General features: G+C 65.8%; 43 protein-coding genes, 2 tRNA genes, 1 other RNA gene and 1 riboswitch. Of the genes, 25 read left to right on the forward strand and 21 right to left on the reverse strand.

The window, feature by feature from the left end:
- From AC6H42_RS21260 to AC6H42_RS21270, 3 genes are all read left to right on the forward strand, one after another.
- A partial coding sequence (locus AC6H42_RS21260; RefSeq protein ID WP_497548887.1) for a response regulator occupies positions 1-1,662 on the forward strand: 1,662 nt, incomplete at its 5' end.
- 1 nt (position 1,663) lies between these two features.
- On the forward strand, positions 1,664-3,784 hold the full coding sequence (locus AC6H42_RS21265; protein WP_057157797.1) for a putative bifunctional diguanylate cyclase/phosphodiesterase: 2,121 nt from the start codon (positions 1,664-1,666) through the stop codon (positions 3,782-3,784).
- Between the two features lie 126 nt (positions 3,785-3,910).
- Positions 3,911-4,678, forward strand: coding sequence for a hypothetical protein (locus tag AC6H42_RS21270; protein ID WP_497548888.1), 768 nt, complete (start codon positions 3,911-3,913; stop codon positions 4,676-4,678).
- A 42-nt stretch (positions 4,679-4,720) separates the two neighbouring features.
- Here AC6H42_RS21270 and AC6H42_RS21275 read toward each other — a convergent pair whose 3' ends face one another.
- From AC6H42_RS21275 to dnaX, 5 genes are read right to left on the reverse strand one after another with little or no spacing between them, the layout of a single operon-like run.
- The gene (locus AC6H42_RS21275) at positions 4,721-5,938 is read right to left on the reverse strand and encodes a CaiB/BaiF CoA transferase family protein (protein ID WP_057157795.1); all 1,218 of its coding nucleotides are present in this window, start codon (positions 5,936-5,938) and stop codon (positions 4,721-4,723) included.
- Positions 5,938-6,528 carry a recombination mediator RecR gene (gene recR / locus AC6H42_RS21280; RefSeq protein ID WP_057157794.1) on the reverse strand — a complete coding sequence of 197 codons (591 nt, stop codon included), beginning with the start codon at positions 6,526-6,528 and terminating at the stop codon, positions 5,938-5,940. The genes AC6H42_RS21275 and recR overlap by 1 nt, the downstream gene beginning before the upstream one ends.
- 15 nt (positions 6,529-6,543) lie before the next feature.
- Complete coding sequence (locus AC6H42_RS21285; RefSeq protein ID WP_056397381.1) at positions 6,544-6,834, reverse strand: YciI family protein; 291 nt, start codon at positions 6,832-6,834, stop codon at positions 6,544-6,546.
- A 17-nt stretch (positions 6,835-6,851) separates the two neighbouring features.
- The gene (locus tag AC6H42_RS21290; protein ID WP_057157793.1) at positions 6,852-7,178 is read right to left on the reverse strand and encodes a YbaB/EbfC family nucleoid-associated protein; all 327 of its coding nucleotides are present in this window, start codon (positions 7,176-7,178) and stop codon (positions 6,852-6,854) included.
- Positions 7,179-7,214: 36 nt separating this feature from the next.
- Positions 7,215-9,875, reverse strand: coding sequence for a DNA polymerase III subunit gamma/tau (gene dnaX / locus AC6H42_RS21295; RefSeq protein ID WP_497548889.1), 2,661 nt, complete (start codon positions 9,873-9,875; stop codon positions 7,215-7,217).
- Positions 9,876-9,973: 98 nt separating this feature from the next.
- Between dnaX and AC6H42_RS21300 the strand changes: the two genes are divergently transcribed.
- Positions 9,974-10,636, forward strand: a complete 663-nt coding sequence (locus tag AC6H42_RS21300; protein WP_497548890.1) for a hypothetical protein — start codon at positions 9,974-9,976, stop codon at positions 10,634-10,636.
- Positions 10,637-10,690: 54 nt separating this feature from the next.
- Here AC6H42_RS21300 and ffs read toward each other — a convergent pair.
- Together ffs and ubiD are read right to left on the reverse strand one after the other, a co-directional pair.
- An RNA gene (ffs, locus tag AC6H42_RS21305) (signal recognition particle sRNA small type) lies at positions 10,691-10,789 on the reverse strand.
- A gap of 162 nt (positions 10,790-10,951) precedes the next feature.
- Entirely contained in the window at positions 10,952-12,436 is a 1,485-nt protein-coding gene (ubiD, locus tag AC6H42_RS21310) for a 4-hydroxy-3-polyprenylbenzoate decarboxylase (RefSeq protein WP_082552138.1), read from the reverse strand.
- A gap of 513 nt (positions 12,437-12,949) precedes the next feature.
- On the opposite strand from ubiD, the gene AC6H42_RS21315 reads away from it, so the two are divergent.
- A complete protein-coding gene (locus tag AC6H42_RS21315) occupies positions 12,950-13,870 on the forward strand; it encodes a transglycosylase SLT domain-containing protein (protein ID WP_497548891.1) in 921 nt (306 codons plus the stop codon).
- 65 nt (positions 13,871-13,935) lie between these two features.
- Here AC6H42_RS21315 and nusB read toward each other — a convergent pair whose 3' ends face one another.
- Genes nusB through ribBA form a run of 3 tightly spaced genes read right to left on the reverse strand, consistent with a single transcriptional unit; the run spans position 13,936 to position 16,081 of the window.
- Positions 13,936-14,406 (reverse strand): transcription antitermination factor NusB, encoded by a 471-nt coding sequence (gene nusB, locus AC6H42_RS21320; protein ID WP_057157791.1) that lies wholly within the window; start codon positions 14,404-14,406, stop codon positions 13,936-13,938.
- Positions 14,407-14,436: 30 nt separating this feature from the next.
- Positions 14,437-14,928 (reverse strand): 6,7-dimethyl-8-ribityllumazine synthase, encoded by a 492-nt coding sequence (gene ribH / locus AC6H42_RS21325; protein ID WP_057157790.1) that lies wholly within the window; start codon positions 14,926-14,928, stop codon positions 14,437-14,439.
- Positions 14,929-14,971: 43 nt separating this feature from the next.
- A complete protein-coding gene (gene ribBA, locus AC6H42_RS21330; RefSeq protein WP_057157789.1) occupies positions 14,972-16,081 on the reverse strand; it encodes a bifunctional 3,4-dihydroxy-2-butanone-4-phosphate synthase/GTP cyclohydrolase II in 1,110 nt (369 codons plus the stop codon).
- 176 nt (positions 16,082-16,257) lie between these two features.
- Between ribBA and AC6H42_RS21335 the strand changes: the two genes are divergently transcribed.
- From AC6H42_RS21335 to AC6H42_RS21380, 10 genes are all read left to right on the forward strand, one after another.
- A complete protein-coding gene (locus AC6H42_RS21335) occupies positions 16,258-17,151 on the forward strand; it encodes an SMP-30/gluconolactonase/LRE family protein (protein WP_497548892.1) in 894 nt (297 codons plus the stop codon).
- A gap of 180 nt (positions 17,152-17,331) precedes the next feature.
- Positions 17,332-18,093, forward strand: a complete 762-nt coding sequence (locus tag AC6H42_RS21340) for a GntR family transcriptional regulator (protein ID WP_057157788.1) — start codon at positions 17,332-17,334, stop codon at positions 18,091-18,093.
- 20 nt (positions 18,094-18,113) lie between these two features.
- A complete protein-coding gene (locus AC6H42_RS21345; protein WP_057157787.1) occupies positions 18,114-19,868 on the forward strand; it encodes a fumarate reductase/succinate dehydrogenase flavoprotein subunit in 1,755 nt (584 codons plus the stop codon).
- A gap of 8 nt (positions 19,869-19,876) precedes the next feature.
- Positions 19,877-20,110, forward strand: coding sequence for a 4Fe-4S dicluster domain-containing protein (locus AC6H42_RS21350; RefSeq protein WP_057157786.1), 234 nt, complete (start codon positions 19,877-19,879; stop codon positions 20,108-20,110).
- Between the two features lie 9 nt (positions 20,111-20,119).
- Positions 20,120-21,508, forward strand: coding sequence for an ABC transporter substrate-binding protein (locus AC6H42_RS21355; RefSeq protein WP_497548893.1), 1,389 nt, complete (start codon positions 20,120-20,122; stop codon positions 21,506-21,508).
- Positions 21,509-21,736: 228 nt separating this feature from the next.
- On the forward strand, positions 21,737-22,534 hold the full coding sequence (locus AC6H42_RS21360) for an ABC transporter permease (protein WP_497548902.1): 798 nt from the start codon (positions 21,737-21,739) through the stop codon (positions 22,532-22,534).
- Positions 22,531-23,400 (forward strand): ABC transporter ATP-binding protein, encoded by an 870-nt coding sequence (locus tag AC6H42_RS21365; protein WP_497548894.1) that lies wholly within the window; start codon positions 22,531-22,533, stop codon positions 23,398-23,400. Before AC6H42_RS21360 ends, AC6H42_RS21365 begins: the two co-directional genes overlap by 4 nt.
- The gene (locus tag AC6H42_RS21370) at positions 23,397-24,476 is read left to right on the forward strand and encodes a HEAT repeat domain-containing protein (protein ID WP_497548895.1); all 1,080 of its coding nucleotides are present in this window, start codon (positions 23,397-23,399) and stop codon (positions 24,474-24,476) included. Before AC6H42_RS21365 ends, AC6H42_RS21370 begins: the two co-directional genes overlap by 4 nt.
- Positions 24,473-24,772, forward strand: a complete 300-nt coding sequence (locus AC6H42_RS21375; protein WP_057157782.1) for a DUF971 domain-containing protein — start codon at positions 24,473-24,475, stop codon at positions 24,770-24,772. The genes AC6H42_RS21370 and AC6H42_RS21375 overlap by 4 nt, the downstream gene beginning before the upstream one ends.
- Before the next feature lie 67 nt (positions 24,773-24,839).
- The gene (locus AC6H42_RS21380; RefSeq protein ID WP_057157781.1) at positions 24,840-25,262 is read left to right on the forward strand and encodes an OsmC family protein; all 423 of its coding nucleotides are present in this window, start codon (positions 24,840-24,842) and stop codon (positions 25,260-25,262) included.
- A 1-nt stretch (position 25,263) separates the two neighbouring features.
- On the opposite strand, the gene AC6H42_RS21385 is transcribed toward AC6H42_RS21380, so the two are convergent.
- The 11 genes from AC6H42_RS21385 to glyA form a co-directional block, all read right to left on the reverse strand.
- Complete coding sequence (locus AC6H42_RS21385) at positions 25,264-25,890, reverse strand: riboflavin synthase (RefSeq protein WP_057157780.1); 627 nt, start codon at positions 25,888-25,890, stop codon at positions 25,264-25,266.
- 9 nt (positions 25,891-25,899) lie between these two features.
- Complete coding sequence (ribD, locus tag AC6H42_RS21390; protein ID WP_497548896.1) at positions 25,900-26,997, reverse strand: bifunctional diaminohydroxyphosphoribosylaminopyrimidine deaminase/5-amino-6-(5-phosphoribosylamino)uracil reductase RibD; 1,098 nt, start codon at positions 26,995-26,997, stop codon at positions 25,900-25,902.
- Between the two features lie 12 nt (positions 26,998-27,009).
- The gene (locus tag AC6H42_RS21395) at positions 27,010-27,609 is read right to left on the reverse strand and encodes a GspH/FimT family pseudopilin (RefSeq protein ID WP_497548897.1); all 600 of its coding nucleotides are present in this window, start codon (positions 27,607-27,609) and stop codon (positions 27,010-27,012) included.
- A 68-nt stretch (positions 27,610-27,677) separates the two neighbouring features.
- Positions 27,678-28,133, reverse strand: a complete 456-nt coding sequence (locus AC6H42_RS21400; protein ID WP_057157778.1) for a type IV pilin protein — start codon at positions 28,131-28,133, stop codon at positions 27,678-27,680.
- A complete protein-coding gene (locus AC6H42_RS21405) occupies positions 28,130-30,427 on the reverse strand; it encodes a pilus assembly protein (protein WP_497548898.1) in 2,298 nt (765 codons plus the stop codon). The genes AC6H42_RS21400 and AC6H42_RS21405 overlap by 4 nt, the downstream gene beginning before the upstream one ends.
- Complete coding sequence (locus tag AC6H42_RS21410; protein WP_497548899.1) at positions 30,424-31,038, reverse strand: pilus assembly PilX family protein; 615 nt, start codon at positions 31,036-31,038, stop codon at positions 30,424-30,426. Before AC6H42_RS21410 ends, AC6H42_RS21405 begins: the two co-directional genes overlap by 4 nt.
- Positions 31,039-31,055: 17 nt before the next feature.
- On the reverse strand, positions 31,056-32,084 hold the full coding sequence (locus tag AC6H42_RS21415) for a PilW family protein (protein WP_229418329.1): 1,029 nt from the start codon (positions 32,082-32,084) through the stop codon (positions 31,056-31,058).
- Positions 32,081-32,635, reverse strand: coding sequence for a type IV pilus modification protein PilV (gene pilV / locus AC6H42_RS21420; protein ID WP_497548900.1), 555 nt, complete (start codon positions 32,633-32,635; stop codon positions 32,081-32,083). Before pilV ends, AC6H42_RS21415 begins: the two co-directional genes overlap by 4 nt.
- Positions 32,636-32,680: 45 nt before the next feature.
- Complete coding sequence (locus AC6H42_RS21425; RefSeq protein WP_157201148.1) at positions 32,681-32,866, reverse strand: hypothetical protein; 186 nt, start codon at positions 32,864-32,866, stop codon at positions 32,681-32,683.
- Positions 32,867-33,031: 165 nt separating this feature from the next.
- Positions 33,032-33,493, reverse strand: coding sequence for a transcriptional regulator NrdR (nrdR, locus tag AC6H42_RS21430; protein WP_497548901.1), 462 nt, complete (start codon positions 33,491-33,493; stop codon positions 33,032-33,034).
- Between the two features lie 78 nt (positions 33,494-33,571).
- Positions 33,572-34,816: a serine hydroxymethyltransferase gene (gene glyA, locus AC6H42_RS21435; protein WP_057157772.1), complete on the reverse strand. Its 1,245-nt coding sequence runs from the start codon at positions 34,814-34,816 to the stop codon at positions 33,572-33,574.
- Between the two features lie 90 nt (positions 34,817-34,906).
- A riboswitch (ZMP/ZTP riboswitch) is annotated at positions 34,907-35,026 on the reverse strand.
- Positions 35,027-35,111: 85 nt separating this feature from the next.
- On the opposite strand from glyA, the gene AC6H42_RS21440 reads away from it, so the two are divergent.
- The 10 genes from AC6H42_RS21440 (at position 35,112) to AC6H42_RS21485 (ending at position 41,438) form a co-directional block, all read left to right on the forward strand.
- The gene (locus AC6H42_RS21440; RefSeq protein ID WP_057157771.1) at positions 35,112-35,858 is read left to right on the forward strand and encodes an SDR family oxidoreductase; all 747 of its coding nucleotides are present in this window, start codon (positions 35,112-35,114) and stop codon (positions 35,856-35,858) included.
- A gap of 106 nt (positions 35,859-35,964) precedes the next feature.
- Positions 35,965-36,387 carry a tol-pal system-associated acyl-CoA thioesterase gene (gene ybgC / locus AC6H42_RS21445; RefSeq protein ID WP_056397459.1) on the forward strand — a complete coding sequence of 141 codons (423 nt, stop codon included), beginning with the start codon at positions 35,965-35,967 and terminating at the stop codon, positions 36,385-36,387.
- A gap of 4 nt (positions 36,388-36,391) precedes the next feature.
- Entirely contained in the window at positions 36,392-37,081 is a 690-nt protein-coding gene (gene tolQ, locus AC6H42_RS21450; protein WP_057157770.1) for a protein TolQ, read from the forward strand.
- Between the two features lie 15 nt (positions 37,082-37,096).
- Positions 37,097-37,537: an ExbD/TolR family protein gene (locus tag AC6H42_RS21455; RefSeq protein ID WP_057157769.1), complete on the forward strand. Its 441-nt coding sequence runs from the start codon at positions 37,097-37,099 to the stop codon at positions 37,535-37,537.
- A 2-nt stretch (positions 37,538-37,539) separates the two neighbouring features.
- Entirely contained in the window at positions 37,540-38,469 is a 930-nt protein-coding gene (gene tolA / locus AC6H42_RS21460; protein WP_307188304.1) for a cell envelope integrity protein TolA, read from the forward strand.
- An 8-nt stretch (positions 38,470-38,477) separates the two neighbouring features.
- Positions 38,478-39,752 (forward strand): Tol-Pal system beta propeller repeat protein TolB, encoded by a 1,275-nt coding sequence (tolB, locus tag AC6H42_RS21465; RefSeq protein WP_057157768.1) that lies wholly within the window; start codon positions 38,478-38,480, stop codon positions 39,750-39,752.
- A 35-nt stretch (positions 39,753-39,787) separates the two neighbouring features.
- Positions 39,788-40,315 carry a peptidoglycan-associated lipoprotein Pal gene (gene pal, locus AC6H42_RS21470; RefSeq protein WP_057157767.1) on the forward strand — a complete coding sequence of 176 codons (528 nt, stop codon included), beginning with the start codon at positions 39,788-39,790 and terminating at the stop codon, positions 40,313-40,315.
- Between the two features lie 87 nt (positions 40,316-40,402).
- Positions 40,403-41,170 carry a tol-pal system protein YbgF gene (gene ybgF / locus AC6H42_RS21475; RefSeq protein ID WP_057157766.1) on the forward strand — a complete coding sequence of 256 codons (768 nt, stop codon included), beginning with the start codon at positions 40,403-40,405 and terminating at the stop codon, positions 41,168-41,170.
- Positions 41,171-41,257: 87 nt separating this feature from the next.
- Positions 41,258-41,333, forward strand: a tRNA-Lys gene (locus AC6H42_RS21480).
- 29 nt (positions 41,334-41,362) lie between these two features.
- A tRNA-Lys gene (locus tag AC6H42_RS21485) sits at positions 41,363-41,438 on the forward strand.
- The last annotated feature ends 59 nt before the right edge of the window (positions 41,439-41,497 follow it).

A 41,497-nucleotide genomic window follows, 5' to 3' on the forward strand; every position in this document is an offset into this window, starting at 1 on the left:
GCGCGCGCCCGCATTTTCGATTCCTTCTCGCAAGCGGACGGATCGACCACCCGCAAGCACGGCGGTACCGGCCTGGGACTGGCGATCTCCAAACAACTGGTGGAACTGATGGGCGGCACTATCGGCGTTGACCATGCTCTAACGCAAGGCTCGATCTTTTGGTTCGCCGTACAGTTCGACAAGCGCCGCGTCGAGGCAGACGATGCGTCGTTCGAGCACAACTTGACTTTGGGGATGCGGGCCTTGATCGTCGATCATCACAGCGAGCGCCGGATGCTGCTGGAACGCCAGCTGGCGCGCTGGCAGCTGCACTGCGACAGCGCCGCCGGCGCGGAGGCGGCGCTGCGCATGCTGCACGAGGCGGCTGCGCGCGGCCACCCGTACGACGTGGCGCTGCTGGACATGGACCAGCGCCTGGGCAGCGGCCTGATGCTGGCGGCCGAGATCAAGGCCGATCCGGCCATCGCCGCCGTGCGCCTGCTGCTGCTGAGCGACGAGCGCAACGCGGCCGACACGCGCCAGCGGCGCGAGGCGGGCGTGGCGTTCCAGCTCATCAAGCCGCCCCGCGCCTGCGACCTGTACGACTGCATCGTGTCGCCTGCGCGCGGCGGCAGCAGCGCGGGCGGCAGCGCCAGCCAGGCGGGCCGGTCGGCCGGGCCGGCGCCCACGGCTGGCGTCACGGCGCAGGCCGCGCGCCGCACTGCTGCCGCGGCCGCGTCCGCCGCCCCCCCTGCCGCGCCGCTGTCCCCCGCGCCCGGCGCCGGCAGGCCGCGCGCGCGGCAGCGCAACCGGGTCCTGCTGGCGGAAGACAACCCGGTCAACGTGGAAGTGGCATCGGCCATGCTGCACGAGCTGGGCCTGGACGTCAGCCTGGCGACCAACGGCGCCGAAGCGCTCGACGCGGTGCGTGAAAACCAGTTCGACCTGGTGCTGATGGACTGCCAGATGCCGGTGATGGACGGCATGGCGGCCACGGCCGAGATCCGCCGCCGCGAGCAGCAGCGCGGCGCGGCGCAGCACCTGCCGGTGGTGGCCATCACCGCCAACGCCATGCCGGGCGACCGCGAAACCTGCCTGGCGGCCGGCATGGACGACTACCTGAGCAAGCCCTTCACGCAGCAAGGCCTTGGCGCCACCCTGGCGCATTGGATCGCCCTGCCCCTGGCCGCCACGCTGGCGCGCGACGCCGCCAGCCACGCCGGCGACGGCGACGGCGAGGAGCCCGGTACCCCTATGCTGGCTGGCGATCCGGCCGGCGCCGCCGCGGCAGCGGCGCCGGCAACCATCAATGCGCAAGCGCTGGACTATATCCGCGCCCTGCGCCCCGGCCAGGGCGGCGCGTTGCTCCAGCGCGTGCTGCAAGCCTTCCTGGCCGACACGCCGCGCCACCTGGCGGCACTGCGCGTGGCGCTGCAAGCGGGCGCGGATGGCGCCGGGGACATATCCGAGGGCAGCGCCGAGCTCCTGCGCCGCACCGCCCACAGCCTGAAATCGAGCAGCGCCAACGTCGGGGCCGACGCCCTGGCGGCGTTGTGCAAGGAACTTGAACACCTGGCCAGCGCCGGCCTCCCCGATGGCGCCCTGCCCCTGCTCTCCGGCATGGAGCGGGAATTCGACGCAGTGCGGCAATCGCTCCGCGCCATCCTAGAGAAGGAAGCATGACATGGCAGCCCATCCCTCCCCCAAACGCGGCACCGTGCTGGTGGCCGACGACGATCCAGTGATGCGCCTGCTGATGCTGGAAATGCTGACCCAGGTGGGCCTGGACGCCGTGGAAGCCGCCGACGGGCCGGCTGCCATCGCCAGCTTCCAGCGCCAGCCGCCCGACCTGGTGCTGCTGGACGTGGACATGCCCGACATGGACGGCTTCGCGGTGTGCCGCGCAATCCGCGCGCTGCACGCCATCGAATCGGCCGCCACCGTGCCCATCATCATGGTCACCGGCGGCGACGACCTGGAAGCCGTGACCCAGGCATACGAAGTGGGCGCCACCGACTTCGTCTCCAAGCCCATCAACTGGCCCATCCTCGGCCACCGCGTGCTGTACGTGCTGCGCGCCAGCGACGCCATCGCCCGCCTGCGCGTGGCCGACGCCCAGAACCGCGCCGTGCTGGCCGCCATCCCGGACACCTTCTTCCGCCTGAACCGGGACGGCTACTACCTCGACTACGAACAGGGCCACGAGGCCGGCAACGCCTTCCCGCTGGAGCAGTGCGTGGGCCGCCACGTCAGCCAGGTGCTGCCGCAGCATATCGCCGGCCACTTGCTGGAGCAGGCCCAGGCCGTGCTGGCCTCGCAGCAGATCCGCTCCTTCGACTACGAATTGCAGCTGGGCCTGCAACTGCGCCATTTCGAGGCGCGCCTGGTGAGCACCGGCGCCGGCGACGTGCTGGGCCTGGTGCGCGACATCAGCGAACGCAAGCGCGCCGAAGAACAGATCCGCCGCCTGGCCTATTGCGACAGCCTGACCGGCATCCCGAACCGGCAAGCCTTCCTGGAGTTGCTGGAACGCGAACTGGCGCACTCGCGCCAGGCCGGCAAGAAATTCGCCGTGCTGTTCATGGACCTCGATTCCTTCAAGCGCATCAACGACACGCTGGGCCACAACGTGGGCGACCTGCTGCTGCAAACCGTGTCCGAGCGGCTGCGCGACACCATCCGCCCGAGCGACGTGGTCAGCCACATGGCGAGCGGCAATCACCTGGCGCGGCTGGGCGGCGACGAGTTCACGATACTGATCCCCGACCTGGACCGGGTGGAAGACGCGCTGGCCGTGGCGCAGCGCGTGAAGGACGCCATGCGGCGCCCGTTCCAGCTGGACGGCAACGAGATCTTCGTCACCGCCAGCATCGGCATCTCGCTCTACCCGGAAGACGGCCAGGACAGCGAATCGCTGCTCAAATATGCCGACACGGCGATGTACCACGCCAAGAACTGCGGCAAGAATAACGCCAAACTTTACAGTTCCTCGCTGACCATGCAGATCATGAGCCACGTCAAGCTGGAAGTGGGCTTGCGCAAGGCGCTGCAGAACAACGAGCTGTACCTGCTGTACCAGCCGCAGATCGACGTGCCCAGCTCGCAGATCGTCGGCGTCGAGGCGCTGGTGCGCTGGCGCCACCCCGAGCACGGCGTGATACCGCCCAACGACTTCATCCCGCTGGCCGAGGAAACCGGACTGATCGTACCGATCGGCGAATGGGTGCTGCGCACCGCCTGCACCCAGGCCAAGGCCTGGCAGCAGACCTGCCGGCGCGCCATCCGCATGGCGGTGAACCTGTCGGCGCGCCAGTTCAAGGACGAGAACCTGACCCAGATCGTACTCTCCGCGCTGGGCGACAGCGGCCTGGAACCGCGCCTGCTGGAGCTGGAGCTGACCGAGGGCACCTTGATGGACGACGCCCGCGCCACCATGGCGATGCTGGAGCAGCTGCGCGGCATCGGCGTGCTGCTGTCGATCGACGACTTCGGCACCGGCTACTCATCGATGAGCTATCTGAAACGCTTCGACGTGCGCGCGCTGAAGATCGACAAGAGCTTCATCGTCGGCCTGCCGCAGGACCCGGAAAACGCCGCCATCACGCGCGCCATCATCGCCATGGCGCATGGCCTGAGGATGATCGTGGTGGCGGAAGGCGTGGAGACCGACGAACAGCTTGCGCTGCTGGAACAGTACGGCTGCGACATGGCGCAGGGTTTTTATCTCGGGCGTCCCTCCCCGCAGGAATCCATCACGCAAATGCTCAAGGTCCAGCGCGCGCCGGCAACGCCTGCGGCCCGCTAGTACGTCGCTTTCCTTGACACTGCGGCCGGCTTAAAAGCCAGGGCCGGTGCAAGTGCCTGATTTTGCAAGAGTGGCGCCTGGCTGGCACCGAATATGCTGCCACAGCAGCATACTCAGGAGGTGATCATGGCAATTTGGCCAAGCGCAATGCAGGTAGTGCTGGGGCTGCCTGTTATCGAAAGCGTCAGCGACAAGCTGATCGTTACCCCTGAAATCATCAACGCCGGCGGCTCAGCCATCCGTCATTTGATGTGTCACGACATCACATTGGGCTGCGCACGCCGGCTGGGTCCGCCGCACGGCTATCCGGTGGTGCTGGGCGACATCGAGCGCAGCGGCGTGGCGCGCATGACGGCGGTGTTTTCGGGCCTGGGCATGCTGCCAGGCGCGCAATACCTGCTGACGGTGCGCGGCAGCTACATCGTTGACGATATCAGCTTTCCGCTGGCGCTCACCCGCTATGTGCAGGTGCCGGCGCCGGCCGGCGCCAGCACGCCGTACCAGCCGCCCCAGCTGCGGGCGCGCGTAGCCAGCGCGGTGTGCACGGACTTCTGGAATTACGAGCTGATCAATGAGGAAGTCGCCGGCAGCGGGCTGGACATTGTCGGCTTCGCGCTCAGCCTGGCCGCGCCCATCACCGTGACCGGCATTCCGCTGGGCTGGACCATGGAGACCGATGCGGTGAGCTTCGTGCGCTGGTCGGTGCTGCCGCAGGAACAGGGCTTGGCCGGGCGCATCGGCCCCGGGCGCTCGCTGAGCGGCTTTCAGCTGATGAGCCCGCACACCCGCTCGGAAGCCACGCTCAGCACGCTGGAAGCGTGGGACCACGCGGCCAATCGCGCCGGGCCGGCCGTGCAGGACTACGCCGTGGTGCCGTACAGGTATGGGCTGTAGGCTGCCGGAACAGCCCGCGGCCGGAAAGCGGCACGCCGGCGACTAGAGCACGCCATCGCCGCGCAGCGCGGCGATGGCCGCGTCGCTGTAGCCCAGCGCGCGCAGCACTTCCTCGTTGTGCTGGCCCAGCGCCGGGCCCAGCCAGTTGGTATGGCCCGGCGTTTCCGACAGCTTGGGCGAAATCGCCGGCAGCTTGACCGGCGTACCGTCGGCGAAATGGTGCTGCTCGAACATGCCGCGCGCCAGGAACTGCGGATCGCTCATCATGTCGCGCACCGAGTAGATCTTCCCGGCCGGCACGTCGGCCGCCTTCAGCACGGCCAGCGCCTCGTCGATGCTCAGCGTGTCGCACCAGGCCTGGATGGCGCCGTCGATCTCCGCCGTGCGCTGCACGCGGCCGTCGTTGCGCTCCAGCTGGGGATCGCCCGCCATGTCGATGCGGCCCATGGCCAGCATCAGGCGCTTGAAGATGGCGTCGCCGTTGCCGGCGATGACGATGTTCTCGCCGTCCTTGGTGGTGTAGGTGTTGGAAGGCACGATGCCGGGCAGCGCGCCGCCGGTGCGCTCGCGCACCACGCCCGCGTGGTCGAATTCCGGCACCAGCGATTCCATCAGGTTGAACACGGACTCGTACAGCGCCACGTCCACCATCTGGCCCTGGCCCGCCTCGCGGCCGCCGGTGGCGTCGCGGTGGCGCAGCGCCATCATGGCGCCGATCACGCCGTGCAGCGCGGCGACCGAGTCGCCGATGGACACGCCGACCCGCACCGGCGGCCGGTCGGCGTGGCCGGACACGTAGCGCAGCCCGCCCATCGACTCGCCGATGGCGCCAAAGCCGGGCAGGTCCTTCATCGGCCCGGTCTGACCGAAACCGGACAGGCGCACCATGATGAGGGACGGCTTGAGCGCCTTCAGCTGCTCGTAGCCCAGTTCCCACTTTTCCAGCACGCCGGGGCGGTAGTTCTCGATGACGATGTCCGCTTCCAGCGCCAGCTGCCGCGCGATGGCGCGGCCGCGCGCATCCTTCATGTTGAGGGTGATGCTTTTCTTGTTGCGCGACTGCACCGACCACCACAGCGAGGTGCCGTCCTTCAGCACCCGCCATTTGCGGATCGGATCGCCGTCGCCGGGCGCCTCCACCTTGATCACCTCGGCGCCGAATTCGGCCAGCATGCGGGCGCAGAACGGGCCGGCGATCAGCGTGCCGAGTTCAAGAACTTTGATGCCTTGTAAAGGGCCGTGCGTCGGTTTGTTTTCCACTAGGTAGCGCGCCTGTCGAGCATGGCCCGCGCGATGGTGCCCGCGTCCACATATTCGAGCTCGCCGCCGACCGGCACGCCGCGCGCCAGCCGGCTCACCTTCAGTCCGCGCGCCTTCAGCAGTTCGCTGATGTAGTGCGCGGTGGCTTCGCCTTCGTTGGTGAAATTGGTGGCCAGCACCACCTCGCCGACCACGCCGTCATTGGCGCGCTCGACCAGCTTTTCCAGATGTATATCCTTGGGTCCGATGCCGTCCAGCGGCGACAGCCGTCCCATCAGCACGAAGTACAGGCCCTTGTAGGTCAGGGTCTGCTCTATCATCATCTGGTCGGCCGGGGTTTCGACCACGCACAGCATCTGCCTGTCGCGGTCCTCGTCGCGGCAGGTGCCGCAGATGTCATCCTCGGTAAAGGTGTTGCACAGCGCGCAGTGGTGCACCGCCTCCACCGCCTGATACAGCGCGCGCGACAGCATGGCCGCACCGTCGCGGTCGTGCTGCAGCAAGTGGAAGGCCATGCGCTGCGCCGATTTCGGACCTACGCCCGGCAGGCGGCGCAAGGCCTCCGTCAAAAATTCCAGCGACTTGGACATGGCGAACTTTGCTTGTCAGCCCTGTTTGAAGGCGCTCAGGATATCGGCCGTCATGGTTGGCACGAATTCGGTGATGGTGTAACTGGCGGCGCCCGCTTCGTTGAAGGGATCGAGCTCGATCACCGCTTCAATGTCGGCGCGGCTGTCCGCCGTGGCGATGATGATGCCGCCGGTGCGCGGCACCATGCGGCCCGACATCAGGAACATGCCGTTGTCATACTGCTCGCGCAGGTACTCGCGGTGCGCGGCCAGGAGCGCGTCGATCTCCTCGGCCGGTTTCAAATACGTGAGCGAGATAATGAACATGGCTTTGCGGACCCGGCTTAGAAAGGCATCTTGAAGCCGGCCGGCAGGTTCATGCCGGAGGTCAGGCCCGCCATTTTCTCGGCGGACGTCGCTTCGGCCTTGCGCACGGCGTCGTTGAAGGCGGCGGCCACCAGGTCTTCCAGCATGTCCTTGTCGTCGGCCAGCAGCGACGGGTCGATCGAGACGCGCTTGACGTCGTTCTTGCAGGTCATCACAACCTTCACCAGGCCGGCGCCGGACTGGCCTTCGACTTCGATCGAACCCAGTGCATCCTGGGCTTTTTTCATGTTGTCCTGCATTGCTTGTGCCTGCTTCATGAGGCCAGCCAGTTGGTTTTTCATCATGGTGATGTTCTCCGTGTCAGATTCAGTCAGTATAAATTAATGCGCCGGTGGGGCCGGCGGCGGCACGATGGACCCCGGCACCACGAAGGCGCCGAACTCGCGGATCATGCTCTGGATAAACGGGTCGTTGGCCACGGTTTCCTCGGCGGCGCGCTGCACCGCTTCGCGGTGGGCCTGCGCCTCGGCGCTGGCGGTGTACCAGGTCGGACCGAGTTCCGTTTCCACGCGTATCGGGCGGCCGAAGCGTTCCGTCAGCGCGGTTGCCAGTTTCTCTACATTGGGCGGAGTACGCCAAGTTTCAATCGGCACGCGCACATGAAATACCGCGCTGTGGGTGCCGTCCGGCACGCAGGCGATCAGTTCGGCCTGCGTGGCGAGCTGCTGGGCCACGCCGCGCAGCGGCAGGCGGGCCGACAGCGCGGGCCAGTTGCCGTCCCAATCCAGCTCGGGAATCGGCGTAATGACGTAGGCATGCGGCGCCTTGGCCGGGGCCGGGGCCGGACGCGGCGCGAAAGTCGGCTGCTGCTGGGCTTGCTGGCCGTTGTCGGGCTGGCCGTGCGCCTGCTGGCCGTGGCCTTGCTGGCCATGATGCTGCTGGCCGTACGCCTGCGGCGCCGTGTCGGCTTGGCCGGCTGCGGGCATGGCACTGTCGTCGGAAAACTCGGTAACCCAGGGCGGCAAGTCGTCTTCAGCCGCAGCCTGGGGCGGCGGCTGGCGCGGCGCAGGCTGCGGCTGCGGCGTATTTTGCGGCATGGGCGGCTGCGGTGCTGCCTGCTGCGCGGGCGTATCCGCCGCTGCGCCTCCCATAGCCGGGCGGCCGTCATCCCACGGCGGGGACGCTGGCGCGCGGCTGGCGGGCATGGCGGGGGCGTCGTCCCATGGCGCCGTCTTCTGCGGGGCCGCATTCTGAGGTGCGGCAGTTTGCGCCGCTGGCGCTGGTGCGGCAGGCGCATCCTCCCAAGGCGCTGGCGGGCGCGCCGCCGTTGCCGGGGCGGCGCTTTGTGCGGGAGCAGTCCTGGCTGGCGCCGGTTCCGGCACAGCGGGCCCGGCCGCAGGCGGCGTCAGGCTGGGACGGCTGCTTACCGGCTTCTGGCCGGACGCGGCGCGCGCCGCCTCCAGCGCAGCCTGGATAGCGGCACGTGCCGGGCTGAGTGGCGTGCTGGACGCCGGTGACTGGGTAGCGGGCGGCGGCGCGAAAGCCGCTGCTGGCGCCGGTGCGGGTGCGTGAGCAACGGCTGGCGCCGGTGCTGGTGCCGGTGCTGGTGCCGATGTCGATGCTGCAGCCGGCGCTTGGCCAACGGCCGGTGTCGCCTGCGCTGGCGCCGCAGCATGCGGTTGCGCCGGCATTCCTGGCGCAGGAACTGCTGCCGGTGCCGCAGGACGCTGCGCCGGAGCGGCAGCGTCGGCACGCGCCATGGCGGCGGCCCCGGCCACCACCGATGGCGGCGGTACGGACAAATGGCTGGCCGCCGACACCGAAGCGGCGCGCGCCGGCGCGCCGCCCACAGGCAACCCCGCCGCAGCGGCTGCGGCGCGGGCTGCGCCCGGACCGCGCGCTACCGCGGGCGAAGCTGACGGTACCCCTTCGGCGCCACCGACGCCGGGGCGAAAGGCCAGCATGCGCAGCAGGGTCATCGAGAACCCCGCATACTCATCCGGCGCCAGGCCCAGTTCATTGCGGCCGTGCACGGCGATCTGGTAATACAGTTGCACTTCTTCCGCGTCGAACGCGGCCGCCAGGCGCACGATGTCCGCGTACTCGGGCAAGTCCGACGGCACCGCCGACGGCACGGTCTGCGCCAGCGCGATACGGTGCAACAAGGTGCCCAGATCCTGCAAAGCGCCGTTGTACGAAAGGCTGCGCGTGGCCATCTCATCGGCCACGGCCAGCAGGTCCGCCCCGTCCTGCGCAGCGAGCGCGTCCAGCAGGCGGATCAGGTAAGACTGGTCCAGCGCGCCCAGCATGCCCTGCACCGCGTCCAGCGTCACTTCGCCGGCGGCGTAAGCGATGGCCTGGTCGGTCAGCGACAGCGCATCGCGCATGGAACCGTGCGCGCCCTGCGCCAGCAAACGCAGTGCCGGCTGTTCGAAGGCAATGCCTTCCTGGCCCAAAATATTGTCCAGGTGGCTGATGATGTGGCCCGGCGGCATCTGCTTCAGGTTGAACTGCAGGCAGCGCGACAGCACGGTCACGGGTATCTTCTGCGGATCGGTGGTCGCCAGGATGAATTTCACGTGCTCCGGCGGTTCCTCCAGCGTCTTCAGCATCGAGTTGAAGGCGTGGTTGGTCAGCATGTGCACCTCGTCGATCATATAGACCTTGAAGCGCGCATTCGACGGCGCGTACACCGCCTGCTCCAGCAACTGCGCCATTTCGTCGACGCCGCGGTTGGACGCCGCGTCCATCTCTATATAGTCCACGAAGCGGCCGCCATCGATCGCGGTGCAGGCTTCGCACACGCCGCACGGCGTGGCGGTGATGCCGCCGTTGCCGTCCGGACCAACGCAATTGAGCGATTTGGCCAGGATGCGCGACAGCGTGGTCTTGCCGACGCCCCGCGTGCCGGTAAATAGATAAGCGTGGTGCAGGCGGCCGCTGTGCAGCGCGTGCGTGAGCGCGCGCACGACGTGCTCTTGGCCGACGAGCGTTTCAAAGTTCCGGGGACGGTATTTGCGGGCGAGGACTTGATAGGACATGGCAGGGATTTTACCGTAGATAGCCAGTGCTGCGGTCAACATTAGACGTCTGGCATGACTTCGCTTACACTCTTGCTTTCTTTTTAACAACTGACAAAATGAAAAAACTTGCTTTCGCCTTGCTGTGCACCCTGCCCCTGCTGGCCCACGCCGACGAGCGCGAATGGGCGCCGTATAGAAAAATCGTGGAAGCGGCCAAGATGGACAAATTCTACAGCCTGCCGGCGGCCGAGCGCGACAAGCTCAAGGTCTACACCCGCTTCGTGCCGCAGAACAAGGCCATCGCGCCCGGCAGCCTGAAGCTGGTGGTGGTGCACGCAGACGGCAAGACACCGCTGGTGTTGGACGAGCAAGGGCGCACCGTGCTGGTGCCGAACGAGAAATGGCTGGCGGAAGACGCGAAAATCTGGACCAACCAGGCCAAGGGCGAGAAGGCCGGCATCGGCTTTGACATCGCGGCGGTGGTGCCGGAGGGGCTGCAATGGCGCTATGCCAGCGTGATGGGCAGCGTGCCGCAGTCCAACGCCGCAATCGACAAGGTGGCCGGGGCGCTGAGCCTGTTCGCGCCGACGATGAAACTGGTGATCTTCAAGTTCCGCAAGCCGGCGCAGCTGGCAGTGCAAGCCAAGGACGGCGACAAGCGCTACGTGACGGACGCCAAGCACCAGATCAAGCTCAAGCTGGACAAGGGCCTGCTGGCGGAAAACCCGCTGGTGACGGTGAGCGAACAGCCGTACGAGGCGGAAGTGGACGGCGAATAAAGGCGGCAGACGAAAAAAAAGCTGCATCGGCAGCTTTTTACTTCTCAGATCTAAAGAGGCGAGCCTGATCTGCGGCACTTGCGGTGAATAGCTGTGGCTGCTTCGTTCCCGACCTGACCAGGTTGGCCATGCCGCAATGCGCAGGGGCCCGCCGGCTGCAATTATACCCGCTCCCGGCAAATCTGCCTAATCCCCATCCGAACCCCGCCCCAACCGAGCTGAGCCGCATTTCCCCCACTTCGGGGTCAGACCCCGAAGTGGGGGAAATGCGGCTCAGGCTGCTTGTGGGAATCGTCCGAATCGTTAGGGGGAGGACTATAGGCCGAGTTCTTGCCAGATCTGGTCGACGCGGGTTTTTACTTCGGGGGCCATGACGATGGTGGTGCCCCATTCGCGCGTGGTTTCCCCCGGCCATTTGTTGGTGGCGTCGATGCCCATCTTGCTGCCCAGGCCGCTCACCGGGGAGGCGAAGTCCAGGTAGTCGATCGGCGTGTGGTCCACCAGCGTGGTGTCGCGGGTCGGGTCGACGCGGGTGGTGATGGCCCAGATGACTTCGTTCCAGTCGCGGATGTTGACGTCCTCGTCGACCACCACGATGAACTTGGTATACATGAACTGGCGCAGGAAGCTCCATACGCCCATCATCACGCGCTTGGCGTGGCCGGCGTATTGCTTGCGGATCTGCACCACCGCCATGCGGTAGCTGCAGCCCTCTGCCGGCAGGTGGAAGTCGGTGATCTCGCTGAACTGCTTTTGCAGCAGCGGCACGAACACTTCGTTCAGCGCCAGGCCCAGCATGGCCGGCTCGTCCGGCGGCTTGCCCGTATAAGTCGAGTGGTATATCGGGTCGCGCCGCATGGTGATGCGGTCGATGGTGAACACCGGGAAGGAATCCTGCTCATTATAGTAGCCGGTGTGGTCGCCGTACGGGCCTTCCAGCGCGTGCTCGTAGCCGCTCGGGTGGTTCGCGTCCGGGTAAATGTGCCCTTCCAGCACGATCTCGGCCGAGGCCGGCACGCGCAGCTCGCTGCCGATGGCCTTGACCAGCTCGGTGCGGCTGCCGCGCAGCAGGCCGGCGAACTGGTATTCGGACAAGGTATCCGGCACCGGCGTCACCGCGCCCAGGATGGTGGCCGGGTCGGCCCCCAGCGCCACGGCGATCGGATACGGCTGGCCCTTGCTCTGGATGGCGTGCTCGCGGAAATCCAGCGCGCCGCCCCGGTGCGCCAGCCAGCGCATGATGACCTTGTTCGGCCCCAGCACCTGCTGGCGGTAGATGCCCAGGTTCTGGCGCTTCTTGTTCGGCCCCTTGGTGATCACCAGGCCCCAGGTGATCAGCGGCGCCACGTCGCCCGGCCAGCAGTGCTGGATCGGCAGGCGCGACAGGTCGACGTCGTTGCCTTCCCAGACGATTTCCTGGCACGGCGCGCCCTTCATCTCTTTCGGCGACATGTCCCACACCGCTTTCACCAGCGAGCCCATGTCCATCAGGTCCTTGAAGCCCTTGGGCGGCTCCGGCTCTTTCAGGCGCGCCAGCACGTGGCCGATCTTGCGCAGTTCGCTGGTGTCCTGGGCGCCCATGCCGAGCGCCACGCGGCGCTGGGTGCCGAACAGATTGCCCAGCACCGGCATGCTGTGCCCGGTGGGATGCTGGAACAATAATGCCGGTCCGCCGGCCCGCAACACGCGGTCGCACACCTCGGTCATCTCCAAATGGGGGGAAACTGGTGCCAAAACAGGCTTAAGCTCGCCCATTTTTTGCAACTGGGCAATAAAATCACGCAAATCGGAATATTTCATACTTTTTTACTTTTTTTTCGCTTCGGACGGGCTGGACGAGGTTTTTCGGTCAAGTGGTTGATTTTATTGGTTTTTGCTGGTTTGCAAGGCAAAAATCTAGATTCAAAAGTTATAAAGAACTCCCGTGTTAGTATTGACGTGATATAAAACGGCTTCTACAATTTGCCTACTTGAAGAGGACATGGTCACTTAGCCAACTTTATCACCGCTAAGACTGTCGCTCATTCATTCACGGAGTCGGGGCTCCACATGACATTTTAAGGAGTGTTTTCAAAAGGCGTCTGCCTTACCCCCGAAAAAAGTTGTATTGCGACTGTTTACAGCTAGGCCTCCAGCATACGCTCCAGGCAGTAACAGCTCAGGCAAGCAATGATGGCGTTAGGCGCGCGCTCACGGCGGCGTCGAACGAATGATATTTCTGATGCACGGCATTGGCACATCGATACGACCGCGTATGCACACTTTGCACGCGGCAGGGATGCGCTCGTTACGGACATTTCAGGGGAGTTCTGAATGACTAATCGTTTCACCTCGGTAGCAACCGCTACCCGCCAGCTGGCGCGTGCCGCAACTGGCCTGGCCGGTTCGCGCGTCACCGCGCGCAGCGTACTGACCACCGCGCAACACACTTTGACCGTTTTTGGCGTAAGCGCCCTGGTCATGATCGCCGTCCTGTTTGCCCGTCCCGACCTGGCACAGGCCCTGAGCAAAAGCTTGCTGCCCGAACCTGCTGCCGTCGCCACCGTCACGGCGCCGCCGCTGCACGAGCTGATGGAAGCCCCTGCCGGCGGCATCGCCTCGGCAACCGCCTCCGACGCTTCCCTGACGGCCGAGGAAAAAGCCATCATGGGCACCCGCAAGCAGCAGGAATGGGTCACCTCCTGGCTCTCGAAACGCTACCGCGTGGCGGGCGACGCCACCAATATGCTGGTGTCGACCGCTTACCTGACGGCGCGCGAGATCAAGCTGGACCCGCTGCTGATCCTGGCCGTGATGGCGATTGAATCGGGCCTGAACCCGTTCGCGGAAAGCCCGATGGGCGCGCAGGGCCTGATGCAGGTGATGTCCAAGATCCACCATGAGAAGTTCCAGGACATGGGCGGCGTGCAGGCGGCGCTGAACCCGGTGGCCAATATCCGCGTCGGTTCGCTGATCCTGAAAGACTACGTGACCCGCGGCGGTTCCGTGGAAGCCGGCCTGAAGACCTACGTGGGCGCCGCCGCCTTCGAGACCGACGACGGCTACGGCTCGCGCGTGCTGGCCGAATACAAGCGCCTGAAGCAGGTTTCCGCAGGCAAGAAGGTGCCGACCTACACGCCGGTAATGGCAGCCGCCCCAGCCCCCGGCAAGCAGGTTGAAGCGGCCGTGGCCGCCAATACCGCACCGGTTACGGCCGCAGCCAAGCTGCCGGACGCCCAGTTGGCCGGTTTGTAAGCTCCCCCCTTTCCTGGGGCCGTAAAAAAAAGCCGCTTGAAGCGGCTTTTTTTACGTCCACAACATCAACGCTTCTTGTCGTTCTCGACTTCTTCCGGACGGATCTTGCCGGCCAGCTTGTCCAGCACGCCGTTGACATACTTGTGGCCGTCGATGCCGCCGAAGGACTTGGTCAGCTCGACCGCTTCGTTGATGACGACGCGGTACGGGATTTCCAGGTTGTTCTTCAGCTCGTATGCGCCGATCAGCAGCACGGCGTGCTCCACCGGCGACAGCTCGGCCACGCCGCGGTCCACCAGTGGTGCGAAGGTGGCGCGCAGCGCTTCGGATTCCTTGATGGCGCCGTACAGCAGGTTGGTGAAGTGCTCGGCGTCGGCCTTGTCGAAGCCGTGCGCGGCACGGATGTGGTTGACGACGGTTTTCGCGTCTTCATTGTTCAGCAGCCACTGGTACAGGCCCTGCAGCGCGAACTCGCGCGCGCGGTGGCGCGGCGTGCGGTTCTTGCTCGGGTTGGCGTGCGTAGAGTTGTCGGTCATGATTTCCTGCCTGTTCTTTTTAAATACTGATTATTCTTCTTCGTCGCCGCCGTCTTGCTGGAGTTCTTCCAGCGCGATCGACAGGTTGGCCATTTCCACGGCCACGCGGGCGGCGTCCGCGCCTTTGACGGCCATGCGTACTTCGGCCTGCTCGTCGTTCTCGGTGGTCAGCACGGCGTTGGCGATCGGGATGCCGAAGTCCAGGCCGATGCGGGTAATGCCGGCGCCGGATTCATTCGACACCAGCTCGAAGTGGTAGGTCTCGCCGCGGATGATGGCGCCCAGCGCGATCAGCGCGTCGAACTGCTGCGATTCGGCCAGCTTCTGCAGCACGAAGGGAATCTCCAGCGCGCCCGGCACGGTCACGTGCAGCACGTCTTCGTCGGCCACGCCGAGGTGCTTCAGTTCGGCCAGGCAGGCCGACAGCAGGCCGTGGCATACGTCTTCGTTGAAACGCGCTTGAACGATACCGACACGCAAGCCTTCGCCGGTCAGATTGGTTTCGTAGCTTCCTACGGTCATGGTGCGCCTCTTTTCTGTATATATGAGTGTTGGTTGAACGGAATTACGCGGCCGGCTTGGCAACGTAACCCGTGACTTCGAGGTCGAAACCTGCCATGGAAGGCATTTTACGCGGGCTGGCCAGCAGCTTCATCTGGCGCACGCCAACCGCGCGCAGGATTTGCGCGCCGATGCCATAGTCGCGCAGGCCCATGCTGGCGGCGCGGCCCTGCGGCTTGACGTCCTTGTCCAGCGCGGAGAACTGGCTGAACAGCTGTTCGGCCGTCTCTTCGCAGTTCAGCAGCACGATGACGCCCTGCTCGGACGCCTTGACCGCCTGCATCGAGGCCGAGATGTTCCACGAGTGGGTGGTCGCCTCCGATTCCAGCAAGTCCAGGATGGACACCGGCTGGTGCACGCGCACCAGCGATTCCTTGCCGGCGGCCATGTCGCCGTGCACCAGCGCCAGGTGGGCCGAGCCGGTCGGCGTGTCGCGGAAGGCAATCATGCGGAAGTCGCCGTAGGCGGTCTTCAGCGGACGCTCGGCCACGCGCTGCACGATGCACTCGTTCTGGCTGCGGTAGTGGATCAGGTCGGCAATCGTGCCGATCTTCAGGCCGTGCTCCTGGGCAAATTCCAGCAGGTCCGGCAGGCGCGCCATGGTGCCGTCGTCCTTGACGATCTCGCAGATCACGGACGCCGGAGTCAGGCCCGCCATGGCAGTCAGGTCGCAGCCGGCCTCGGTATGGCCGGCGCGCATCAGCACGCCGCCCTTTTGCGCCTTCAGCGGGAAGATGTGGCCGGGCTGCACGATATCCATCGGCACCGCGTTCTTGGCCACGGCCACCTGGATGGTCTTGGCGCGGTCGGCCGCCGAGATACCGGTGGTCACGCCTTCCGCCGCTTCGATCGACACCGTGAAGTTGGTGCCGAAGGAGGTGCCGTTGCGGGACGTCATCATCGACAGGTCGAGCTGCTTGCAGCGTTCTTCGGTCAGGGTCAGGCACACCAGGCCGCGCGCATGCTTGATCATGAAATTGATCGCTTCCGGCGTGACGAAGTCCGCCGCGAGCACCAGGTCGCCCTCGTTCTCCCGGTCTTCCTCGTCGACCAGGATCACCATGCGGCCAGCGCGCAACTCGGCGACGATTTCTTCGGTGCTGGAGATAGACATTTCAAATCCTTCGGTTCAGGTTTCTTTAACCCTCTATTTTAAAGGATTTGGAGAAACTAATCTGGAACTCCGCCTCGATTCACTCTGTCGGCCCTGAATTGATACCAATGGTAGCGCTACACAGCACTCCGCTTTTCGGGTAAGGTAATGCGTCCACCACTCACCGAATTGCGACCGTGACTGCACAAACGACCACCCTCGCGCCCCGCCTGACCTGGCAACTGGGCGCCGAACTGGGCGAAGGCCCGCTATGGCTGCCCGAACAGCAGCGCCTGTATTTCGTCAACCTGAAGGGCAGCACGCTGCACGCGCTGGACGCGGACGGCGGCCGGCACGCCTGGACCCTGCCGACCTTCATCTGCTGGATCGTGCCGCGCCGGGACGGCGACGGCTTCATGGCCGGCCTGCGCGACGGCGTGGTGCGCCTGTGGCTGGACCCGGCGCTGCGCTTTGAATACGTGGCGCGTCCCACCGAAGGCAAGGCCGGCGTGCGCCTGAACGACGCCAAGGCCGATCCGCAAGGCCGCCTGTGGTTCGGCAGCATGAACGCGGCCGATGTGCACAGCCCGGACGGCCAGCTGTTCCGCCTGGCGCCCGATGGCGAACTGACGGTGGCGCAGGACGGCGTCCACATCTGCAACGGCCCGGCCTTCAGCCTGGACGGCAGCGTGATGTACCACAGCGACAGCCTGCTGAACCGCACTTACGCTTACGACGTGGCCGCCGACGGCGGCCTGGGCCCGGCCCGGTTGTGGCGCCAGTTCGGCGACGGCGAAGGCTCGCCGGACGGCATGACGGTCGACACCGAAGGCTGCGTGTGGATCGCGCAGTGGGGCGGCGGGCGCGTGTGCCGCTACAGCGCGGACGGCGAACTGCTGGCCACCATCGCGATGCCGGTGTCGCAGCCCGCGTCGTGCGTGTTCGGCGGCCCCGACCTGAAGACGCTGTACATCACTACCGCCTGGGAAGGCATGAGCGACGCGCAGCGCGCCGCCGAACCGCTGGCCGGCTCGCTGTTCAGCGTGCAGCTGGAAGTGGGCGGCGTGCCGCCTGCCCGCTACGGCAAATAAGATTCACGGCACCGCATCATCCTCCGGGGCGGCGCCCGCCGCCCCAAGTTCGTCCGCCGCATAAGCTTACTCCCCTCCCCCGCATAAACTAGCGCAATCTTATTCGTTCCACAACGCCGAGCGCGTGGCTAGACTCGCTTGTTCCAGGTACTCATAACCTGTCATAACAGGTCAGCCGCCATGCCGAGCAACAGCTTTCACCCAATTGAACTATCGCCCGTTCCGCTCCACACCCAGATCCGCGAACGTCTGCGCGAGCGCATTCTAGATGGCAGCTACCCTGCCCACGCGCAGCTGCCCGCCGAGAGCGAACTGGGCAGCATATTCGGCGTCAGCCGCATCACCGTGCGGCAGGCGCTGGGCGACCTGCAGAAGGAAGGCATGATCTTCAAGGTGCCTGGCAAAGGTACCTTCGTCTCCAAGCCCAAGGCCTTCCAGGAACTCACGCAGCTGGAAGGCTTCGCCGAAGCCATGTCCCGCATGGGCTATGAAATCTACAACCAGGTCATCAGCCACAGGACGCTGCCGGCGCCCGCCAAGGCCGCGCAAAAACTTGGCCTGGCCAAGGACCAGCCGGTGTGCGAAATCAAGCGCATCCGGCACCTGAACCGCGAACCGCTCTCGCTGGAGGTGACGTATCTGCCGGAAGCCATCGGCGAGCGCCTGCGCAAGGAAGACCTGGCCGGGCGCGATATTTTCCTGATCCTGGAAAACGACTACGGCGTCGCCCTCGGCCGCGCCGACTTGCAGATCGAGGCCACGCTGGCCGACGCCGCCCTGGCGCACGCGCTGCGCGTGACCGAAGGCAGCGCCGTGCTGCGCATGGAGCGCCTGACGCACACCGTCTGCGCCGACGGCACGCAAGCCCCGCTGGACTTCGAGTACCTGTACTTCCGCGGCGACGCATTCCAGTACCGCATGCAAATTGCCCGCCGCAACTAAAACACATTCAGGGAGCACACATGGAAACCCATATTCAAACAGTCGACGTGCTGGTGATCGGCGGCGGCACCGCCGGGCCGATGGCCGCCGTCAAGGCCAAGGAAGCCAACCCCGCTTTGCGCGTGCTGCTGCTGGAGAAAGCCAACGTCAAGCGCAGCGGCGCCATCTCGATGGGCATGGACGGCTTGAACAACGCCGTCGTTCCCGGCTTCGCCACGCCCGAGCAGTACGTAAAGGAAATCACTACCGCCAACGACGGCATCGTCAACCAGGCCACGGTGATGGCCTACGCGCAGGGCAGCTATCCGATGATCGAGGAACTGGACAGCTGGGGCGTGAAGTTCGAGAAGGACGAGAACGGCGACTACGCCATGCGCAAGGTGCACCACATGGGCACTTATGTGCTGCCGATGCCGGAAGGGCACGACATCAAGAAGGTGCTGTACCGGCGCCTGAAGCGCACCCGCGTGGAGATCACCAACCGCCTGGTGGCCACGCGCCTGCTGACGGCGGCCGACGGCAGCATCGCCGGCGCCATGGCCTTCGACTGCCGCAGCGGCGACTTCCACGTGATCCGCGCCAAGACGGTGGTCCTGTCCACCGGCGCGGCCGGCCGCCTCGGCCTGCCCGCCTCCGGCTACCTGTTCGGCACCTACGAGAACCCGACCAATGCCGGCGACGGCTACAGCATGGCCTACCACGCCGGCGCTGAACTGAGCGGCATCGAGTGCTTCCAGATCAATCCGCTGATCAAGGACTACAACGGCCCCGCCTGCGCCTATGTCACCGGCCCGTTCGGCGGCTACACCACCAACGCCAAGGGCGAACGCTTCATCGAGTGCGATTACTGGAGCGGCCAGATGATGCAGGAGTTCTACAACGAACTGCAAGGCGGGAACGGCCCGGTGTTCCTGAAACTGGACCACCTGGCAGAGGAAACCATCAGCACCATCGAGGAGATCCTGCACACCAACGAGCGTCCCAGCCGGGGACGTTTCCACGAAGGGCGCGGCACCGACTACCGCCAGCAGATGGTGGAGATGCATATCTCCGAGATCGGTTTGTGCAGCGGCCATTCCGCCTCCGGCGTGTGGGTCAACGAACACGCCGAGACCACGGTGGCGGGGCTGTACGCTGCCGGCGACCTGGCCTGCGTGCCGCACAACTACATGCTGGGCGCCTTCGTGTACGGCAAGCTGGCGGGCGAAAGCGCTGCGCGCTACTGCGCCGGGCATGAACTGCCCGGGGCGGATGAAGCGCAGATCGCTGCCGAGCGCGAGCGCGTATGGGCTCCGCTGAACCGCAAGGAAGGCCTGCCGCCGTCGCAGGTGGAGTACAAGCTGCGCCGCATGGTGAACGATTACCTGCAGCCGCCCAAGGTGACGCGCAAGATGGAGCTCGGCCTGCAGCGCTTCGAAGCCATTCGCGCGGACCTGGACCGGCTTACAGCAGCCAATCCGCATGAACTGATGCGCGCCATGGAAGTGCATTTCATCCGCGACTGCGCCGAACTGGCCGCGCGCGCCTCGCTGTACCGCACCGAGAGCCGCTGGGGCTTGTACCACAACCGCGTGGACTACCCGGAGCGCAACGACGCCGACTGGCATGTGCACGTGCAGGTGAAGAAAGTGGACGGCGAGATGACGTGCTTCAAGCGGCCCATCGCGCCCTACATCGTGCCGCTGGACGAGCAGGAGAAGTCCGCCTACCAGCGCCTGCGCGTGCGGACCGCCACGCCTGACATCACGCCTGCCGCCGAACCGATTGCCGCCTGAGGAGCCATATGACTATCGCCTTTACCCCATCCAGCGTCCCGGTGCGTGTGGACGACGACCTGTGCATCGCCCACAAGGGCTGCACCGTGTGCGTCGACGTCTGCCCGCTCGACGTGCTCGCCATCGACATTGTGAAAGGCAAGGCCTATATGAAGTTCGACGAGTGCTGGTACTGCATGCCATGTGAAAAAGACTGCCCGACCGGCGCAGTCACCGTCGATATCCCTTACCTGCTACGTTAGGAGAACGCCATGCATCAAAAACTGACCTCCCTGCTGATCGCCGCACTGCTAAGCGGCGCGGCCCACGCTGAAACCATCCGCGTCGCCATCGGCACGCAAGACACCACCATCAACTGCGCCACCGGCGGCCTGCTGATCCGCGAACTGAAGCTGCTGGAAAAGTTCCTGCCGCGCGAGGGCAAGTACAAGGACGCGCAGTACGACATCCAGTGGAAGAACTTCACTTCCGGCGCGCCGCTGACCAATGAAATGGTGGCGGGCAAACTGGATCTCGGCTCGATGGCTGACTTCCCGGGCTCCTTCAACGGCGCGGCCTTCCAGAAGGCGGGCAAGCAAAGCCAGTTCATCACGGTGCTGTCCGGCAGCACGCAAGGCAGCGGCAACGGCATCGTGGTGCCCAAGGCGTCCGCCGTGCAGTCGCTGGCTGAGCTGAAGGGCAAGACCATCTCGGTGCCGTTTGCCTCCACCGCGCACGGCATGCTGCTGCGCGCCGTGAAGGCGCAGGGTTGGGACCCGGAGCGCGATGTGACTATCGTCACGCAGGCGCCGGAAGTGGCGGGCTCGGCGCTGCAGGCCAACAAGATCGAAGCGCACGCGGACTTCGTGCCGTTCGCCGAGCTGTTCCCGCATCGCGGCTACGCGCGCAAAATCTTCGACGGCTCGCAGGCCGGCGCGCCCACGCTGCACGGTAGCCTGGTGGATACCGACTTTGCGAAAAAGTATCCGGAGATCGTGGTCGCTTATCTGCGCGCGGCCATCGAGGCCGAACGCCTGATCGCGGCCGAGCCGGAAAAGTACAGCGAACTGATTGCCAAGGTGACCGGCATCGAGGCGGAAGTGAACTACCTGTTCCACGGCCCGCTCGGCCTGCAGACGCGCGACTTCACATGGAAGCCGGAGTACCGCCAGGCGGTCCAGACTTCCATCGACACGCTGCGCCTGATGAAACGCACCGACGCGGACCTGAACGTGAACAGCTTCATCAACGACCAGTACCTGCGCACCGCGTTCAAGCAGGCCGGCATCGACTACGAAGTGCGCCTGAAAAACTACGCGCGCCAGCCGCTCACCGCCAAGGATGCCGCCAGCGGCAAGGCCATCACGGACTACAAGCGCGTGGCGCAGCTGTGGGTCGAAGGCGAACCGCTGGTGCGCAGCTACGCCAGCACGGAGGCGGCGTTCGGCGAGCTGGCCAAGCTGGAGAAGGCGGGCAAGAAGGTGCGCGTGATGTACGCACATGACCGCAACAGCGGCCTGAAACTGCTGGCCGAGGACGCTTGGTACGTCAGCGCCAGAAAGGAAATCAGCAGCTTCCTGCTGAAAGAAGCCGCCGAGGCATGGGCCAGGCAGAACGGCGGCAAGGTGCTCGATTACAACGCCGCCAAAAGCGCGATCTGACGGAGGGCGGCCATGACAATCGCAGCAACCTCCCCCCCTGGAGCCCTGGCCGCCGCCCCGCCGGCCGGCGGCCAGGCCGTGCCTTCCGCGCGGTCCACGCACCTACCGCCGGCAGGCGCCGCGCCGCAAGCCGCCGGGCAGGCGAACACGCCGGCATCGGTAACCGCATCCGCATCATCGCTGGGCGCTGGCCGCGCGCCCGCCCGGCGGGCGTCGGTTGCTGGCGGCCTGCTGGCATGGGCGTCGCTCGCGCCGCTGCGGCTGGCGTTGCGGCTCGCATCGCTGCTGGCCTGCGTGCTGGCATGGCAATGGGCTTCGACCAACCACCTCAACCTCGGGCTGGTAACGTTCCAGAACGTGCCGCCGCCGGCAGAAGTACTGCGCGCGGGCTGGGACTTGCTGCAGTCGCCGCTGCTGCTAAAGCATCTTGGCGCCAGCCTGGCGCGTGTGTTCGCAGGCTTCGCGGCGGCGGCGCTGGCCGGCATCGCGCTGGGCCTGCTGATCGGCCGCTCGCGCTGGGCCGAGGACGTGCTGCTGCCACCGCTCGAGATGCTGCGCCCCATCCCCGCCGTCGCCTGGATACCGCTTGCCATCCTGATGTTCCCCTCGTCGGAAATGTCGATGATCTTCATCACCTTCACCGGTGCGCTGTTTCCCATCCTGCTCAACACCGTCCACGGCGTGGAGCACGTGGACGCGCGGCTGGTGGCCTCGGCCCGCAGCCTGGGCAGCGACAAGCTGTCCGTGTTCGCCGAAGTGATACTGCCCGGCGCCGCGCCCAGCATCGTCACCGGCCTGGCGATCGGCATGGGCACCGCCTGGTTCTGCCTCGTCACCGCCGAAATGATCTCGGGCCAGTTCGGCATCGGCTACTACACCTGGGCCTCGTACACCATCCAGAACTACGCCGACATCGTGGTCGGCATGCTGGTCATCGGCCTGTTCGGCATGGGCAGCAGCGCGCTGATCAAGCGCGCCGGCCATGCCTGCATGCCTTGGCAGCGCCAGGAAAAGGAGAAATCATGACCATACCGCCTACAACTGCGCAGGAATATGGCCGCATCCGCATGGAGCAACTGCATATCCAGTTCGGGCACGGCGCGCAAGCATTCGAAACCGTGCAGGACATCACGCTGGACGTCGCGCCCGGCGAATTCGTCTGCCTGCTGGGACCTTCCGGCTGCGGCAAATCCACCTTGCTGGGCGCCCTCGCGGGCCATTTGCAGCCCAGCCACGGCAGCATCACCGTCGACGGCCAGGGCGTGCAGGGGCCGCACCCAGAGCGCGGCCTGGTGTTCCAGCAGCACACGCTGTTCCCCTGGAAGAAAGTGCTGCAGAACGTAGCCTTCGGCCTGAAGATGAAAGGCGTGCCGCGCGCCGAGCGCCATGCGCGCGCGCTGGAACTGATCGAACTGGTAGGCCTGTCCGGATTCGAGCACCATTACCCGTCCCAGCTTTCCGGCGGCATGCGCCAGCGGGTGGAAATCGCGCGCGTGCTGATCAATCACCCGCGCGTGATGCTGATGGACGAGCCCTTCGGCGCGCTCGATGCGCAAACGCGGCTGATGATGCAGGAGCTGCTGCTCGACGTCTGGGCGCGCATCAAGACCACCATCGTCTTCATCACGCACGACATCGACGAAGCGCTATTCCTGGCCGACCGCATCCTGGTCATGAGCCCGCGCCCCGGCCGCATCATCGAGGAACTGCGGCTGGACTTCGAGCGCCCGCGCGGCCCGGAACTGGTGACCTCGCCCGAGTTCACGCGCCTCAAGCGGCACTGCCTGGCGCTGCTGCATCCATCGGTGCACGCGCTGCCGCTGGAACGCCTCAGCCCACTCGGCGGCCTGGCCGCCGCTCCCCATCACAGCCTGTCGAGAAAAACCGCATGACCACACTACTGAACGACGACCCGGCCTTGCTGCAGCGCCTGCAGGCCGACGACAGCGGCATCCGCCGCATCGCCCTGCTCGACCTGGCCGATATCGCCGGCGAAGAACACCTGCAGCTGTTTATTGCCGCGCTGCGCGACCCGGCCGCCGAAGTCCGCGTGGAAGCGGCGCGCGCGCTGGAGACATGGGAAAGCCCGGAAGGCGTGGCCGCGCTGGCCATCGCCCTGGCCGACGACGCGGACGAAGTGCGCGCCGCCGCCGCGCAGACGCTGTCCGAACTGAAGGAGCAGTCCTCCGCCGCCGCGCTGCTGCCGCACGCCGCGCACGCCCTGCCCTCGGTCCGCGCCGCCGTGCTGCGCGGCCTGCGCGAACTGCGCGTGCCAGCCAGCCTGCAGCCCGCCCTCGCTGCGCTGGACGACAGCGACGCCGCCGTGCGGCGCGAAGCCGTCTCCGTGCTGGGCTACCTGAAGCACCCCGGCGCGGTCGGTGCGCTGACGGCCGCGGCCAGCGGCGACGCCTCGCCCGACGTGCGCCGCGCCGCCATCGGCGCGCTGGGCTACGCGGCATTGCCGCCCGCTGCCGCTGCCGCGCCACTTTCCGCCGCGGCGGCCGGCCCGGCACGGCCCCGGCCTGGCGCCGGACAAGCGGCGCCGCAGCCCGAGCAAGGCTGCGCCGGCATCGGCGCATACGGCGGCGTGCCGGCGGCCCTGCTGGGCGGCCTTGCAGATCCGTCCTGGCAGGTGCGGGAGGAAGCGGCCGGCACGCTGGGCAAGCTGCGGCTGCCCGCCGGCGCCGCGCCGCTGACTGCGGCACTGGACGACGCTTACTGGCAGGTACGCCTGCGCGCAGCGCGCAGCCTGGGCCGCCTGCGCCATGCCGGCGCAGTGCCCGCCTTGTCCGCCGCGCTGACGCACGCCATCGGCAACCTGCGCAAGGAAGCGGCGCTGGCGCTGGGAGAAATCGGCGACAGCGCCGCCCTGCCGGCGCTGGCCGCCATCGAACAGGACCCGGATCCCGAAGTGCGCAAGGCCGCCCGCATCGCCATCGCACAGCTCCGGCAGCAGGCCACCCCATGACGATCCAGGCCATCAGCAACCATCCGAAGCTCGGCACGCTGGAACTCGTGCTGGACGGCGGCGCCAGCCGCACGCTGACGCACGCCGCGCTGCGCGACGGCTGCCGCTGCGCCGACTGCACCGCATTGCGCCGCGCCGGCACCCCGTTGCAGGCCGACGGCGCCATTCGCCTGCTGGCCATCGAAGCGGTGGGCGCCTACGGCGTGCAGCTGGTGTTCAGCGACCGGCACGACCGGGGCATCTACCCGTGGATTTACCTGGAGCAATTGTCGAACAGCGGCACAGCTCTCCCTTAAGTGAGCGGCGCGCATTCCCGGTTCGGCATAGGATGGTGACTCCCGTAACCCACAATGAGGAGGCACTATGAAGACTCACGGATCGGCCGTCTGGTCGGGCGGCATCAAGGATGGCAAGGGCGCCATCAGCACGCAAAGCGGCGCCATGAAGGATTACCCTTACGGCTTTGCCAGCCGCTTCGAGGGCAAGCCAGGCACCAACCCGGAGGAATTGATCGGCGCCGCGCACGCGGGCTGCTTCACGATGGCGCTGTCGCTGATCCTGGGAGAAGCCGGGCTGACCGCCGAAAAAATGGATACCAAGGCGGAAGTGACGCTCGACAAGGTGGCCGACGGCTTCTCCATCACCGCCGTGCACCTGACGCTGCAGGCGAAAATCCCGGGCGCCGACAAGGCCACCTTTGACGAATTGACCGCCAAGGCCAAGGCGGGCTGCCCGGTATCGAAACTACTGAACGCCAACATTACGCTGGACGCGACCCTGCTCTGATTTACTTACCCGCCGACAGCATGCGTTCGACGTAGCGGGCGATCAGGTCGATCTCCAGATTGACCTTGCCGCCCACCGTCAGGTGCTTGAGCGTGGTGACGGAAATGGTGTGCGGGATCAGGTTGATCGAGAACTGGCACACCATGCCGTCGCCGCTGCCGATGTCGTTCACCCGGTTGACGGTCAGCGACACGCCGTTGACCACCACCGAGCCCTTGAACGCCAGGAACTTGGCCAGGTCGCGCGGCGCTTCGATCACCAGCTCCCACGATTCGCCCACCGGCTCGAACTTGCGTACCACGCCCAGGCCGTCCACGTGGCCGGACACCAGGTGGCCGCCGAGCCGTTCGGCCAGGGTCAGCGCCTTTTCAAGGTTGACTTCGGAGGTGCCGTCCAGTCCCACGGTGCAATTCAGGCTCTCGCGCGAGACATCGACCTTGAAGGTGGTGTCGGTTTTCTCGATGACGGTCATGCAGGCGCCGTTCAGGGCGATCGAGTCGCCCAGGGCGACATCGGCCAGCGGCAGGCCGCCGGCGTCGATTTCCAGGCGCACGCCTGCGTCATGGCCGCCTTCGAGGGGCTGGACCGAAGTGATTTTGCCGACTGCGGCAACAATTCCAGTAAACATGGTGCTATCTCATTGTGAAGTGAATCTGGCAAGGATACGCAAATCTGCGCCGATCTGCTGAACCTGGTGGAATTTCAGGCTCTTGCGCCCGCTTAATTCCGTCAGCGCGGGCAAGGCGAACATGCCCTGGGCGTCGCCCAGCAGCATGGGCGCCAGGTAGACCAGCAGCTCGTCCACGCAGCCTTCCCGTATCAGGGAGCCATTCAACTTGCCGCCCGCTTCCACGTGCAGTTCGTTGATCTGGCGGTGCCCCAGTTCGCGCATCAGCTCCGCCAGGTCCACCTTGCCGTGCGGATTGGGCAGCGTGATGATCTCGGCGCCCACGGCGCGCAGCGCGGCTTCCTTTTCAGGGTCGCCGACGGCAGCCACCACCCAGGTGCCGCCGCCTTCGAGCACGCGCGCGGACGGACTGATGTCCAGGCGGCTGTCCACCACGACGCGGCGCGGCTGGCGCGGGGTGTCCACCGAGCGCACGGTCAATTGCGGATCGTCCGCCTTGACCGTGCCGATGCCGGTCAGGATGGCGCAGGCGCGTGCGCGCCAGGCGTGGCCGTCGGCGCGCGCCTCGGGGCCGGTGATCCACTGGCTCTGGCCATTGTGCAGCGCCGTCATGCCGTCCAGGCTGGCGGCGGTTTTCATGCGCACCCACGGCAGGCCGCGCGTCATGCGCGAGAAGAAACCGATGTTCAGCTCATACGCCTGCTGCGCCAGCAAGCCACTGGAGACCTCGATGCCGGCCGCCGCCAGCTTGGCCAGGCCCTGTCCCGCTACCAGCGGATTCGGGTCCTCCATTGCAGCGACCACGCGGCCCAGGCCCGCACGCACCAGCGCGTCCGAACATGGCGGCGTACGGCCGTGGTGGTTGCACGGTTCGAGCGTGACGTAAGCGGTGGCGCCGCGCACGTCGTGGCCGCGCGCCTGCGCGTCCTTCATGGCCTGGATTTCCGCATGGTCCTGCCCGGCAGGCTGGGTTACGCCGGCGCCGATCACCCGGCCGCCGCGCACGATGACGCAGCCGATGCGCGGGTTGGGCGAAGTGGTGTACAGCCCCTTGGCGGCCCATTCCAGGGCCAGCGCCATGCCTTCGGTGTCGTTGTTGATTTCCACTGTTTCGCTTGTCTAATCTGCGCTGGTGCAGACATCCGGCTGCGCGACGGGATCGCACACCCTTACCCGGCCCAGCATGTTGATCTTGATGAGGCGTTTGTGCTCGCCGGCTTCCAGCGTCAGCGTGCCCCAGCGCGCCGCCTGGCTGTTGCCAGCCTGGCAGCTGCGCCCAGCGCCATTATAGGCAAGATATTGCGCGCCCGTGCCGGAAGTGAAGCGCGAAGCGAGATGGACGCCGTCCGCCAGTGCCTGCTGGACGGCGATGCGCTCCTCGCCCGGGTCGGGACGGCGGTTGGCGTTGAGGTCGGCAAAAATGGTCCAGCCGTGCTGCCAGGCCGCGCCGCTCGGGTCGGCGGGCGCCATCAGCACCACGCCTCCCCGCGCAATGGCCATGGAGCGGGTCAGGTCGATGGCGCCCAGCAGGTCGTTCAGGGCGGCGCGCAGTTGCTGCTTTTGCAGCACGGCTTGCAGGCTGGGGGCCGCGGCGCCGGCCAGGATGGCGGCAACCGCCAGCGCAACCAGCAGCTCAATCAGCGTGTGCGCGGACGCGCTGCGGCGAGGGGGCAATCGGAGCGGCGACAGGCGCGGCGACGGCAAGCGGAGCGACGGCATGTGGACGGCCTGCATGCTGACGCCCTGCGCCGAGCCGGCCTGCGCGCGGTCTGCGGCATGGCCGCCGCTTAGTGCCAGCAGCGCACGCCCTGGCCTGTCGCCAGACGCAGGCCGGTGCTGGTCAGTATCAGATTTCCGCATTCGTCGTCCTTGTAATTCGCGTCCACCTGGCTTGTGCCCGGCGAGGCAATCAGCTGCACGCAGTTTTCAATGGTGTCGTCATCGCAGGCTTTCGCCTCTATCTCGTAGGCGCTGCCGGCCGCGCTGGCCCCGGACCACCATTTGAACTGTCGCTCGGCCGGCTCGGTGGAAGCAGGAGAAAACACAATGTAGCTGTTGTGGGCACTGAAGTAGCGCTCTTGCTGCTGCATCAGCAACTGCAAGGCGGCCTGCCCTTCCACCCGCTTGCTGCGCAGGACGAACTGGCTATAGGACGGATAGGAGAAGGCGGCCAGCACCATGCCGATCACCAGCACAATGAGTACCTCCAGCACGGTCCAGCCCTCGCTGCGGCAAGTGCTCATGGCCGCCCCGCCCTCGCCCGCGCAGCGCGGTGCAGCTCACGCCAGTTCGCCACCTCGCGCCAGCCGATGCGGCCGGCAGTGACCACGGCACGGGTCCGCGTTGACGCCGGCGCACTCGCCGTCCGCGCGCCCAGGTTGACGGCCGTGATGCGTTTGGCCACAGCAGAACGGCCCCCGGCCTGGCGTGCGGCCGGCGCCGTGGCCGTCACGATCGCCGCCGGCGCTCCGGGCAGGTGGTCCGCCAGCAGGCTGCCGGCCGGTTCACCGGACATGGGCAGTCCTTCGCTGTTTGGCGCCAGCCCGGTCAGCACATCCATCGCGTAACTGCGGCTGGCGATCGGCGCGCAGGCGCTGGCGCCGGTGATGACCGTGTTGAAGAAGACCTGCCCCTGCGCCGCCGATGCGCCGGTGACGCTGCGCTCGCCACCTGCTGTGCCGGTAAAGTCGACATACCAGCCCTGCTGGCCGGCGGCGCCGCCATACGTGAAGGCGCGGCCCTGCAGTTCGAGCATGGCGGCGCCGGGCAAGCCTTCAAGAGTGCGCTCGGCGAGATCCGCCCTGCCGAGTGGCCAGCCTGTGCCTGGTGTCGCCGCGGCCGGGGTGCGGGCTTGCGCGGTGGCAGGAACCTCGGCAGCGATGCCGATAACGGACGCGGTACGGGCGGCGGAAGCTAGATAGCCTTCCGACGCGGCGCGGACGCCCGGGCTATCGTCCAGCACTGCATAGAACGATTGCTGGGCGTAGTTGGCCGGATCGCGGTCGCGCGCGCCAAAGAGCTGGCCGGTCCCGAACAGGATCAGGTAGCCGCCGTCCGGCGCATTGACGGCGCGCGGCTGGCCGGCAATTGGCTGCCGCGTGCGATTGGCGTCCCGCGCCACGAACACCGGCCCCTCGGCAGCACTGCGCCAAGGCGCACCGCCACTGAAATTGAAGCGCCACAGGTTGCCCTGCAAGTCGCCCGCATAGGCAAAGCGCACGGCGCCGCTGCGGTCCAGCACAAGCGCGGGCGCGCTTAGCGCATTGACGCGTCCCGGCTCGCCTGCGGGCGCGTGCAGGCGATAGTAGTTGCGGTTCAGGCGCCAGGCTTCGCCGGCAGGCTTGTCGAGCGCGAGCAGGAACAAGGCACTCGCATTGCCGGCATCGGCATGGCCGTCGGCCGCGTGGTTATTGACGCCGCTGCTGACGATGGCGAAATGGCGGACGTCGTCCGCACCGCTGCTCAGGCGTAGCCGGGCCAACTGCGGCAGCGACGTGACATTGCCCATCGCAGCGTCGTCCCGGTCGGTGAACTCCCACAGCGCGCCGCCGCCCTGCGGAAAGGTGGACGGGCTGGTGACGTCCAGTGCGAACACGCCTTGGGCGCCGGCCCCCATGGCCGATATCAGCACCGTTTTCCAGGCGCCCGCCATCTGCGCGTCCGCCACGCCGGCCGGGCCGTCCACGAAAGCGCTGTGCTCATAGCCTTGCTCGGGCAGCAGGTTCAGCTGGGAAAACAAGGCGTCCGGCACATAGGCGAACAGCTCGGCGCCGCTGGCAGCATCGAACGCGTGCAGCATGCCGTCGTTGGCGCCAAGATACACGGCCGGGCGGCGCGACCGCTTGCTGTCGTAGAAAGTCCGATAGCTGACACTGCCAGCGGCAGGCGCGCCGGCATCGGGGGGGCCGGCATACACGGGGATGCTGTTCACGGCATCGCCAAGGATGCTGCTGCGCGCGCGGAACAGGCGGCCTTCCTGGCTGCGGTCGCCGCGCAGCCAGGCCAGGCGCTGCTTGCCCCTTTGGTCGGACGCTGTCGGCGCCGGCGGCGGTGCGCGGTTCAACGCAGTACGCTGCGCTGCGGAGAGCTGATCCCACGCCAGCGGAACGGTCTGGCGCACGCCCTGCACCACCTTGGACGTGTAAATGCGGCGCGCATTGGACGCATCCGGCAAGGCGTCCAGCAAGGCAGCGGCATCCCATTGAGGGGGCGAGAGCTGCGGCACACCCGAATCGTCCATGCTGAGTGCAGAACGGGTGAAGTGCCCGCTCCATCCGTCCGGGCGCGCGCTGGCCTGAAACACGGCCATGCCGGAAGGTGTGGACGCCACCAGCGCCGCAGCGCGCACAGCGTCGGGGCGCGGCACGCAGCCGGCGCCCAGCGGTTCCGACGCCAGCTCCACCAGCGGTGGCGACGCCGCGGCGGCAGCGTGCTCCGTAACGCGGCCGACCGCAGCCGCTTGCGCCATGGCAGCCGCAGCAGCAATCGCCAGCCCCGCCCACGCTCGGCAGGACCACTTGCCAGCGTGAATGCTCATGGCATACCTCCCCCATCCGCCCGCCGGTAGCTCCCCTGCAGCACGACTTCAGTCGACTCTTTCGCACCGAATCCGATGGCGGTCACCCGGTAGAAGTAATGCATAGCGCCCGCATCTTCACCGGGCGGATGGTAGGGTACGCGCTCAATGATGTAGCGGGGCCGCTTGAACGGCAGAAAGCCCTGCCCCGTCTCCATGATCGCTCCCGTGTAGCGTCCGAACGGCACCGAGCGCGTGGCCGCGCCGTCGTCGCCGAGATCGACGGCTTCCCATACAGGAGCATCGCCGCCGGTGTAGGCGCACAAGCCCAGCGCCGGATTGTCGGTCCCCATGCCGCAGTCCGGAACAAACCCCAGGCCATTGCCGGCGGCCAGCAGTGCAGTACGGGCCGGCGCGCTGGCGGCGCCGCCATTGATTTCCCTTTCCGCGTCGGCCAGCGCATCCTCCGCAGCTTGCAGCGCAACGTAGCGGTCCCGCTCCGCGCGCGCCGCCTTCTCGCCCAGCATGGCAGTGCGCGCGGCGGAAGCGCCCAGCAACAACACGGCTATCAGCATCAGCAGCGTCACCAGCAAAGCCATGCCCTGCTCGGCCAGCACAGCGCTGCCACTCATTTGCCTGAAGACGGCCATCACGGACCTCCCGGGTTGCGCAGCGCTATCGATGCTTCAAACAGCCGCCGCACGCGCTGGCGTTGGACTTCGGGCAGCAGACTTTCCTGGATGCGCACGCCACGGTCGCGCTCGGCCGCAGTGGCGGAGTAGGCGCCGCCGAGCAAATCGTATGGCGCAGTTTCCGCGCCGGGGCGCGAATGCGCCTCGCCATGCAGCAGCAAGCCGACCTTGATGCTGGCGACGCGCTTCCACCAGGTCTTGCGGTTCAAGTCCTGCGCCCTTGCCGCTGCCGTGGCGCCCTCCAGCACCAGTTCCGCATCCAGCGCGCGGACGGCGCTGGCGTTCAGGTAGCGGTTGGGGATGCCGTCCGAAGGCGTGTCGGTGTCGATGCCATAGAGGACCTGGAAAGAGTCCACGCCGCGCACGATGGCGTCCGCCCCCCAGCTGTTTGCGCTCTTGTATTTGCAGCGTAACTCGGCCACGCCGTCGCCGCCTGCTGCGACGTAGAAGATGCTCCATCCGCGCTGCGCCTCCGTGCCGGCCGCGGCCGTACCGAACCCGGCACAGTTGAGTACCGAGCCGTCCGCGTCCGGACTGCCGGAGCCTGCGAAGCGCAGGGCCAGCACGTCGCTGCCATTGACCGCGTTCGCGAGCGGCTCGTCGATGCCAGTGGAGGTGCGGCTGATGCTGGCCGCGTCCAGTCCGCTGATGTTGGCGCTGGCTTCCGGCAGCGTGGCAGGAGGCACGCCGGCGGCGTCCCAGTTGACGAAGGCGGCCTGGCGCACCGCCTGGCCGACCATGGCCAGCGCGTAGCGGCCGCTGTCATTCAGGCGGGCGCTTTCAGTGTGATGCACATAGTTGGCGCTGGCGTTGACCACCAGCGCGCTGGCCGCCAGCGTGACCAGCATGCCAACGGCCAGAGCAACCAGCATTTCAACCAGGCCCAAGCCTCGCATGGCCGCGTTGCGGCGCGCCGTCCCGTGCTGCATGCTGCGCCGGCGCAGCGGCGCGGCCGCGCGCTGAATGGCATCCCCTGCGCCGTTCATGGCGTGGCTCCCGCCATCGCCAGCGCCACGCCGGGGGAGTAGCCGCCCGCTGCATCCTTGGCAGGCGTACCGTCGGGATTCCTGCCGCGCCAGCCTATTTTGATAACGACCGGCGCACCGGGGCCGCCGGCACAGGACCAGCGCAGTTGACCGCTAGCCCACATGCCGGTGTCGCGGCAGATGCGCACCCGTCCGGCCGGCAATTGCGCGGCAACCTGGCGTTTCAGATCGTAGATATCGGCGTCGGCCATGGCCGCGCTGTCGCACATGGCAGCCCAGCACTGGCGGCCCGGTGCGGCCGGGACAGGCTCAGTGTGCGCGTCGTAGTCGAGCGCCAGGTAAGCCATCGCGAGCTGGGCGGGGTTGGCGCGCATGCGGTCGGCCATGGCCGAAGCCATCTGCGCGGCGTTGCTCAGCAATTGCGACTCGTACCGCACGCGCATCGCCACCAGCTGCATGGCGCTGGCACCCAGCACGCCGATGGCCAGCACCACTACAGCCACCAGCACTTCGATCAGCGCCAAGCCGCGCACCCGCCGTTGCGACACCATTCGCCACCTCCGCACATGCCAACTGAGGGACAACCTGAATGCAAGTTAGCAGCGCACGCGGCGGGCGGTTTGCGGCAGATCAAAGCAGAGGTAACTCTTCCTTAAAAATGTGCCATCCGTTTCGAGCTGCAGCGCGAATTTGCTCAAGCCAAGGAAAAAGCGATGCGGGACGGACGGCAGGAAGGGATGCCGCCAGGACGGCAGCAAAGACGGCAGCAAGGAATGCAGCAAGGCCAGGCCGCCCTGCTCGCCCTCCAACTAAGCCAGCGTTTCGGGCCGTTGCCGGACGACATCGCTGCAATGGTCGCCAACGCCGGTGCGGCGCAGCCGCAGGACTGGGCCAAGGCCGTCATCGACGCAGCCTGGACCAGATTTTCCCGCGCCACTGAACGGGCGCTAGGACTTCGGCGATTGCCCCACTTCTTCGATAGCGTCCTGAAACTCGGCCAGGTCCTCGAAATTCTTGTAGACCGACGCGAAGCGGATATAGGCCACCTTGTCCAGCCGCTTCAGTTCCTGCATCACCAGCTCGCCGACGTAGTGCGAATCGACTTCGCGCTTGCCGCTGGTGAGCAGCTTCTCTTCGATCGCCTGCACCGCCAGGTCCACCGAGGCAGCCGCGACGGGCCGCTTGCGCAAGGCCAGCGTCAGGGAGCCGCGCAACTTGGCCGCAGCGTATTCCGTGCGGCTGCCGTTCTTTTTGACCACGAAGGGCATCACAAGTTCAATCCGCTCGTAGGTCGTGAAGCGCTTGTCGCACTTGCCGCAGCGGCGGCGGCGGCGGATCGCGTCCCCTTCCTCCGACACGCGGGTGTCGAGGACGTGGATTTCTTCATGCTGACAGAACGGACATTTCATCTGGCGCGGCGCTTTCGAATGTTAAAAGAGCGCCGGACCGACACGGTCACGGCGCCCCTGATGTTACCAAGACAATGTTTAAGCGTAAACCGGATGCGCGTCAGCCAGCACCTTCACCGCCGCTTTGACGCGTTCGATGGTTGCCTCGTCGTGCGGGTTGTCCAGCACGTCGGCGATCAGGTTGCCCACTTGCTCGGCTTCCGCTTCCTTGAAACCGCGGGTGGTCATGGCCGGCGAACCCAGGCGGATGCCCGAGGTCACGAACGGCTTTTGCGGGTCATTCGGGATGCCGTTCTTGTTGCAGGTGATGTGCGCCTGGCCCAGGATGGCTTCGGCTTCCTTGCCGGTCAGGTTCTTGGCGCGCAGGTCCACCAGGAACACGTGCGACTCGGTACCGCCCGAGACGATGCGCAGGCCGCGCTTGATCAGCGTCTTGGCCAGCACGTCGGCGTTCTTCACTACCTGCTGCTGGTATTCCTTGAACGCCGGCTGCAGCGCTTCCTGGAAGGCCACGGCCTTGCCGGCGATGACGTGCATCAGCGGGCCGCCCTGGATGCCTGGGAAGATGGCCGAGTTGATGATCTTCTCGTGCTCGGCCTTCATCAGGATGATGCCGCCGCGCGGGCCGCGCAGCGATTTGTGCGTGGTCGAGGTGACGAAGTCGGCGTGCGGCACAGGATTCGGGTACAGGCCGGCGGCGATCAGGCCGGCGTAGTGGGCCATGTCGACCATGAAGTAGGCGCCCACCGATTTCGCCACGGCGGCGAAACGCTCGAAGTCGATCTTCTTGGAGAACGCCGACGCGCCGGCGATGATCAGCTTCGGCTTGTGTTCCTTGGCCAGCGCTTCCATCGCGTCATAGTCGATGTCCTCTTCCGCGGTCAGGCCGTAGGACACCACGTTGAACCACTTGCCGGACATGTTCAGCGCCATGCCGTGGGTCAGGTGGCCGCCTTCAGCCAGCGACATGCCCATGATGGTGTCGCCCGGTTTCAGCACGGCGAAGAACACGCCCTGGTTGGCTTGCGAACCCGAGTTCGGTTGCACGTTGGCCGCTTCCGCGCCGAACAGCTTCTTCACGCGGTCGATCGCCAGCTGTTCCACCACGTCCACGTATTCGCAGCCGCCGTAGTAGCGCTTGCCTGGATAGCCTTCGGCGTACTTGTTGGTCAGCTGGGAGCCCTGGGCTTCCATCACGGCCGGCGAGGTGTAGTTCTCGGAAGCGATCAGCTCGATATGGTCGTGCTGGCGGGTGTTTTCCTTGCCGATCGCGGCAAACAGTTCAGGATCGATGGAGGACAGGGTGTGATCTTTTGCAAACATGAAAAAACTCCAAGTGAGAGAGTAAATCTGGCAGGTGGATCGAATGAGGAACGCCAATAAGCGAGGAGCAGCCTCTTCGTGCTTTCCATCGGTGGCTGCCCAGGCGAACGGCTGTTGATTTGAAATCTCACGTTCCCCGGTGGATGCCCACCTTTCGCCGACAGATCGCGCAAGCGCAGACCCGGCTTTTCGCCAGTCACGTGAGACGTAATGGAAGCCAGATTGTACTATCAAGTTAGGCAATTACGCTACACTTGCCCTAATTTCCACCATGCCATCTTGCAAGGAACTTAATATGATCGTCTTCATCACCGGCGCCAGCGCCGGCTTCGGCGCCGCCATGGCGCGCGTGTTCACCGCCCATGGCCACAAAGCCATCATCGCCGCGCGCCGCACCGGGCGCCTGCAGGCGCTGGCCGCCGAACTGGGCGAGCAGGTGCTGCCGCTGGAACTGGATGTCACCGACAAAGCCGCCATCCGCGCCGCGCTGGACCGCCTGCCCGCCGAATGGCGCCAGATCGACGTGCTGGTCAACAACGCCGGCCTGGCGCTGGGCGTCAAGCCGGCCCACGAAGCCTCGCTGGACGACTGGGAAACCATGATAGACACCAACTGCAAGGGTCTGGTGACCATGACCCATGCCGTGCTGCCGGCGATGGTGGCGCGCGGCAGCGGCACCATCATCAACATCGGCTCCACCGCCGGCGCCTACCCTTACCCGGGCGGCAATGTGTACGGCGCCACCAAGGCCTTTGTCGAACAGTTCACGCTGAACCTGCGCGCCGACCTGGTGGGTACCGGCGTGCGCGCCACCAACCTGGCGCCCGGCCTGTGCGGCGGCACTGAATTCTCCAACGTGCGCCTGAAGGGCGACGACGCGGCCGCCGCCAAAGTCTACGAAGGCACGGTGCCGCTGTCGCCGCAGGATATTGCCAACACCGCCTACTGGATCGCCACCCTGCCGCCGCACATGAATGTGAACCAGATCGAACTGATGCCGACTTGTCAGGGTTTCTCCCCTTTCACCATCAAACGCGGCTAAAATTAGCGTTTTCGCCGGAAAAACGTAAGTGAGTGTTACAAGATGCTCAAACTGCCCGGCGAAATCGCGTAGAATATTGCCCAATCTCATTAGTAGTCAGAACAACATGCCTTCAGCCTTTACCTGGAATGTCCGTGTCTATTACGAAGACACCGATGCCGGTGGTATTGTCTATTACGCAAATTATCTCAAATTTTTCGAACGCGCGCGGACCGAATGGCTGCGCGCTATCGGCGTTGACCAGCACGCCCTGCTGCAGGAGCACGACGCCATGTTCGTCGTGAAGAATGTCGCCGCCGAGTATCATGCGCCAGCCAAACTGGACGATGTACTAAAATTAACCTTAAGTATCGAAAAGCTGGGCCGCGCTTCGCTGCAGTTCGTGCAGCAGGCCTGGAACGGCGATCAATTGCTCAACACGGCGCGCGTAAAAGTTGGTTGCGTCGATTCCGCGCTGCGGCCGCGCGCGGTCCCCGATGTGGTAGCGGCACGCATGCGCGGCGCCGAGTCATCCCCAAACTCAGACTGAAACAATGAACGTCACCCAAGACCTCTCCTTCATCGCCCTCATCTCCAACGCGCACCTGATCGTTCAGCTGATCATGGCGCTGCTGCTCGGTATCTCGCTCACCAGCTGGACCTACATTTTCCGCAAGATGTTCGCCGTGCGCGCCGCGCGCCGCCAGACCATCGACTTTGAAAAAACCTTCTGGGCCGGCGGCAACCTGCACGCCCTGCACCAGAGCGCCGGCAGCAACCGCGAACAGAGCGGCGCGCTGGCGCGCATCTTCGAAGCGGGCATGGGCGAGTTCATCAAGGGCAAGGCCGCGCACGCGGGCAGCCGCGAAATGGACGCCGGCGCCGTGCTGGACGGCGCGCGCCGCGCCATGCGCGCCGCCTTCCAGCGCGAAATGGACGCGCTCGAATCGCACCTGGCCTTCCTGGCCTCGGTCGGCTCGGTGTCGCCGTACATCGGCCTGCTGGGCACCGTGTGGGGCATCATGAACGCCTTCCGCGGCCTGGCCAACGTGCAGCAAGCCACGCTGGCCGCCGTCGCGCCCGGCATTGCCGAAGCGCTGATCGCCACCGCCATCGGCCTGTTCGCCGCGATTCCGGCCGTGGTCGCCTACAACCGCTTCTCGCACGATATCGACCGCCTGGCTATCCGTTTCGAGAGCTTTGTGGAAGAATTCTCCAACATCCTGCAGCGCCAGTCGCGCTAAGCGGAGAGGACAACCATGGCATCTTCTTTCTCCAGCGGCATGCGCGGCAGCCGAGGCAGCCGCAAGCTGAAGTCCGAGATCAACGTCGTACCCTACATCGACGTGATGCTGGTGCTGCTGATTATTTTCATGGTAATGCCGTCGTCGAACAACCCGTCGCAGGTGGACTTGCCGCAAGCCGAGCGCTCCACCCGCCCGCCGGACGACTATATCCAGATCATCATCAAGCCGAACGGCGCGCTGTCGATCGGCGTGCAGGGCAAGAACGCGGACGCGCCGGAAACCGAGCCGAACCGCGACGCGCTGGTACGCAAGCTGCGCAAGCTGCATGAGGCGCACCCCGAATACCCGGTGATGATTTCCGGCGACAAGGAAAGCAAGTACGACGATGTGATCCAGCTGATCTCCGAATCGAAGAAAATGGGCATCAACCGGGTCGGCCTGGCCACGAAGTAAGCATGACGATGAAACACGCAACCGCAGGCGGCCCGTACCGGGTGCCGAAACGCGACGACCGCTGGAGCTCGATCGGCCTGGCTGCGGCCATGCACGCGGGCCTGCTGTTCTTCCTGTGGGTGGGCGTGGCATGGCAGAACACCGAGCCGGTGGCCGTGGAAGCGGAAGTGTGGGATATGACCACCCAGACCGCCGCGCCGCCCGCGCCGACGCCGCCGCAGGTGAAGCCGGAGCCCGAACCGGAGCCGGAGCCGACCCCGGCCCCGCCGCCCAAGGTGGTAGCGCCACCAGTGGAGGCGCCGCCGCCGGCCGTCGATCCGGACATCGCGCTGCAAAAGCGCAAGGCCAAGGAAAAGGCCGAAAAGGAACGCGTCGAAGAAGAGAAGGCGAAGAAAATCCTCGAGCAGAAGAAGCTCGAGGACCAGAGGAAGCTCGACGAGAAGAAAAAACTCGAGGAAAAGAGAGAGGCGGAAGAAAAGGCCAAGGAAGATAAGGCCAGGGAAGAAAAGAAAGCCGCGGAAAAAGCGGCCAAGGCCAAAGCGGAAGCAGAGCAGAAAAAGCTGGAAAAACAGCGTGCGGCGGATATGGCGCGCATCATGGGCACCGCTGGTGCAGGCACCACCGGCACGGCCGCGAAAGCGACCGCGCCGCGCCTGGACAGCGGCTACGTGGCCGCCATTACCGCCAAGATCAAGAGCAACATCGCGTATGGCGGCGGCGACACCGCCGGCAACCCGCGCGCCGAGTTCAAGATCGAGCAACTGCCAACTGGGGAAATTATTTCGGTCCGGAAGATCAAGAGTAGCGGTATTCCCGCCTACGACCTGGCGGTGGAAGCAGCCATCGCCAAGTCGTCGCCTTTGCCGAAGAAGAAAGACGGCTCGGTGGAACGCGAGATTACCGCAGGATTCAACATGAAAGATTTGCCTTGAGAACCAATATGAAAAAACTGACTAGCGTGACCAATGCCCTTGTCGCCGCCAGCCTGCTGGCCAGCCTGAACGCCTACGCGCAGCTGCGCGTGGAAATTTCGGGCGTCGGCAGCAACCAGATCCCGATCGCCGTGGCCGCCTTCGCCGACGAAAACCTGGCCCCTAGCCAGGCCTCGGCCATCATCAAGGCCGACCTGGAACGCAGCGGCATGTTCAAGATCATCGACGCCGGTACGGTCAGCAACGTCAACGACGTCGACTACAGCCAGTGGAAATCGCGCGGCGCCAACGCCATCGTGGTCGGCACCGTGAGCAAGCTGGCCAACGGCGCCTTCGACGTGCGCTACAAGCTGTTCGACACCATCAAGGCCACCAAGCTGTCGCAGCTGGACCAGTCCGCGCACCCCAACGAAACCCGCCTGGCGGCCCACAAGATCGCCGACGACGTGTTTGAAAAGCTGACCGGCGTGCGCGGCGCCTTCGCCACGCGCGTGGCCTACGTGGCCCAGCAAGGCCGCCAGTACCGCCTGGTGGTGGCCGACTCGGACGGCGAGAACGAACAGCCGGCGCTGATCTCCAACGAACCCATCATTTCGCCTTCCTGGTCGCCGGACGGCAACAAGGTGGCCTATGTGTCGTTCGAGCAGAAGAAGCCGGTGGTGTACGTGCAGAACCTGGTCACGCGCGCACGCACCGTCATCGCCAACGAGAAAGGCAGCAACTCGGCGCCATCCTGGTCGCCGGACGGCAGCAAGGTGGCCGTGGCCCTGTCCAAGTCGGGCAACACCCAGGTCTACATCGCCAACGCCGACGGCAGCGGCATCCGCCGCATCTCGAACAGCTCCGGCATCGACACCGAGCCGCAGTTCTCGGCCGACGGCCAGTACATCTACTTCACCAGCGACCGCAGCGGCGGCCCGCAGATCTACCGCATGAGCGCCAGCGGCGGCGACGCCAAGCGCGTCACTTTCAGCGGCAGCTACAACATCAGCCCGCGTATTTCCTCGGACGGAAACACGCTGGCTTACATCTCCCGGCGCGACGGCGGCAACTTCCAGCTTTACGTGATGGATCTCGCCTCCGGCCAGGAACAACGCCTGTCCGACACCACCAGCGACGAGTCGCCCAGTTTCGCTCCGAACGGCAAGTACTTGCTGTACGCGACCGTCTCGGGCGGCCGCAAATCGCTGGCTGTGGTGTCGGTCGACGGCCGCGTAAAGCAACGCTTGACGATTCAAGCGGGTAATATCAAGGAGCCCACCTGGGGTCCTTTCATGAAGTAAATGCAGTCTTTCATCAACGACCAGGAGAACTAAAAATGCGTAACGTTAAAAGCGTAGCCTTCATCCTCAGCACCGCAGCCCTGCTGTCGGCTTGCTCGACCCCAGTAAAAGTGGCAGAACCAGCGAAAGTGGAAGAAAAGCCAGTCGCTGCCGCCCCTACCCCTGAGCCAACCCGCCCAGTGGCGCCGGTCAGCACCGCTTCGATCGATCCACTGGACGATCCTAAAGGCGTGCTGGCCCAGCGTTCGGTATACTTCGACTTCGACAGCTACGTCGTGCGTGAAGACGGCAAGCCAGTGGTACAGAACCACTCCGGCTACCTGACCAAGAACGCCAAGCGTTCGATCCTGATCCAAGGCAACACCGACGAACGCGGCGGCGCGGAATACAACCTGGCCCTGGGCCAGAAGCGCGCGGAAGCCGTCCGTAAAGCCATGACCGCCCTGGGCGTGCCAGAGAGCCAGATCGAAGCCGTATCGCTGGGCAAGGAAAAGCCTAAAGCCGAAGGCCACAACGAAGAAGCATGGGCGCAAAACCGCCGTGCCGACATCGTCTACAAGTAATTCTGTAGTCGCAGTATGGCAACACACGGGGCGGCGCGCAGTTTATACTGCGCCCTGCCCCGTTTCTCTTTTGAAAGCGCACTGCACATGATGACACTGACCAAATCCGGCCTGCGTTCCGCCGCCGCCGCCCTGCTGGCCGCCGGCGCCTTCCTGCCGCTGCACGCCGGCGCCGCCCTGTTCGACGACGACGAAGCCCGCAAAGCCATTCTCGACCTGCGCGCCAAAGTGGAAGCCATGCGCGCCGAGTTGAACGGCCGTATCGACACCAAAGCCGACAAGTCCGTCGCACTGGACATGAACAATCAGCACGAGCAGACCATGAGCGAAATCGCCAAACTGCGCGGCTCGCTGGAAGTGCTGGCCAACGAACTGGCCAACACGCAAAAACGCCAAAAAGATTTCTACGTCGATCTCGACGCCCGCCTGCGCAAGCTCGAGCCGCGCCAGGTGACCATCGACGGCAAGACCGCCGCCGTGGATCCAAGCGAGCAGAAGGCCTACGACGCGGCCATGCTGCTGTTCAAGTCGGGCGACTTCAAGACCGCCGCTGTCGCGTTTGCCGAGTTCGTGCGCCAGTACCCCGAGTCGGGCTACGCGGCCAACGCCCAGTATTACCTGGGCACCACCCACTACGCGCAGAAAGACTGCAAGGCAGCGATCCTGGCCGAGCAAGTGGTCGTGAAAGCCTACCCGGACAGCCCGCGTGCGCCGGAAGCCATGCTGCTGATCGCGGGCTGCCAGGCCGAACTGAAAGCGGCGGCCAACGCCAAGAAGACGCTCACCGAGCTGATCAGCAAGTACCCGGACAGCGAGTCCGCCGCCACCGCGCGCGAGCGCCTGAAGGGCAAGTAGGCGGCAAACAAGCGGCTTGTGGCAAGTCTGATGCTCATGAGCATTTGACAGGACGGCCGGACACCCCTATAATCTTGCTTCTTTCGGGGGTCGTTAGCTCAGCTGGTAGAGCAGCGGACTTTTAATCCGTTGGTCGCAGGTTCGAATCCCGCACGGCCTACCACTCGAAAGAAGCCAAGGTTTTATGCCTTTGGGTCGTTAGCTCAGCTGGTAGAGCAGCGGACTTTTAATCCGTTGGTCGCAGGTTCGAATCCCGCACGGCCTACCAAGAATTATCAAGGAAGCCCACGAATTTCGGTTCGTGGGCTTTTTTGTTTCTGGTCGCTC

This window comes from Massilia sp. NBRC 108631 (genome assembly GCF_059704565.1).

What these genes read in the sequence shown, in the direction of transcription:
- AC6H42_RS21285 (WP_056397381.1), bottom strand. Translation starts at nt 6,834, where the DNA reads ATGTTCATTATCTCGCTCACGTATTTGAAACCGGCCGAGGAGATCGAC.
- pal (WP_057157767.1), top strand. Translation starts at nt 39,788, where the DNA reads ATGCGTAACGTTAAAAGCGTAGCCTTCATCCTCAGCACCGCAGCCCTG.
- AC6H42_RS21455 (WP_057157769.1), top strand. Translation starts at nt 37,097, where the DNA reads ATGGCATCTTCTTTCTCCAGCGGCATGCGCGGCAGCCGAGGCAGCCGC.
- ribBA (WP_057157789.1), bottom strand. Translation starts at nt 16,081, where the DNA reads ATGTCTATCTCCAGCACCGAAGAAATCGTCGCCGAGTTGCGCGCTGGC.
- tolA (WP_307188304.1), top strand. Translation starts at nt 37,540, where the DNA reads ATGACGATGAAACACGCAACCGCAGGCGGCCCGTACCGGGTGCCGAAA.
- AC6H42_RS21375 (WP_057157782.1), top strand. Translation starts at nt 24,473, where the DNA reads ATGACGATCCAGGCCATCAGCAACCATCCGAAGCTCGGCACGCTGGAA.
- glyA (WP_057157772.1), bottom strand. Translation starts at nt 34,816, where the DNA reads ATGTTTGCAAAAGATCACACCCTGTCCTCCATCGATCCTGAACTGTTT.
- AC6H42_RS21300 (WP_497548890.1), top strand. Translation starts at nt 9,974, where the DNA reads ATGAAAAAACTTGCTTTCGCCTTGCTGTGCACCCTGCCCCTGCTGGCC.
- AC6H42_RS21290 (WP_057157793.1), bottom strand. Translation starts at nt 7,178, where the DNA reads ATGATGAAAAACCAACTGGCTGGCCTCATGAAGCAGGCACAAGCAATG.
- AC6H42_RS21415 (WP_229418329.1), bottom strand. Translation starts at nt 32,084, where the DNA reads ATGAACGGCGCAGGGGATGCCATTCAGCGCGCGGCCGCGCCGCTGCGC.
- AC6H42_RS21265 (WP_057157797.1), top strand. Translation starts at nt 1,664, where the DNA reads ATGGCAGCCCATCCCTCCCCCAAACGCGGCACCGTGCTGGTGGCCGAC.
- AC6H42_RS21345 (WP_057157787.1), top strand. Translation starts at nt 18,114, where the DNA reads ATGGAAACCCATATTCAAACAGTCGACGTGCTGGTGATCGGCGGCGGC.
- tolQ (WP_057157770.1), top strand. Translation starts at nt 36,392, where the DNA reads ATGAACGTCACCCAAGACCTCTCCTTCATCGCCCTCATCTCCAACGCG.
- AC6H42_RS21355 (WP_497548893.1), top strand. Translation starts at nt 20,120, where the DNA reads ATGCATCAAAAACTGACCTCCCTGCTGATCGCCGCACTGCTAAGCGGC.
- ybgC (WP_056397459.1), top strand. Translation starts at nt 35,965, where the DNA reads ATGCCTTCAGCCTTTACCTGGAATGTCCGTGTCTATTACGAAGACACC.
- ribH (WP_057157790.1), bottom strand. Translation starts at nt 14,928, where the DNA reads ATGACCGTAGGAAGCTACGAAACCAATCTGACCGGCGAAGGCTTGCGT.
- AC6H42_RS21340 (WP_057157788.1), top strand. Translation starts at nt 17,332, where the DNA reads ATGCCGAGCAACAGCTTTCACCCAATTGAACTATCGCCCGTTCCGCTC.
- AC6H42_RS21440 (WP_057157771.1), top strand. Translation starts at nt 35,112, where the DNA reads ATGATCGTCTTCATCACCGGCGCCAGCGCCGGCTTCGGCGCCGCCATG.
- AC6H42_RS21405 (WP_497548898.1), bottom strand. Translation starts at nt 30,427, where the DNA reads ATGAGCATTCACGCTGGCAAGTGGTCCTGCCGAGCGTGGGCGGGGCTG.
- AC6H42_RS21365 (WP_497548894.1), top strand. Translation starts at nt 22,531, where the DNA reads ATGACCATACCGCCTACAACTGCGCAGGAATATGGCCGCATCCGCATG.
- recR (WP_057157794.1), bottom strand. Translation starts at nt 6,528, where the DNA reads ATGTCCAAGTCGCTGGAATTTTTGACGGAGGCCTTGCGCCGCCTGCCG.
- AC6H42_RS21315 (WP_497548891.1), top strand. Translation starts at nt 12,950, where the DNA reads ATGACTAATCGTTTCACCTCGGTAGCAACCGCTACCCGCCAGCTGGCG.
- AC6H42_RS21400 (WP_057157778.1), bottom strand. Translation starts at nt 28,133, where the DNA reads ATGAGCACTTGCCGCAGCGAGGGCTGGACCGTGCTGGAGGTACTCATT.
- nusB (WP_057157791.1), bottom strand. Translation starts at nt 14,406, where the DNA reads ATGACCGACAACTCTACGCACGCCAACCCGAGCAAGAACCGCACGCCG.
- ybgF (WP_057157766.1), top strand. Translation starts at nt 40,403, where the DNA reads ATGATGACACTGACCAAATCCGGCCTGCGTTCCGCCGCCGCCGCCCTG.
- AC6H42_RS21350 (WP_057157786.1), top strand. Translation starts at nt 19,877, where the DNA reads ATGACTATCGCCTTTACCCCATCCAGCGTCCCGGTGCGTGTGGACGAC.
- AC6H42_RS21410 (WP_497548899.1), bottom strand. Translation starts at nt 31,038, where the DNA reads ATGAGTGGCAGCGCTGTGCTGGCCGAGCAGGGCATGGCTTTGCTGGTG.
- AC6H42_RS21380 (WP_057157781.1), top strand. Translation starts at nt 24,840, where the DNA reads ATGAAGACTCACGGATCGGCCGTCTGGTCGGGCGGCATCAAGGATGGC.
- AC6H42_RS21270 (WP_497548888.1), top strand. Translation starts at nt 3,911, where the DNA reads ATGGCAATTTGGCCAAGCGCAATGCAGGTAGTGCTGGGGCTGCCTGTT.
- ubiD (WP_082552138.1), bottom strand. Translation starts at nt 12,436, where the DNA reads ATGAAATATTCCGATTTGCGTGATTTTATTGCCCAGTTGCAAAAAATG.
- nrdR (WP_497548901.1), bottom strand. Translation starts at nt 33,493, where the DNA reads ATGAAATGTCCGTTCTGTCAGCATGAAGAAATCCACGTCCTCGACACC.
- pilV (WP_497548900.1), bottom strand. Translation starts at nt 32,635, where the DNA reads ATGGTGTCGCAACGGCGGGTGCGCGGCTTGGCGCTGATCGAAGTGCTG.
- AC6H42_RS21385 (WP_057157780.1), bottom strand. Translation starts at nt 25,890, where the DNA reads ATGTTTACTGGAATTGTTGCCGCAGTCGGCAAAATCACTTCGGTCCAG.
- tolB (WP_057157768.1), top strand. Translation starts at nt 38,478, where the DNA reads ATGAAAAAACTGACTAGCGTGACCAATGCCCTTGTCGCCGCCAGCCTG.
- AC6H42_RS21370 (WP_497548895.1), top strand. Translation starts at nt 23,397, where the DNA reads ATGACCACACTACTGAACGACGACCCGGCCTTGCTGCAGCGCCTGCAG.
- dnaX (WP_497548889.1), bottom strand. Translation starts at nt 9,875, where the DNA reads ATGTCCTATCAAGTCCTCGCCCGCAAATACCGTCCCCGGAACTTTGAA.
- AC6H42_RS21395 (WP_497548897.1), bottom strand. Translation starts at nt 27,609, where the DNA reads ATGCCGTCGCTCCGCTTGCCGTCGCCGCGCCTGTCGCCGCTCCGATTG.